The 57,671-nt window shown below is 40.0% G+C and carries 50 protein-coding genes, 1 other RNA gene and 2 other annotated features (2 of these 53 running past the window's edge); of the genes, 9 read left to right on the top strand and 42 right to left on the bottom strand.

Features of this window, described 5'->3' with window-relative positions:
• A protein-coding gene (locus AC3B6Y_RS06070) for a PTS sugar transporter subunit IIABC (protein WP_489790698.1) crosses the window boundary here: on the bottom strand, positions 1-534 show its start. It extends 1,413 nt beyond the left edge of the window; only the first 534 of its 1,947 coding nucleotides appear in the window; it begins with the start codon at positions 532-534; its stop codon lies beyond the left edge, outside the window.
• A 229-nt stretch (positions 535-763) separates the two neighbouring features.
• Between AC3B6Y_RS06070 and treR the strand changes: the two genes are divergently transcribed.
• Both treR and treC read left to right on the top strand, forming a co-directional pair.
• A complete protein-coding gene (gene treR, locus AC3B6Y_RS06065; protein ID WP_489790696.1) occupies positions 764-1,489 on the top strand; it encodes a trehalose operon repressor in 726 nt (241 codons plus the stop codon).
• Between the two features lie 9 nt (positions 1,490-1,498).
• Positions 1,499-3,166, top strand: a complete 1,668-nt coding sequence (gene treC, locus AC3B6Y_RS06060) for an alpha,alpha-phosphotrehalase (protein WP_489790695.1) — start codon at positions 1,499-1,501, stop codon at positions 3,164-3,166.
• 179 nt (positions 3,167-3,345) lie between these two features.
• Here the strand turns inward: treC and AC3B6Y_RS06055 are convergent, their stop codons facing one another.
• Together AC3B6Y_RS06055 and mmuM are read right to left on the bottom strand one after the other, a co-directional pair.
• Positions 3,346-4,431 carry a PTS sugar transporter subunit IIC gene (locus AC3B6Y_RS06055; protein WP_489774784.1) on the bottom strand — a complete coding sequence of 362 codons (1,086 nt, stop codon included), beginning with the start codon at positions 4,429-4,431 and terminating at the stop codon, positions 3,346-3,348.
• A gap of 138 nt (positions 4,432-4,569) precedes the next feature.
• Positions 4,570-4,803 (bottom strand) — a binding site (T-box leader).
• A 79-nt stretch (positions 4,804-4,882) separates the two neighbouring features.
• The gene (mmuM, locus tag AC3B6Y_RS06050; RefSeq protein WP_489790693.1) at positions 4,883-5,809 is read right to left on the bottom strand and encodes a homocysteine S-methyltransferase; all 927 of its coding nucleotides are present in this window, start codon (positions 5,807-5,809) and stop codon (positions 4,883-4,885) included.
• Between the two features lie 113 nt (positions 5,810-5,922).
• Between mmuM and AC3B6Y_RS06045 the strand changes: the two genes are divergently transcribed.
• Positions 5,923-7,275 (top strand): amino acid permease, encoded by a 1,353-nt coding sequence (locus AC3B6Y_RS06045; RefSeq protein ID WP_489757707.1) that lies wholly within the window; start codon positions 5,923-5,925, stop codon positions 7,273-7,275.
• A 129-nt stretch (positions 7,276-7,404) separates the two neighbouring features.
• Here AC3B6Y_RS06045 and AC3B6Y_RS06040 read toward each other — a convergent pair whose 3' ends face one another.
• The 3 genes from AC3B6Y_RS06040 to AC3B6Y_RS06030 form a co-directional block, all read right to left on the bottom strand.
• Positions 7,405-8,112 carry a glucosamine-6-phosphate deaminase gene (locus AC3B6Y_RS06040; protein WP_489769175.1) on the bottom strand — a complete coding sequence of 236 codons (708 nt, stop codon included), beginning with the start codon at positions 8,110-8,112 and terminating at the stop codon, positions 7,405-7,407.
• Between the two features lie 86 nt (positions 8,113-8,198).
• A complete protein-coding gene (locus tag AC3B6Y_RS06035) occupies positions 8,199-9,362 on the bottom strand; it encodes a hypothetical protein (RefSeq protein WP_489791511.1) in 1,164 nt (387 codons plus the stop codon).
• A 345-nt stretch (positions 9,363-9,707) separates the two neighbouring features.
• Positions 9,708-10,934, bottom strand: coding sequence for a NupC/NupG family nucleoside CNT transporter (locus tag AC3B6Y_RS06030; RefSeq protein ID WP_489757214.1), 1,227 nt, complete (start codon positions 10,932-10,934; stop codon positions 9,708-9,710).
• A 349-nt stretch (positions 10,935-11,283) separates the two neighbouring features.
• Here AC3B6Y_RS06030 and AC3B6Y_RS06025 point away from each other — a divergent pair, with 349 nt between their 5' ends.
• Positions 11,284-11,934: an HD domain-containing protein gene (locus AC3B6Y_RS06025; RefSeq protein ID WP_489790692.1), complete on the top strand. Its 651-nt coding sequence runs from the start codon at positions 11,284-11,286 to the stop codon at positions 11,932-11,934.
• A 122-nt stretch (positions 11,935-12,056) separates the two neighbouring features.
• On the opposite strand, the gene AC3B6Y_RS06020 is transcribed toward AC3B6Y_RS06025, so the two are convergent.
• From AC3B6Y_RS06020 to AC3B6Y_RS05965, 12 genes are all read right to left on the bottom strand, one after another.
• Positions 12,057-12,779, bottom strand: coding sequence for an alpha/beta hydrolase (locus tag AC3B6Y_RS06020; protein WP_489790690.1), 723 nt, complete (start codon positions 12,777-12,779; stop codon positions 12,057-12,059).
• Positions 12,776-13,528, bottom strand: a complete 753-nt coding sequence (locus AC3B6Y_RS06015; protein WP_489757211.1) for an acyl-[acyl-carrier-protein] thioesterase — start codon at positions 13,526-13,528, stop codon at positions 12,776-12,778. The genes AC3B6Y_RS06020 and AC3B6Y_RS06015 overlap by 4 nt, the downstream gene beginning before the upstream one ends.
• Positions 13,525-14,406, bottom strand: coding sequence for a 16S rRNA (cytidine(1402)-2'-O)-methyltransferase (gene rsmI / locus AC3B6Y_RS06010; protein ID WP_489790689.1), 882 nt, complete (start codon positions 14,404-14,406; stop codon positions 13,525-13,527). Before rsmI ends, AC3B6Y_RS06015 begins: the two co-directional genes overlap by 4 nt.
• Position 14,407: 1 nt before the next feature.
• Entirely contained in the window at positions 14,408-14,737 is a 330-nt protein-coding gene (locus AC3B6Y_RS06005) for a DNA replication initiation control protein YabA (RefSeq protein ID WP_489757209.1), read from the bottom strand.
• 2 nt (positions 14,738-14,739) lie between these two features.
• Positions 14,740-15,678, bottom strand: coding sequence for a hypothetical protein (locus AC3B6Y_RS06000; RefSeq protein WP_489790687.1), 939 nt, complete (start codon positions 15,676-15,678; stop codon positions 14,740-14,742).
• The gene (locus AC3B6Y_RS05995) at positions 15,678-16,004 is read right to left on the bottom strand and encodes a cyclic-di-AMP receptor (RefSeq protein ID WP_489757207.1); all 327 of its coding nucleotides are present in this window, start codon (positions 16,002-16,004) and stop codon (positions 15,678-15,680) included. Before AC3B6Y_RS05995 ends, AC3B6Y_RS06000 begins: the two co-directional genes overlap by 1 nt.
• A gap of 2 nt (positions 16,005-16,006) precedes the next feature.
• Positions 16,007-16,645 (bottom strand): dTMP kinase, encoded by a 639-nt coding sequence (gene tmk / locus AC3B6Y_RS05990; protein WP_489790686.1) that lies wholly within the window; start codon positions 16,643-16,645, stop codon positions 16,007-16,009.
• 69 nt (positions 16,646-16,714) lie between these two features.
• The gene (gene recR / locus AC3B6Y_RS05985; RefSeq protein ID WP_489757205.1) at positions 16,715-17,314 is read right to left on the bottom strand and encodes a recombination mediator RecR; all 600 of its coding nucleotides are present in this window, start codon (positions 17,312-17,314) and stop codon (positions 16,715-16,717) included.
• Between the two features lie 17 nt (positions 17,315-17,331).
• Positions 17,332-19,041 (bottom strand): DNA polymerase III subunit gamma/tau, encoded by a 1,710-nt coding sequence (gene dnaX / locus AC3B6Y_RS05980; RefSeq protein WP_489790684.1) that lies wholly within the window; start codon positions 19,039-19,041, stop codon positions 17,332-17,334.
• A 152-nt stretch (positions 19,042-19,193) separates the two neighbouring features.
• Positions 19,194-19,281: signal recognition particle sRNA small type (gene ffs / locus AC3B6Y_RS05975), an RNA gene on the bottom strand.
• Between the two features lie 107 nt (positions 19,282-19,388).
• Positions 19,389-19,883, bottom strand: a complete 495-nt coding sequence (locus AC3B6Y_RS05970; protein ID WP_489757203.1) for a nucleoside deaminase — start codon at positions 19,881-19,883, stop codon at positions 19,389-19,391.
• On the bottom strand, positions 19,858-20,466 hold the full coding sequence (locus tag AC3B6Y_RS05965; RefSeq protein ID WP_489790682.1) for a class I SAM-dependent methyltransferase: 609 nt from the start codon (positions 20,464-20,466) through the stop codon (positions 19,858-19,860). The genes AC3B6Y_RS05970 and AC3B6Y_RS05965 overlap by 26 nt, the downstream gene beginning before the upstream one ends.
• 911 nt (positions 20,467-21,377) lie before the next feature.
• Here AC3B6Y_RS05965 and AC3B6Y_RS05960 point away from each other — a divergent pair.
• On the top strand, positions 21,378-24,668 hold the full coding sequence (locus tag AC3B6Y_RS05960; RefSeq protein WP_489790681.1) for an Ig-like domain-containing protein: 3,291 nt from the start codon (positions 21,378-21,380) through the stop codon (positions 24,666-24,668).
• A gap of 68 nt (positions 24,669-24,736) precedes the next feature.
• On the opposite strand, the gene AC3B6Y_RS05955 is transcribed toward AC3B6Y_RS05960, so the two are convergent.
• From AC3B6Y_RS05955 to AC3B6Y_RS05870, 18 genes are all read right to left on the bottom strand, one after another.
• A complete protein-coding gene (locus AC3B6Y_RS05955; RefSeq protein ID WP_489790679.1) occupies positions 24,737-26,275 on the bottom strand; it encodes an ABC-F family ATP-binding cassette domain-containing protein in 1,539 nt (512 codons plus the stop codon).
• A 79-nt stretch (positions 26,276-26,354) separates the two neighbouring features.
• Entirely contained in the window at positions 26,355-26,723 is a 369-nt protein-coding gene (gene rplL, locus AC3B6Y_RS05950) for a 50S ribosomal protein L7/L12 (RefSeq protein ID WP_489757199.1), read from the bottom strand.
• A gap of 30 nt (positions 26,724-26,753) precedes the next feature.
• On the bottom strand, positions 26,754-27,263 hold the full coding sequence (gene rplJ / locus AC3B6Y_RS05945; protein ID WP_489757198.1) for a 50S ribosomal protein L10: 510 nt from the start codon (positions 27,261-27,263) through the stop codon (positions 26,754-26,756).
• A 24-nt stretch (positions 27,264-27,287) separates the two neighbouring features.
• Positions 27,288-27,404, bottom strand: a sequence feature (ribosomal protein L10 leader region).
• An 18-nt stretch (positions 27,405-27,422) separates the two neighbouring features.
• Positions 27,423-28,106 (bottom strand): 50S ribosomal protein L1, encoded by a 684-nt coding sequence (rplA, locus tag AC3B6Y_RS05940; RefSeq protein WP_489757197.1) that lies wholly within the window; start codon positions 28,104-28,106, stop codon positions 27,423-27,425.
• 86 nt (positions 28,107-28,192) lie between these two features.
• Entirely contained in the window at positions 28,193-28,618 is a 426-nt protein-coding gene (rplK, locus tag AC3B6Y_RS05935) for a 50S ribosomal protein L11 (RefSeq protein ID WP_489757196.1), read from the bottom strand.
• A 368-nt stretch (positions 28,619-28,986) separates the two neighbouring features.
• Positions 28,987-29,535, bottom strand: a complete 549-nt coding sequence (gene nusG / locus AC3B6Y_RS05930; protein WP_489757195.1) for a transcription termination/antitermination protein NusG — start codon at positions 29,533-29,535, stop codon at positions 28,987-28,989.
• Positions 29,536-29,684: 149 nt separating this feature from the next.
• Entirely contained in the window at positions 29,685-29,858 is a 174-nt protein-coding gene (secE, locus tag AC3B6Y_RS05925; RefSeq protein ID WP_489757194.1) for a preprotein translocase subunit SecE, read from the bottom strand.
• A gap of 11 nt (positions 29,859-29,869) precedes the next feature.
• Positions 29,870-30,019: a 50S ribosomal protein L33 gene (gene rpmG / locus AC3B6Y_RS05920; protein WP_489757193.1), complete on the bottom strand. Its 150-nt coding sequence runs from the start codon at positions 30,017-30,019 to the stop codon at positions 29,870-29,872.
• Positions 30,020-30,053: 34 nt separating this feature from the next.
• Positions 30,054-30,665, bottom strand: coding sequence for a hypothetical protein (locus tag AC3B6Y_RS05915; RefSeq protein WP_489790046.1), 612 nt, complete (start codon positions 30,663-30,665; stop codon positions 30,054-30,056).
• A 73-nt stretch (positions 30,666-30,738) separates the two neighbouring features.
• Positions 30,739-32,031, bottom strand: a complete 1,293-nt coding sequence (locus tag AC3B6Y_RS05910) for a D-alanyl-D-alanine carboxypeptidase family protein (protein WP_489790677.1) — start codon at positions 32,029-32,031, stop codon at positions 30,739-30,741.
• A gap of 50 nt (positions 32,032-32,081) precedes the next feature.
• Positions 32,082-32,609, bottom strand: coding sequence for an NYN domain-containing protein (locus AC3B6Y_RS05905; RefSeq protein WP_489757190.1), 528 nt, complete (start codon positions 32,607-32,609; stop codon positions 32,082-32,084).
• 3 nt (positions 32,610-32,612) lie between these two features.
• On the bottom strand, positions 32,613-33,386 hold the full coding sequence (rlmB, locus tag AC3B6Y_RS05900) for a 23S rRNA (guanosine(2251)-2'-O)-methyltransferase RlmB (RefSeq protein ID WP_489757189.1): 774 nt from the start codon (positions 33,384-33,386) through the stop codon (positions 32,613-32,615).
• Positions 33,367-33,780, bottom strand: coding sequence for a Mini-ribonuclease 3 (locus tag AC3B6Y_RS05895; protein WP_489757188.1), 414 nt, complete (start codon positions 33,778-33,780; stop codon positions 33,367-33,369). Before AC3B6Y_RS05895 ends, rlmB begins: the two co-directional genes overlap by 20 nt.
• Positions 33,777-35,189 (bottom strand): cysteine--tRNA ligase, encoded by a 1,413-nt coding sequence (cysS, locus tag AC3B6Y_RS05890; protein WP_489790675.1) that lies wholly within the window; start codon positions 35,187-35,189, stop codon positions 33,777-33,779. Before cysS ends, AC3B6Y_RS05895 begins: the two co-directional genes overlap by 4 nt.
• A gap of 67 nt (positions 35,190-35,256) precedes the next feature.
• On the bottom strand, positions 35,257-36,747 hold the full coding sequence (gene gltX / locus AC3B6Y_RS05885) for a glutamate--tRNA ligase (RefSeq protein WP_489769185.1): 1,491 nt from the start codon (positions 36,745-36,747) through the stop codon (positions 35,257-35,259).
• 221 nt (positions 36,748-36,968) lie between these two features.
• On the bottom strand, positions 36,969-45,275 hold the full coding sequence (locus AC3B6Y_RS05880) for an immunoglobulin-like domain-containing protein (protein WP_489790673.1): 8,307 nt from the start codon (positions 45,273-45,275) through the stop codon (positions 36,969-36,971).
• Positions 45,276-45,410: 135 nt separating this feature from the next.
• A complete protein-coding gene (radA, locus tag AC3B6Y_RS05875) occupies positions 45,411-46,778 on the bottom strand; it encodes a DNA repair protein RadA (RefSeq protein WP_489790671.1) in 1,368 nt (455 codons plus the stop codon).
• A 26-nt stretch (positions 46,779-46,804) separates the two neighbouring features.
• Positions 46,805-47,341: a dCTP deaminase/dUTPase family protein gene (locus tag AC3B6Y_RS05870; RefSeq protein ID WP_489757183.1), complete on the bottom strand. Its 537-nt coding sequence runs from the start codon at positions 47,339-47,341 to the stop codon at positions 46,805-46,807.
• 93 nt (positions 47,342-47,434) lie between these two features.
• On the opposite strand from AC3B6Y_RS05870, the gene AC3B6Y_RS05865 reads away from it, so the two are divergent.
• From AC3B6Y_RS05865 to AC3B6Y_RS05855, 3 genes are all read left to right on the top strand, one after another.
• Complete coding sequence (locus AC3B6Y_RS05865) at positions 47,435-47,749, top strand: GNAT family N-acetyltransferase (RefSeq protein WP_489790669.1); 315 nt, start codon at positions 47,435-47,437, stop codon at positions 47,747-47,749.
• Entirely contained in the window at positions 47,736-48,422 is a 687-nt protein-coding gene (rpiA, locus tag AC3B6Y_RS05860; protein ID WP_489790667.1) for a ribose-5-phosphate isomerase RpiA, read from the top strand. The genes AC3B6Y_RS05865 and rpiA overlap by 14 nt, the downstream gene beginning before the upstream one ends.
• 70 nt (positions 48,423-48,492) lie before the next feature.
• On the top strand, positions 48,493-49,836 hold the full coding sequence (locus AC3B6Y_RS05855; RefSeq protein ID WP_489790665.1) for a C1 family peptidase: 1,344 nt from the start codon (positions 48,493-48,495) through the stop codon (positions 49,834-49,836).
• Between the two features lie 238 nt (positions 49,837-50,074).
• Here AC3B6Y_RS05855 and AC3B6Y_RS05850 read toward each other — a convergent pair whose 3' ends face one another.
• The 4 genes from AC3B6Y_RS05850 to AC3B6Y_RS05835 form a co-directional block, all read right to left on the bottom strand.
• Positions 50,075-50,572, bottom strand: a complete 498-nt coding sequence (locus tag AC3B6Y_RS05850; protein WP_489790664.1) for a shikimate kinase — start codon at positions 50,570-50,572, stop codon at positions 50,075-50,077.
• 3 nt (positions 50,573-50,575) lie between these two features.
• Positions 50,576-51,865 (bottom strand): 3-phosphoshikimate 1-carboxyvinyltransferase, encoded by a 1,290-nt coding sequence (gene aroA, locus AC3B6Y_RS05845; protein WP_489790662.1) that lies wholly within the window; start codon positions 51,863-51,865, stop codon positions 50,576-50,578.
• A 97-nt stretch (positions 51,866-51,962) separates the two neighbouring features.
• On the bottom strand, positions 51,963-53,129 hold the full coding sequence (gene aroC, locus AC3B6Y_RS05840; protein WP_489790661.1) for a chorismate synthase: 1,167 nt from the start codon (positions 53,127-53,129) through the stop codon (positions 51,963-51,965).
• Between the two features lie 3 nt (positions 53,130-53,132).
• Positions 53,133-54,197 (bottom strand): serine hydrolase domain-containing protein, encoded by a 1,065-nt coding sequence (locus tag AC3B6Y_RS05835; protein ID WP_489790659.1) that lies wholly within the window; start codon positions 54,195-54,197, stop codon positions 53,133-53,135.
• Positions 54,198-54,555: 358 nt separating this feature from the next.
• Between AC3B6Y_RS05835 and AC3B6Y_RS05830 the strand changes: the two genes are divergently transcribed.
• Positions 54,556-56,643 carry a KUP/HAK/KT family potassium transporter gene (locus AC3B6Y_RS05830; RefSeq protein WP_489769194.1) on the top strand — a complete coding sequence of 696 codons (2,088 nt, stop codon included), beginning with the start codon at positions 54,556-54,558 and terminating at the stop codon, positions 56,641-56,643.
• A gap of 110 nt (positions 56,644-56,753) precedes the next feature.
• On the opposite strand, the gene AC3B6Y_RS05825 is transcribed toward AC3B6Y_RS05830, so the two are convergent.
• Both AC3B6Y_RS05825 and AC3B6Y_RS05820 read right to left on the bottom strand, forming a co-directional pair.
• Positions 56,754-57,434, bottom strand: coding sequence for a 2,3-bisphosphoglycerate-dependent phosphoglycerate mutase (locus AC3B6Y_RS05825; RefSeq protein WP_489769195.1), 681 nt, complete (start codon positions 57,432-57,434; stop codon positions 56,754-56,756).
• 13 nt (positions 57,435-57,447) lie between these two features.
• Positions 57,448-57,671, bottom strand: the final stretch of a protein-coding gene (locus AC3B6Y_RS05820; RefSeq protein ID WP_489757173.1) for an AEC family transporter. The gene runs 718 nt beyond the window's last position; 224 of the gene's 942 nt are visible here — the last part of the coding sequence; the start codon falls outside the window, past its right edge; its stop codon occupies positions 57,448-57,450.

The raw sequence follows: 57,671 nt of genomic DNA, 5'->3' as shown, positions 1-57,671 counted from the left end.
AATAATAAAAGTTGCTAATTCATCATAAGATAATTTTTTATCAGCAGTAGCCGTGGTAGCTTTTGCTTTGAAGTAAGCCTTAGCTACCGGTTGACCTGATTGAACTGTAGCTTCAGTTAAATCTAAACCGTCTAAATAGTCATTGGAATTAGTAATGACCACAATAATTGTAGATTGTAAATCATGTTGCTTAATTGCGGCTAAATCCATTTTGGCCAGTGGCGCACCAGCTTTAATTTTTTGACCGGTTTGAACTGCCACTTCAAAGGCTGAACCTTTGAGATTGACCGTATCAATTCCCATATGAATTAAAACTTCTAAGCCACTAGCTGTCGTAATACCAATTGCATGCTTAGTTTTCGCAACCATCGTAATTTGACCACCAACTGGTGCTACCAGTTGACCATCAGTTGGCTCTAAGCCAAAACCTTGGCCCATGGTTCCCTGACTAAAAACAGGATCGTTTACTTTACTTAAAGCAATGGTTTGACCATTGGCCGGAGCTAAAAGCTGCTCCTCTTGATTAATAGCCATAATTTTCCCTCCCATGAAACGCTTACAGGGCATATTTTAAACTTGTATAGACAAGTTGTCAATTACTTAATTACAGCCAACTACTTTAACAGCAGTCAAAAGCTTTTTTAGCAATAAATTCAAGCAAGTAATTCCAGATCAAGTTAATTTTTTTCTTTTTATTCTTGGTTTCTTTACTTGTCTAGACAAAAATAGCTATAATATAATTAATTATTGAAAGGACTTCAAAATGACAGAATCAAAAGCCGTGCTCATTGCCAAAGATTTGGCTTCTAAAATTCAACATCAGCAATTTCCCGCCGGAACTTTTTTACCGACTGAAAACCAATTAGCTACTCTATACGGAACTGCCCGCGAAACAATTCGCAAAGCTTTAGCGCAACTCAACGACTTGGGATTGATTCAAAAGATTCGAGGGAAAGGTTCCGTCGTTTTAAATCTCGAAAAATATTCTTTCCCGATCTCTGGAATTACCAGTTTTGCTGAATTAAATAACTCTTTAAAAATGCACGCTCAGACTCAGGTCTTAACTCTAAAAAAGATGGCCACAGCACCTAAAATGTTTCAAGCAAAATTTGCGAATGAGTCTGACCAAAAGGGTATCTACTTAGAACGTTTACGCTTGATCAACGATGAACCGGCAGTACTAGATTGTGACTTTTTATTTACTCCTCCAATTAATGACTTACCGATGTCCGCCGCTCAAACTTCCATTTACCACTATTTAGAACAAGAATTGGGTCTGGAAGTCTCTTACGCCACCAAAACCATTACAGTCGAACAGGTCACGCCACAACTTCAAGCAAAATTGCACCTTAATAACAACTTAGTCGTGTTAGTGGCCAGTCACAGCTTTTTAAGCGACACTACTTCTTTTCAGTTAACATTATCCTTTCATAATCCTAGTAAATTTAAATTTGTGGATTTTGCTCGAAGAAAAAAAATTAAACTTTAGGAGACAATTATGACTAATTTAGGTAAAAAAGTGATTTACCAAATTTATCCCAAATCGTTTTACGATTCCAATAATGACGGTATCGGCGACCTGCGGGGAATTATTCAAAAAATTGATTATCTTAAAAAATTAAACGTCGATATGATTTGGTTTAATCCATTCTTTGTCTCACCCCAAAAAGATAACGGCTATGATATTGCCAATTATTACCAAATTGACCCGCTGTTTGGTACTATGGCCGATTTTGAAGAGTTAGTTGCTAAACTCAAGCAAATTAATGTTGATGTCATGCTAGACATGGTCTTTAATCATTGTTCCATTGAAAACGAGTGGTTTCAAAAAGCCCTTGCTGGCGATCAAGAATACCAAAAATTCTTTTACTTACGTAAAGCTAAGCCCAATGGTCAACTACCCACTAATTGGCAAAGTAAATTTGGCGGTCCCGCTTGGTCCCGCTTTGGACAAACGGATTATTACTACTTACATCTCTATGATCCCACTCAAGCGGACTTAGATTGGCATAATCCACAAGTTCGCCAAGCCGTTTATCAAGTGATTAATTTCTGGCGCAATAAGGGGGTCAAGGGGTTTCGCTTTGATGTCATTAATGTCACCGGCAAAGCTGCTGTCTTAGTAGATTCCAGTAATCCACTGCAAGAAAAAAGCTTATATACGGATACACCGATCGTGCACCAATACCTCAAAGAAATGAACCAAAATAGTTTTGGACAAGATCCCGAAGCCATTACGGTTGGTGAAATGTCGTCCACAACTATTCCAAATTCGATTGCTTATTCGAACCCTGATAGTCATGAATTATCAATGGTTTTTAATTTTCATCACCTAAAAGTTGATTATTTAAATGGTGAAAAATGGTCCAAAATGCCGTTTGATTTTATGCAATTAAAATCTTTGTTGACTCAATGGCAAGAACAAATGGATCAAGGCCATGGTTGGAATGCTTTATTTTGGAACAATCATGATCAACCAATGGCACTCAATCGCTTTGGCGATCCGGGCAAATATCGGATTAAGTCAGCGCAAATGTTAGCTACTGCGATGCATTTACTGCGGGGAACACCTTATATCTACATGGGCGAAGAAATTGGCATGATTAACCCTTCGTATTCGTCGATGGACGATTATGTCGATATTGAAAGTAAAAATGCTTACGCAAAACTAATTAATCAGGGTTTGACTCCCAAAAAAGCCTTAACTATTATACAAACTAAATCGCGTGACAATTCCCGCACGCCTATGCATTGGGATGACAGCCAGTATGCTGGCTTTAGTCAAGTCCAACCGTGGTTGTTGCCCACTGATCAACAAACTATCAATGTCCAAGCCGAATTAGCACACGGAGCAATCTTTGATTATTATCAACAACTAATTCATTTACGCAAAACAGAACCACTAATCTCAGATGGACACATTCAAATGTTCTTAAAAAATGATCCGCAAGTTTTTGCCTACCGCCGTTACCTTGATAACCAATCACAGCAATTATTAGTTTGGGCTAATTTTTATGGTCAAGACACCACTGTTGTTTTACCTAAAAATTTGCAAAATAAAACGTGTCAGGTAACAATCAGTAACTATCAAGTCCAATTAGAACAACTGCCCCCGACACTGAAATTACAACCCTATGAAGCACTAGCCGTTAAAATTAATTTATAAACATTAAAAATACCAGCCGGTTTTTGTAATTAACAAAACTGACTGGTATTTTAATAATTGCCGAACTTGGGGGTCAAAAGATAACTTGTATTGGAGACAAAGATTTTGCTTCGCAAGTTAGAAGTTTATTTTTACCACAAATCAATCGGCAAAAGTTTTTTAACTAAATTGCTACATTATCAAACTACTTCAACGTGTAACTGACCATCTTTCACTAATTTAACTTTCAACATGAGTTTGTAAATCACTAATGAAAGCACTGCCGGCACTACCACACCCATAATCAAGTAAACTACCAAAGCTTTCGGATTACTTGAGGCGAGATTAATTGGCACAATCAATGAATTCAGACCTAAACCTGCCAAAGTATAACTAACTTTAAAATGAAACACGATCGTCGCAATCGGTGCGGCAACCACCGCCGAAATAAATGACGGTACAGCTAACATCGGATTGATTAACAAATTAGGAAATTGAATTTTTGGTGTAATAAAACCTTGCGCAATATTGGCACCTAAATTATTTTGCCGCCAAGAAATCGCTAAAAAGCCGACAAATTGTGCAGTTGTACCAATTAAGGCCGCCCCTGACGAGAGTGGATCTAACATGACTGCCACTGCTAAGGCTGCTGAAGAAGCTGGCGTCATTAAAAATAGTGACCAAGCAAATGAGACACAAATAGAACCTAAGAGTGGATTAACCTGCATTGATTGAGCAATGAATTGACTCAACCAATTTAAGGCCGGTGTCGTAACACTTGCCAAACCTAAACCGGAAATCGTCCCCACTAACGTTGCACTTAATGGAACCAAGATCATATCTAATGGTGTTTTACCGGTTAAGTATTTACCAACCAAAGCGGCAATCAATCCGGCAGCAACCGCGCTAATCGGTTGTCCTGAAGTAAAAATTCCCGAATGGGCCGCTTCCACCAACATATTGCCAGTGGGCGTCACCCCTTTCATAGCACTACTTGTGAAGTAAACTGCATTCGCCCCAATTGTCGATGAAATCATCGAACTAAACATTACTAACGAGTTCGTTCTTAATTGAGTTGCAATAACCGCCCCAAAAGCAGGAGCTAACATCCACTGCGCAATGGCTCCAACTTGGTAGAGGGCGTGCCAGTGTACAAAATTAGCAATGGATTGAATCAACAAGCCCACACCTAACATTACTAAGACCGCATTCGATACCCCTGCAGATACTGTATAGACATAATCTTTAACAGTCATCTTATGTTCTTGTTGCACTGTTTCTTCCATAACTAAACACTCCCCATCTCTTCAATATCAACTTGCATCCATCGACTAAATTAAAAATTATTAATGATAACATTCAAATCTTCCTGCGCAGTTTTTACCAAGAGTCAAAAAAAGCCCTTTTAAAGAGTAAATGCTCTTTAAAAGGGCGTCAGTTCACGCGGTACCACCTTTTACTAAACTTATCCGAACTAACCAACTTGATCAGAGTCAACTAATTCGCGGCAGTGATAACGGCTGCTTTCCGGTAAAACTTAATTAATTTTCAGTTAACAACTAAGAAGTGAGATTCACATAAGACCTTTCACCTGCTTGCACCTAACCAGGCTCGCTAATAAAGATGTTTATGCTGTTTGTCTTCCTTAACGTTTTTTAATTTTTAATTTAATTGTTTTTAATGATAACCAGAGATGTGGTGCTTGTCAACCCTAAAATTAATTTTTTGTAACTTTATTTAATAATTATCTAAGCAAGTCCTGATTTGCTTCATATCTGCTGGCGTGGTACGACAACAACCGCCTAATACTCCCGCCCCTAATTCTAGCCACTGCGGCACTAAATCTTTAAATTGCAAAGCATCAGCCGTTTTTTGCCAAGTTTTAGTCAGCGGATCATACGTATCTCCATTATTCGGATAAACAATAACTGGTTTAGTGGTGTTTTGTGTAACTGCTGGTAATAATTGCGCCACATTGTCTAAGGCGGTGCAATTAAAGCCTAAAGCTACTATTTGAGGATGAACAGCAAAATACTGCACCGCCGTAGCCAATTTGGTTCCGTCACACAAACTATCTTGACCATCCACACTAAATGATAACCAAGCACCAAATTGGGGAAATTCCGTTTCTAATAACTCTACCAAGGCTTGGGTTTCTGCAAAATTCGGCATCGTCTCAAAGGCAAACAAATCAACGCCCGCTTCAGCCAAAATTTGCAGCCGTGGTCGATGAAAGGCTTGGTACTGTGCTTTGGTTAGCTGATAATCACCACGATATTCACTGCCATCCGCTAAATAAGCACCGTAAGGCCCAATGTCACCCGCAATTAAAACGGGACGTTGTGCAGATTGTTGGCGAACTTCTTTAGCCAATTGGCCAGAGCGTGCAATCAAATCCTGCGCCGTTTGTTCACTGTAACCAGCCTGCACAAAAGCTGGAATATTTGCTTGGTAACTATTCGTCGTCAAGACTTCACAACCAGCTTCTAAATAACTTTGATGAACCTGCTTAATCGCCGTGGGATTAGTAATTAACGCTTCCGCAGACCATAAATTATTATCAGTATCAACGCCATTTTTCTCTAGTTCACCCGCCATTGAACCATCAATTAAACGGACTTTTTCTTGGAAAAATTGGTGGACTTCCTTTAATTTCATTGCCATTTCACTCCTCATTGCTATCAATTATACTTTAATGATATTATAATCTGTGCAAATTTAATACACAGAATAAGGTGTAAAATGTGAAAAAAACTCAAACTGATCTCAAAAGAACTATGAACCAGTATCAACTATTCATGATTTCGTTAGGCGGGGTCATTGGTACCGGACTTTTTTTAAGTTCTGGTTATACCATTCATCAAGCTGGCCCCATTGGCACTATTTTGGCTTATGCTTTAGGAGCGGTAATTGTTTATTTAGTTATGTTGTGTCTAGGTGAATTATCTGTGGCTATGCCAGAAACTGGATCATTTCATGTTTATGCAACTAAGTTCATTGGACCAGCAACTGGATTTACCGTCGCCATTTTATATTGGTTAACCTGGACAGTCGCCTTAGGTTCCGAGTTTACCGCTGCAGGCATCATTATGAAGCAATGGTTCCCCCATTCCCCCACTTGGATCTGGAGTCTGTTGTTTATGACTTTAATTTTTGTTTCCAATGCTTATTCCACTAAGTTCTTCGCGAATACCGAATTTTTATTTTCGAGCATTAAAGTCATTGCAATTGTGGTGTTCATTCTTTTAGGAGCTGCGGCTATCTTCGGGATTATTCCGATGAAAGGTTATACTCACGCACCACTCTTTCATAATTTATTTAAAGATGGACTCTTTCCCAACGGTTTTAAAGCAGTCTTTACAACCATGTTAACTGTTAATTTTGCCTTTTCCGGTACCGAATTAATTGGCGTCACTGCCGGTGAAACTAAAGACCCGGCTGTGGCTTTACCCAAGGCTATTCACACTACCTTATTTCGGCTAGTCCTCTTTTTTATTGGAAGTATCATTGTCATGTCCGCCTTAATTCCGTGGCAAAAAGCCGGCGTTAATCAAAGTCCGTTTGTCCTTGTTTTCAACAAAATGGGCTTACCGTTTGCTGGCGATATCATGAACTTTGTCGTCTTAACTGCCATTTTATCAGCCGCTAATTCGGGATTATATGCTTCAACGCGCATGTTGTGGTCACTGGCTCACGAAAAAATGATTCCTTTAAAGTGCGCACAAACCAATTCCCGTGGTGTTCCTATGATCGCTTTGTGCTTGAGCATGGTGGGCGGCGTTTTGGCTTTGATCTCTAGTGTTTATGCAGCTTCAACCGTGTATTTAGTACTCGTGTCTATTTCCGGCTTAGCCGTGGTCATTGTCTGGATGGCCATTGCTTTATCCGAAATTAATTTTCGCAAGCAATGGCTGCAAGCTGGCCACACTGTCGATGAATTACAATACAAAACTCCTTGGTATCCTGTGGTACCGTGGGCTGCATTTATTGCAAGTTTATTATCATGTGTCTTGATTGTTTTTGACCCAACCCAACGGCCCGCATTATTTTATATGATTCCCTTTCTCATTTTGTGTTATGCTGTTTATTATCTTAAAGAATGGCTGGTCAAACGCCAAACTAAACATTAACTAGTAATACTTTTCAAATATCAAAATAACCAATTAAATTGCTTAACAAAAAAAGTAATGCCCACTTGCATTACTTTTTTTATATTTATAATATTAAAACTTTATCTTTATTTTCTGATTAAACTAAATTTACTTACTTAATAATGAAGCCGCCGCTTGATCTAGTAAGATTACGACATCTGAATGCCGTTGCAACACACTGGCAGGAACGTCCTCAGTCACTGGTCCTTCAATCATTTGTTGCACCGCTTGCGCTTTGTCCGCGCCAAAAGCTTCTAAAATGATCTGCTTGGATTGCATAATCGATGCAATCCCCATCGAGTAGGCTTTCTTTGGCACCTCTTCAATGTTCTTAAAGAAACGCGCATTGGCATCAATCGTAGATTGCGTCAAGTCAGCTACATGTGTCGTTAAAGCAAACGAGGTCCCCGGTTCATTAAAACCAATATGCCCGTTACGCCCAATTCCTAAAAGTTGTAAATCAATTGGATTTTGCGCAATTATTTGGTCATACCGTTGAACTTCTTGGTTTGGATCTGTTGCTAAACCGTCAGGTAAATAAGATTGAGCAAACGGTTTTTGCTTAAACAAATGTTCTTGCATAAAATAATGATAACTTTGATCATTAGCAGGACTAATCCCCAGATATTCATCTAAATTAATGGACACACATTGTGAAAAATCCAAATTACTTTGGACAAGATTTTGATAGGTCATAATAGGAGTTGACCCAGTGGCCAAACCAAAAGTCTGAGCTCCCTGCGTTAAACTAGCCGCAAACATTTGTGCTGCCTGTTGACTAGCAACCACTTGATCCTTAGAAATAATAACTTGCATAGTTGATCCTCGTTCCTCTAAATAATGGTCTAGTCCAATTATAATTAATCTAAACCATTAGTCAAGTTGCAAGCTTGCACTACTGTTTATAATAACTTCAAAAAGATCGTCGCAATCACCACTGAGGCCAACGAAACTGTCGCAAAGCCCCCCACCAACATCTTGGGTAACATTTGATCTAACAAGTATTCATGCTGTTGCGGATCCTGCGTTAAACTATCCACTACTTCGTTGGTCAAGATGTAATCCATTGGAAAGCCGAATAAAGCAGTTAGTGAACAAGCAAAGGCCATTTGCCACGACATTTTTAAAGGTTTGGACAAAATAAACGAGATAATAAACATCCCCAATAAACCTAAGACAATTAACGTAAAAATCTGCACAATTAAGCCCAACACTTCCTGAGGTTTAATTAAACTCAATTGTGAAAATCCGTAAGCCAAAATTCCGTACATTAACCAATTATAAACGCCCGCTTGATTTAAAATTTCATCTTCTAAAAAGCCAATTTGATGAAAGATAACACCTAAAACCAAGCACCAGATACTAGAATTAATACTTCCGTGCATCAATTGTGACAACCCATTACCTAACAAAGCCACCAGTGCCACTTTAGCTAATAAAAAAGCCGATGTTTGATAAGATTTTGGTAGTCGCAAACGTTGTACCTTCTCGGCACGCTGATCATCAGTTGCATTATCAGTTTTAGGTTTTGGCGAAAAAGTTTTTAACAGTCGGTGACCTTCTTGTTTTAAAACCAATGAAGTCAAAGGATAACCGACCAAAGAATGCATTACCATCATCGCAATCGGTAACGCTGATAAGGCAATAATTCCTTTTTGCTTGAGACCTTCGGTCATCAATAACGCGGCCACAATTCCACCAGTTAATGGAGGGATCGCCGCTATCACAGTATGCCAGTTAAATAATAACGTTCCAATCGTTAACGTTAATAATAAAGTTCCTAACACCCCACTAATTGCAATCAAAACCGCTTTCCATTGTTGTAACAACTTCTTTAAACTCATCATCGTTCCCAAATGGACTAAGATGAAGGACATAAACATATTAACCGCCGTATTCGTATATGACGCATTAGCTGCTAAATTTTTTGGAAAAAACGTCCAATAGCCAATTAAAAATAAAATAGCCGTAACAAAAATTGAGGGCAAGTAAGCATGAGTCTTAGTTGAAACCCACTCCCCCACAAACATACAACACATTACTGCCAAAAATGATCCAATAATCATTAGCACTTGACTCACCCTCTTCTTTCAATAAAAAATTAGTTTAATTTAATATTATTTAATAATATTTGTCAACGCTTTTTTATTTTCTGACAACTAAGTAGGATAAATCGCAAACTTTTCCAAATCATTTTTTAATAATTATTCAAACTAAAATCTTCAAAAAATCATCTTTCCTCCAAAAAATTTTAATGGTTATTCTTTTTCTTAAGCCATTTAATTCTCTGAAGACTAAAAAATTTCCATCAAAATATTCTCCTCATTTCTTAAATTCGAGCCAAAATAAAAAAATACCCGTCTAATTGCCGAGTATTTTTTTAAAGTATTCTTAGAACTAAACTTATTATTTTACCAAACGAATAATCCAACTGTTGCTGCCGACAAAAGTGAAACTAAAATTCCAGACAGTAACAAATAACTAATATTTTTAGCGATATAATTGTTTTTCTCACGATCAATCAAATCTTTAAATGCCCCAATAATCATGCCAATCGTTGAAAAGTTAGCAAAGGAAGTTAAAAAGACGGTTAAGATGGCTTGATAATGTGGCGCCAAATCATGAATTGTTTTCGTAACTTTACCCATGACCACAAATTCGTTCGTCACTAACTTAGTTCCCATGTATTGAGCAAATTGAAAGGCATCGTGGACATTGAGCCCCATCAACCAAGCAAACGGGAACATGACAATTCCCAACAAGTGTTCCAAACTTAACCACGGATTGATAATTCCTAACAATTTATCAATCAAAGCTGCTAAGGCCACAAAGGCCACAACATTAGCCGTAATAATTAACACTAATTTACCAGCGGCTAAAATCGAATCACCTAAGAATGAGAAAAACGGTTCTTTTTCATTGCTACCAGCTTCTTGGTCAGCGTCATTAGCTTGACCACCAACAGTGGCAATTGTATCCTCACTCGGAGTAACTGTTACCGGGTTTAAAACACTAGTAACAATAATGGCATTAATGATATTCACAGGAATCGCGGTCAACACGTATTGTCCGGGCACCATTTTGGTATAAGCACCAATAATCGAAGCCGTCACACAACTCATCGACATCATCGCAATGGTTAAATTACGTTCCTTACTCATTTGCCGTAACTGAAGACCTGAGACTGCTAAGGCTTCAGTATTACCTAAAAACATCATTTCTACAGAAAAGAATGATTCAAAGCGGGGTTGACCAGTAACTTTAGCTAAACCTTTGCCAATCCATTTAATGACCCACGGTAGAAAACCAATATAAGTCAAAATATCAAACAGTGGAACAATCAACAAAATTGGCATCAAAACACTAATCACAAAGTCCATATTTTTGACATGCACCATGCTTGGCAACGCGAACGCAATTCCGGTATAAGCTACTTGAACAAGTTGATTAAAACCTTCCGCAGCTCCGGAAACAATGTCCCGCCCAATGGCAAAACTAGTTAAGAACCAGGCAATCACTAAATTGATGATTACCATGATAATTACTGACCGCCAATTAATTGCCTTTTTGTTTTTCGAAAACAAAAAAGCTACTCCAATAAAGACCAGTAAACCAATTGCATTAACAATTAAGTACATCGCTCCTTCACTCTCCTATATTATCAGTCTAAATATATCATTACATTTTTTTTCGACGGTGGCAACGGAACTTTACTACAATTTATACATTAGATTTTACTAATTTAACCAAAATATCAAATTTAAACTATTTATTTTTTAATCATGCCGCTACTGTTTTCTCATTCTGATCTGACTTAACTTAAATGAGAAAAATCTTGGATTAGCTCAAAAATTCGCCATAAAAAAATTTTTCAACAATAACTTTTGATATAAAAAATTAAAGCCATTTCCTATAACTAATAAATTGTCATGCTATAATGGCTGTGAATTTTTGCCGTATCAATTGAAATAATATATGGAGGTCTGCATGCAATTAACCCAGATTAAGCGATTTGCTAAAAATAATTTAAAAAACGATGTTAGTGGTCACGACTACTGGCATTTACAACGTGTTGCTAATTTAGCCACTACACTCTATCAGACTGATCACCAGTTAGACTCTACGACTAAAGATTTGCTCACGACGGCCAGTTTCTTACACGAAACAACTGACGAAAAACTGGTCAAAAATTTGCAGCAGCAACAACAAACAGTGCAAACATTACTAATTACAGCCGGTTTTGACCATTTACAACAACAAGAAATTCTGCAAACAATTAATAATTTATCTTTCGCTCACAACCTCGCACACCACCAAAAATTGCCCGCCTGGGGATATTATGTACAAGACGCAGATCGCTTGGATGCTTTAGGGGCAATTGGAATTGCCCGGGCTTTTGCCTATGGTGGTAGTCACGAACAAGCCATTTACGAGCCAAATATTCAACCTATTCAGCTCACCAGCCAACAAACTTATCGCCAACATCCGACGACGACCATTAATCATTTTTATGAAAAATTATTGCACTTAAAAGATTTAATGCATACCGCTGCCGGACAAGCCGTTGCCCAACAACGAACACAAATCTTACAAAATTTTTTAACTGAATTTTTTGCTGAATGGTCTGGGCAAAAATAGCCAAAAAAGCTGAGATAAAAAGAAAATACCTTTCTTCTTGTCTCAGCTTCTTTATTGAGTTTGCAACAAACTCTTATAGATATTGTCTGGAAACAAACTGCTCTAAAATTTTTGAAAACTATTTACCACAAGAACTGACCAATCTCTGATCCGATCACTGCTGGCTTTGAAGCCGTTAATTCTTGATACTGTTGTACTCGTGGTTTCAAAATTGTTTCGAGCGAATGTGCCGTTAAATCAGTAGTTTGCTGTTGAATATTTAAGACCCGCACGTTACTTTTCAGGTGATGCCGCTGGTGCCAAAAATAATCTAAATCTTGAGCTGGAATTTTGGCAGTAGTGATATTAACTTGCCGTTGTAATTGTGGCAAAGTTGTTTGTTTAGCTGCTTGTACCTGGTAAGCTAACGTTACTGTGTTGCCTGCGTCTTGAGCAACTACATTATATTTTTTAATGCGGTATTGTTGTTGTAATTGGGACAATACTGTCTTCAGATTATGTCCCATTTGTTGATAGCTCAAAGTAGTAGCTTTTTGCATCGTAACTTTAATCAAAGGATGGTGCACCTTCGTTTGCCAATTACCATGCCAGGTAACTTTACCTTGCGGTGAAACCACCGCCCTTAATACAGTCTGCGCCTGATTATGCTTGTTAGCGTATTTCATTAACGAGCTTTTAGACTTCTTAGCTTCTTGCACATAAAGTGTAGGAACACTTTGGACTTGATTAACACTGTGCGGTTGAGTCGAACGCCATGATAAGACTGCCAGCAAAATAAAAATAACTACTAGCGCCAAACCTAATCCTAAATTGTGCCCCCGCAACTGCGCATGCTCTTGCTTCATTGATCAACCTCATCTCTTGAGCGTTTTTGCCAGACAGCTTGCGCCTGTGCATTGACACCAATTGCTGTTTTAATCAAATGGTGGGTTGTTAATTGCTCTTGTTGGACAAAGCTCTGTACCATTTCCCCATAAGGAACTTCACGTTCATATTTAATATCAAATTGTCGCAAACGATATTTTAATAAAAACTCACGCCCTAATGCATCCATCATCCAGTCTAAATAAATCGAATTATTCACATGACCATTAACATCAATATCCGCAAAACGTGTCCGGTAAGTAACGGGTTCATTAACATATTCAATTAAATCTATCCGCGGAAACCGCCAAATTTCATTGGAGTAAGGACAAGCCAAGCGCTCCATAATTTGGGGGTCAATCGCTAACATCTTACGTGTTTGAATATCTAACATCACCCAATTACTGGTTAATTTAACTAACTGTTCACCAGCCATATTTTGCACAGTAAAAGTCCGATAACAAAAGAACTTATTATAACTGTTGGCTTGCGTGGTAATTTTGATTTGTTCATTCAGTTGCGGTAAATGGGCAATTTCTAGGTGATACTTAGTGACCACCCAGCCTAAACCTTGCTGCACCATTTGTTGGGAATCAATCTGAACTTGATGTAATTGATGCTCAGATACTAATAAAATTTCATTAAATAAACTGGATAAATTCATTTCACCAGTGGAATTAATATCGTAGAACGGAACCTTGATTTGTTCCGCAAAGATTTGTGAATTCATACTTTCGGCTCCAATCTGTGATAACTGTTATAAACTTGTTGACGTGATAACTGCTGTTGGTGAGCTACTTGCTTAATAGCGGCATTGGGCTTTAAACCTGTATCAATTTGTTGTTGCACTAAGGTGCGCACTTGCTCACTAGATAATGCTTCATGACTAACTGGCTCTACAGTTCTCCCAGCAACAATGATAACATACTCACCACGCGGCTGATGGGTTGTGAAATAGTCCTGTACTTGTGCTAAACTGCCACGTAAAAAGGCTTCGTGAATCTTCGTTAATTCCCGCGCTAACACGACTTGGCGTTGTTTGCCTAACGTCGCAATCAAGGCCGCCACGGTCTTGACTACCCGATACGGTGATTCATACAAAATAAAAGTCGCGGACAGTTGCGCTAATTTGGTTAACTCCGCTTGCATCTGGGACGCTTTCCGCGGTAAAAAGCCATAAAAATAAAATGGTTGCGGTAATAATCCCGAAGCAATCAGTGCTGTTAAAGCGGCGTTGGGACCAGGCAAGGGAACCACTGGAATTTGAGCTTTAATACAAGCTGCGACCAGTTCTTTACCAGGATCACTAATTGACGGCATTCCGGCATCACTAACCTGCGCAATCTTGAAGCCTGCTTGTAATTTAGCTATGAGCTCGGGCAAACGTTGCTGGGTATTATGTTCGTGAAAACTAATTTGAGGTGTCGTAATTTGAAAATGATTGAGCAATTTTTGTGTATTTCTGGTATCTTCTGCGGCAATCAAATCTACGTCCTTGAGTGTTTGAATCGCTCGTTCACTCATATCTTGTAAATTACCAATCGGTGTGGGTACCAAATATAAGCAACCCGTAGCTGCCGCTTGAAAACTAGCTACTTCTTGAATCATTTTATTTTGGCCCCCGATCACCATAAATTACGTCTAAACAAAAAGCGCATTCTTCATTGTTCTCACGGTGGGCACCATACATAACGGTACAAACATGAAAACCTTCTTCATAAAGTTTTTCTAAAGTCCGCCGCGCATGTGGTAATTCAGGTTCTTTTTTGGGATCCATCTCTGCCAGACGATTACGTAAATGTTCATTTTCAATTTTCAGCTCTGCATTTTCCTCTAAAACGCGTGAAACATCATCTTTCATGGTTGCCAAGGCAGTAGTTAAATCCTGAGCCACTTGTTGTAGTTCTGCAAACTTTGCATAATAATCTGTTTGTTTCATAATCAACTTCCTTTAATGGGCGTTGTTGCTTGTAAAGCTAAAAGTTCCAAACAATTTTCAAAACTAACATTAGCATGCCATAATTTTTGCGAATGTAACAGCTGCACAGTCAAATGCGTAATCCTTTGCAAGCGGGGCGCATCGGTCACACTAGCTTGTAACTGTTTGGTTAACATAGCTTCAATCAAGCCCCAAAATAGCGCTTGTTGGGAATGATTTTCAATTAACGGCACCACTTTTGCCGCCACATTCACAAAAGCTTGCCACGGCTTGGTTTCTAACAATTGGACCCAAGTTTGACTGGTTTGCTTTAATTTCGCAAATTGTTCGCCAGTAAAATCATCCGTGATTAAGTTTTCTAAATGGAAAGCCGTAATCATTTTTTGATCTGGTTGACTAAAAGAACGTGCTTGTAAAGTCTGTGCCAAAGTCAAATCTTCATGTTCCTGCAGATTAAAAACTTGAACCCGTGACAAAATTGTCGGCAGCATGGTCGTTGCACTATCAGTTACCAAGATCGTTGTCACCCGACCACTGGGATCTTCTAAAAATTTCAATAAGCTGTTAGCCGCTGCTGCCGTTAGTTTTTGCGCCTGTTCAATCAGTAACAAGCGGCGCGTACTTTCCACCGCACTTTGCTCTAATTGCTGCTTAGCTCCGCGGATTTCATCGACGCCTAAACTTGCTTTAGTGGTCGATAAACGCAAAACATCTGGAAAATCCCAGTGTGCAATCCGGCGACAATGATCACACTGTAAGCAGGGAAAACCGGCTGCAGTATCTAAGCAATAAATGGCTTGCACAAACCAAACACTTAAAGCTTGCGCCTGCAAAAAATTATTGCCCGCTATTAAATAAGCATGGGAAATATGTTGCTGATCAACCTGTTGGGCTAATTGTTTCGTTAAAGCTGGTTGTTCTTGAATAATCGGTGCAGTCATTAAAAATGAACCAGCTTTTCTATCGGTAAAATAAAGACCGTAGCGCCCCCAACAGTCACTTCTACTGGTTGTTCCGGAATTTCACCGAGCATATTCGTCGCAATGGCTGTAGAAACGTATTCTTGGCGTGTTTTAGAATTATCATGAATTAAAGTTAACAATTCGTCCACCCGTTCATCCGCAATTCCAATTAAAAATGTTGAATTACCATTGCGCAAAAAATTTCCGGTCGTTGATAAACGCGTTGACTGAATTTGAGCCTGATTCAGTGCCTTACTTAATTTAGCATGGTCTTTATCTTGAACGATTACAATTACTAGTTTCATAATTAGCCCTCTTTTGTGAAAACCGTGGTGATTTCTTGGAGACAAGCTGCTACTACTGCGGCTGGTGTTTGAGTCGCATCAATTTTTTTAATCCGTTGCGGATTTTGTTGCCATAATTTTAAATACGCTTGGTGAACTCGTTGATGAAAAGCCAACGTCTCTTGCTCCAAGCGATCAGTCGCCGTCGCTCGCTGACGTTTAATCCGCGCTAAACCGACTTCGGGCTCCACATCAAAGTATAAAGTCAGCTGAGGCATCACGTTTTGCGTGGCAAACTGATTAATTTGCCAAATTTCATCCGTACCTAACTGTCGTCCAGCACCCTGATAAGCAATCGAACTATCTACATAACGATCACTCAAAACTATCTGACCTTGAGCTAAAGCAGGTTCAATAACATCCACTAAGTGCTGGCGCCTTTGCGCAGCATATAATAAAGCTTCCGTACGCGCATCCATTTGTGTGTTATCAACATCTAAAATCAACTGGCGAATCTTTTCAGAAATACTACTACCGCCGGGCTCGCGTGTCAAAAGAACTGGCTGGTGCAACAACTGGGGCAATTGCTTTGCGAGTTGCTGAGCCGCAGTTGATTTACCAGAACCATCTGGTCCTTCTAAGGAAATAAAAATTTTCGGCACAGCAATTACCTACTTTCTTAGTTTATAGTTTTATTGTACAAAAGAAGTCCGTGAACGAGAAGTTTTTTCTTAAAGTTGTTGACGACCTTCGACTGCCCGCCGCAACGTCATTTGATCAGCATATTCAATATCGGCGCCGACGGCTAAGCCGTGCGCCAAGCGGGTTACCTTAATGCCCGCTGGTTTAATCAATTTAGCTAAATACATCGCAGTAGCTTCGCCTTCTGGTGTGGCATTAGTTGCGACAATCACTTCTTGAAATTGCTGATTTTGCTTTAAACGCTCTAATAAATGTTTGATTTGTAAATCTTCGGGACCTACACCATTGACTGGCGACAAGACGCCGCCCAAGACTTGATATAGTCCATTATAACTTTGCATATTCTCCATCGCCATAATATCTTTGGGTTGTTCAACGACCAATAACTGGCTGTGATCCCGACTAGTACTACTACAAATTTCACAAGGTTCTACATCAGTAATGTTGCCACAGATTTGACAATAGTGTAGCTCGGTTTTGACAGCCGTCAAACTTTGCGCAAATTCACTGACATCTTCTTGATCCATTCCAATTGTAAAAAAGGCCAACCGCGTCGCCGTTTTCTCACCAATTCCTGGTAATTTCATATATGAATCAATTAATTTCGTCACTGGACGAGGATATTGCACGTTCACAACTTCCTTTCTTAATCATGATCAACTTCCACTAAATCATCGCCAAATAAGTCTTGGGCCTTTTTGACTAAATCGACAGTTTCTGATTTTTTTTCCGCATGAGTGGCACGGACATCATGTCCCTTTAAAAAATCTTGCCGAATTTGGGGCCAATCTTCTGCCGCTACTAAGACCACATCAGCATCATTTTTCAACAACTTATCCAAATTATCTTTCAACAACGCTAACATTTCTTGATTACTCATCACGCGCTCAAACCAAAGCGCATAATCAAACGAAACAACCACTCCTTCGGCACTGGCGGCCACGGGTTTGGAAACTTTCATCACGGCTTTTTGGGTCACATTTAACATACTCATTAAATCTGGCCAAATATCTCGGACTTGAGTTAAAGCTTGGCGTGTGGCTGACTGCAAAATTTGATTAATTTTAGCTTGATCAACATGAACTACTGCTTTGGGCTTGGCTATTTGGGGCCTAGTTTGAACTTTACTGTTTTGCGCGGTAGTCGCTGACGGCTCAGTTGTTAGCTTTACTTGTTGTAATTGTTGCACTTGTGTTTGTAAACTTTGCACTTGTGCTTGTAACTGCTGTAATTGGGGAAGTTCAGCGCCTGGGGCCGGAGTTTTCGGTTGTTGTAATTGTTCAATTAATTTAATAGTCAAGACTTCTAAATAAATCGACGGTCGATCAGCTGCGCGTAACTCTTGTTGTGTTTGAGAAACTAGCTCAATCAACTGATACAATTGATCAGTGGTAAATTGATCCTTTAAGGTTAACAACTGTTCCGACACCAGTGAGCGATCTAAGTCCGATAATAAATCAACATCCGTTTTAGCCAATAATAAATCCCGGGCTGTCGACATTAAAGCGTCCGTCAAGCGCTTGGCGGAACGTCCACTAGCCATAATTTCGTGCAAGCTAGTCAAAGCTTGGGCGACGTCGGTGGCAGCCAAAGCTTTAAAATAGGTTTCTAATTGTTGATTATCTAAAGCCCCCGTGACTTCTAGCGCATTCTCTAACTGCAATTGTCCTTGCCCCAGTGATAAAGCTTGATCCAAAATACTTAAAGCATCCCGCATCCCACCTTCAGCTGCTTGGGCAATTAAGTCTAATCCTTGCTCGTCATATGGCACTTGCTTCTCTTGCAAAATTAATTTCATGCGCGCCAACAAATCACTGGCACCAATCCGGCGAAAATCAAACCGCTGCGTCCGCGAAATAATGGTCGCAGGCACTTTTTGTGGTTCGGTAGTTGCCAGAATAAAAATCACTTTGGCCGGCGGTTCTTCTAAAGTTTTTAACAAAGCATTAAAAGCGCCTGTCGATAACATGTGTACTTCATCAATAATATAAACCTTATATTCCGCCTGCGTTGGGGCATACTTAACTTTATCGCGAATATCACGGATTTGCTCCACACCGTTGTTGGAAGCCGCATCAATCTCTAAAACATCATTCAAGCTGCCATTAGTAATGGCCTGACAAATTTCACACTGATTGCAGGGCTCACCATTATCTTGATGCGGACAATTGACCGCTTTCGCCAAGATTTTGGCACACGAAGTTTTGCCAGTACCCCGAGGTCCTGTAAACAAATACGCATGACTAACTTGTTGTTCACTAACGGCATTCTTTAGTGTTGTAGTAATCACTTCTTGACCAACAACATCGCTAAACTTTTGTGGACGCCACTGCCGATATAACGCCTGATAAACCATTGAATACCTCCCCAATTAATTATGTTGCTTACTTTTAGAATTGCTAATTTAATATTACGTCAAACTTCTATTAATTCTCACATTGATTCAGTACTGGTCATATTTCATTATAATAAAAAAACCCTTAGCTAAACAGCTAAGAGCGTTAATAATCATATCAAAAGGCACATGACCGCACTTACTTAGTGCTGCTTTCTCTCGAACCTGACACGATTCATAAGCCAATCATTGCCTCTGGCCTTACGGCAAAAATAATTATAGCTTACTTTGCAATAATTGACAAGGAAAATTAGTATCTAAATTTTTACAGACATTTTTATACCGGCTTTAACTTGGTTTCCTATGGATCACTTACGGATTTCGCGAAAAAAATTCGTTAATAACTGCGCACATTCCGGCTGCAAAACCCCACCTTGATAATGAGGACGGTGATTATACGGTTGCTCAAATAAGTTCACTAACGAGCCAACCGAACCCGCCTTAGGATCCCAAGCACCAAAAATCACATTATTAATGCGACTATTAATAATTGCGCCAGCGCACATCGCACACGGCTCTAATGTCACAAATAACGAGCACTGTTCTAAGCGCCAGCTTTGTCTTTTCTGACAAGCGGCATCAATTGCCAGTAATTCGGCATGAGCCAAAGCATCTTGCTTAACTTCGCGTTGATTAAAGCCCGTCGCCAGCACTTGGTGTTGAACTTCATCGACAATCACAGCACCAATGGGCACTTCCGCTAATTGGCGCGCTTGATTGGCTGCGGCAATGGCCTGTTGCATATAAGCTGTTAATTGCGTTGGTGTATATAATTCCTCAATCGTGGGTCTTAAGACTTTCAATAATATAATATCCTTTATCTCTTTGAATAATCGTGGCATTACCGAATGTTTGTTGCATTAATTTTTGGTAAGTCTTAGCTCCTTGCTTTTTTTGCCCGACAAACCAGAATTGGCCCTGATTTTGCAAATGTTCACTGGCCTGAGTAATCATTGTACTAACCACCTGTTTGCCAGCGCGAAACGGCGGATTCGTATAAATGGCTGCATAATCAGTTTTGCTCACTTGGCGATAACTATCCGAAGCGAAAATTCGCACATTATTAACGGCATTGAGCTGTGCATTCTTGCGCGCTAAATCCAGTGCTCGTTCATTTAAGTCGACTAAGTCCACCAACCGACCTGTTTCCTGAGCTAACGTGAGCCCAATCGGGCCATAGCCACATCCCAAATCTAATAAATCCCCCGTTGGCAAACCTTGCAAATTAATGGCCGCGAGTAACGCGCGCGTGCCATAATCAATCGTTTGCTTGGAAAAAACTCCGCTATCCGTTTGAAATTGCAGTGTTTGCTGGCGTAATTGAAACTTAAATTCTTGATAATCATGCGCTGATGTGGGCTGATTGGTAAAATATTGTTCCGCCAAATCATTGACCTCCTGTTAATCATTACATATTTAGTATAACTAAAATTCGCTACTAGGGAAATTTGAAATTAATTTTGCCCAAAATTGAGGCAACTTTTTCAACTCCAACTATGACTTTTTAATTTTGTTACTGCTGGAAAATAACCGCAAAATTGTTCTTAATTATTCCAATCTACTAAATTTTAAAAAAATTTATCAGCCAGAACTAAAATTAAGAACTAAAAAACAAGCAACTACCTCTTAATCATCGTCGTTGAATGACCTTGCTCACTCTTGAACAGCTTAACGCAACTAACTATCAGAATCAGCATTCTGAGCCTAAATTAATTACGATCAATCAATTCTACATGTGCTTTTAATAGCATTAACAAAATTTTACCTATTATTTATCCCAAAAAGTTTTTGGGTTAAGTTTTGCTTCTACAAAATACTATTTGTCAAATTCATAATATTTTTTACTATAAAATGCGCCGTTGACGGGTCATTAACTAATAGTTATGGTTATTATAATTAATTTATAAATAATATTTAGATTAATGATCCTCAGGAGCCAAGCTATCTATATGTCAATCAAAATCAACCACACTCGTGGGAATTTCATAATCAGCCTTCTTTATTTTAATTTCTGTTACTCTGGCGCCTTACACATAGCCTCCTGTGCTAGGCCACCGTTAAACCAAATCATTCCTATAAAAGGTTTTCCTATTAGTTCAGCAACCCACCTAATCTCCTATAATCTTATCTGCAATGCTCACTTGCCGGTATTCGAACATGCAACTAAGCGCTAATTTAATAATTACGCTTAGCTTTTTCTTTGCTCAATTCCAAAACAATTAAGCAAAATGGACGATAACTTTTTAAAAATTATGAAAAACATCAACAAAATAAAATTTATTTGAGGAGTGTCTAAAATGAAAAATCACCAAAAATTTCAATTGTTTATTTATGTATACACCATTATTATTAGTTTGTTCTGTACCACCACGCTCCACGCTGAAGACAATGATCATTCCAGTGAAGAATCTGCCATGGCCGAAATTATTCACAATCAAGGGTTGCCTAATAGCTTTGTGAATGATTTGATTAACAGTCCCCCGACCGCGAGTACCTTTGCTGGCGATATTAACGATCCTGACTTTCAAGAGATGCTAGATCTGCAAGCTAACTCGGACACTGACCTCCAAAACAAACTCATGTATAAAACCACTCACCACCCCGCAACTACAGCGGCTGGTACTGTCAGTGTCAGTACTTGGAATGATTTTTGTACCCAAGTGAAAAATCCCAAAGTCCAAACAATTATTCTTACAAATAACCTCTTGGCTAGCACCCAATCTGCGCATGTTACTTCAGATAAGACCATTGATTTTAATAATTACCAAATTAATACCACTGATTGTACAATTTCATTAGACCAAGGTACCACAACAGTGAAAGACGCTTATGTCACAGCCACAACTACCGCTGCCAAAATGTACTATAGTTTTACGGCTACTGGCGGTAATTTAATCGTTCAAGACACGCCAATCAATAATGCTACAACGCCTGCGGACATCAATAATGCTACTACCAATAGCACAATTAGCAATGGTGGCTTTTATAGTTCCGAAGCCGCAACTGCTCCTGTATCCATCACTTTTGATCATGCCAATGTTTCTCAACAAATGCCCGCCAATTTAACTACCTCTAGCGCCACTAATACTTCTGTGTACGCAATCGTCTTAAACAGTAGTGTCGGTAGTCAGTTAAATATTAATAGTAGTAAGATGCAAGTTAAAGCTAATAATTATCTGATGTTCCCCGGAATGAGCAAGAATTTAACTGTTGATAAAAGTATTAGCATTAACAACTCCACGATTAATGCAGTACAAGCATCCGCCAGTTACACCAATTACGACAACTTTTTTATTAATGGTGACAATAAAAATACGTATACTGGATTTAATTTGAACATTATAGATCACTCCCAAATTAAAGTTAATTATAGCAATAATAATGATCTGAATTCGTCCGGAGTCATTCGTTTGTATGGTACGGGTTCCCTGCTTAAAATGGCTAGTGGTTCTAGCCTCGATATTAAAAATATTAATGGTCCGGCCGTCAGCATTTCTGGCACCGATAGTAAATTCGAGGTAACGGGAACGCCAGACGACAAAACAACCAGTCTTAATATCACACGAGGTACAGGTACTGGGGGCGTCAGCCTCAATCCCGCCATTCGCTTCATCTTGACTGGGGGAATGCTCTTTGATATGCAGGGCAACGTTAAAGTTAACGTTTATCAAAATACTCAAAGTTCGAATGCGCCAGGTATTCGCATGTATGGTACCGGCAACCAAGTTTCCGTTTCGCAAGGTGCTGAATTTAATTTACACAATAATTCCACTGCTGGTTCTCCCGGAACTGGTGATGTTGGTGGTGAAGGTATTTTATACACTGGTAGCACTGGGGGCGCCACGTCTAATTCCTTTACTTTGCGCGATCCAGATTCTCAAGTGCTTGTCGACGCTAATAATGGCCCTGCCATTGCCTCGCCTTCACTACCATTAAAGATTGATGCCGGCGTTTCCAGTAATGATTCAATTTCGTTTGTAGCGCGCGGCAATTATCCTAAAAATGCTATTTTCTCTGCGAATAGTAATGACCTCAACTTCAATATGCCGTATCCACGTTATTTTGATTTTCAAAACCGCGCTCCGAGTGGTAGTAATAGCTATTTATTTAACGGTGCGAAGACGAGTCTGTTCAACCATAAAGCTCTGCCGCTACAAGTTTGGGATAGTAATAGTGACGTTAACGGTAATCCTTCCGGTAATTGGGCCCACGTGGGCGCTACTTACCAATCATCTTCGGCTTCTTCGACCTTTGACACCGTAGTTCCCAGTAGTGACAGTGACCCAAGTGACGCTAGTAATTTTAAACAATATTTAGACACGCCCCTAGGATCTGCAAAGGGCTTAACTAAGATTATCCGCATGACTGCTAATGTCACCCCCGGCAAAGTTAGCTGGTTGCAAGATCAAAATAATCAGTTTATCCATCCAGCTAATACGGATAAGTATATTTGGTTACAGGCTCAAGTTCCTGCGGAAAACAGTGCCTTCCGCCCTGCATTGGATAATGAAATTCATGCGGACTTACAAGTCACTTTACCTGATGGCACTGTCCAAGAATTACATGGCCTGTCCAGCACTCAAGAAACTTATTATGACAATACCAATCTCAAAGGTGCTATTAAAGTGGCTGCTCCTGGCTTAAATTTATTGCCTACGGGTACCAAAATTAAAATTTTGCGCGTCTGGCGGAATGGAACCTACGAAAATGGCAAATATAGCTCCAGTGCGATTGTCTCTGAACCCCAAAAAGATTTTGATGACAGTGAAAAAATCGTCATTAATAAAACTCCCCCTGCCCCCGCTAAAGTCTTTCATGCGCAGTCGACTTTAACCGATCATCATTCAACTACTGCTCTGAACACCATTGTTCCGTCAACTACCAGCTTATCCGGAACTGGTGCTGCTAACATGCAAGTTTCCTGGCGCGTTTTAAATGCGGATGGTAGCATTCATTATGAGTCAACTCCTGCTGAAAATACTACAGTTGATAGTGCCGGGCAATGGTCTTTAACCAAAATTCACGGGCTCAGTTCCGGACAAAAATTACAAGTTGTTCTCACTGACGCTGACCAGAACTCCAATCCGCAAGTTACCACGGTTTATCATGATACGACTTTTCCAGCAGCGACCACTTTAACTATCAAAGGTGATCTGACTATGCAAGTTCCGAGTAGCTTAGATTTTGGCACCCATATGTCGGCTGATCGCAAAAATTTGCCTATGAAAACTATTACTGGTAATTTAGCGGTCACTGACACAGATCATCAAGAAGCTAACTGGACGGTCGCTGTCCAACTAGCTAACCAATTAGATGATGATTTAGGAACGGGGAATTTACCACTATATTATGGTAATAATGGTCTGAGTACTCAAATAACAGCGACGCCAACAATGGTCTTTCAAAAAATCGCTCCTGATCCCAATGATAACATCTTAGATATCTCACAAACTTGGACGACCAGCGCTAACTCAAGTGCTGCAACTCCTCAAGGACCATTCTTAAAAAATACCAGTGCAACACCTACGCTGCCAAATACCAATCATCATGGTCATTTAACTTGGACCTTGACCAATAGCTTAACTTAAATACAAAAAGCTTGAACACCGTGTTTAACAACTTTAAACGCAGCGCTTCAAGCTTTTTTGCATGCTAATTATTGTAATAATTGTTCAATATCTAAAACTTTACTAATCCACGAACTATCATAAAAATCCGTTTCGTGCGTTATCAAAATGACTGTCCCCGGATAATTAACTAAAGCTTGGCGCAAGGCTAACTTACTATCATCATCCAAATGATTAGTCGGTTCATCTAAAAACAATACGTTGGCAGGCTGGAGCATCAATGCGGCCAACTTAACTTTGACCTGTTCACCACCCGATAGTGTTTTGACTGCCGAACTAGCTTGTTGACTCGTCAAGCCCGTCTGAGCCAAAGTTCGTCGAATAATCCGCGGTGGCTGTTCACTAAAACGCTGTTCTAAAATTGCTAACGGACTCGCTAACGGCGTGGACCAATATAAACTCTGCTCATAATAAGCACTGGTAATCGTTGCTGCTAACTCTACTTCTCCACCCAACGCCGGAATTAAGCCTTGAATAGTTTTTAATAATGTGGTTTTACCAATACCGTTAAAGCCTTTAATAACAACTTTTTCACCCATAGCTACCGAAAAATTCAATGGTTGTGCTAATAATGGTTGTTGATAACCAATCACTAGATTATTAGCTTCCAGAATGACGTTGGCTTTACTAGCGACATATGGAAAATTAAATTGGGCAATTTGCCGATTAGCTGGTGGTGTTAACTTATCCATTCGGGCTAATTGCTTTTCACGACTGCGGGCACTTTTCGAGCGCGAACCGGCTTTATTTTTTTGAATATAAGCTTGTGTCTTCGCAATTTTCTTTTGTTGGCTGGCGTAAGCTTTTAAATAAGTCCGTTGATCAGCGGCTTTTTGACGTAAAGCTTGCTTTAACGTCCCCGTATAAGTTTTAATTTGCCCTAATTCAACGTCGCAGACTTTATTGACAATCTGATCCAAGAATTGATAATCATGTGAAACGACCACAAAAGCGCCGGCAAAATTTTGCAAATACTCAGCCAGCCAAGAAATATGTTGTTGATCCAAATAATTAGTTGGTTCATCTAATAATAAAATGTCGGGTTGTTCTAGCAACAATTTTGCTAAAATTAACTTCGAACGTTGCCCCCCACTTAACTCAGCAACGTCATGGTCATAGCCTAAGGCATCTAAACCCAGCCCCTGCGCTACCTGCTCAACTTTCAAATCAATATCGTAATAGCCATTGGCTTCTAAAGCGGTTTGTAATTGACCAGCTAATTCCAAATCATCGGCACTCGGCGTTGATTGTTGATAGATTAATTCTAATTTCTGAGCTTGATCTAACAATGATTGAAAAGCCGTCGTTAAAAATTCCCGCAAGGTTTGGCCCGGTTTTAGATTAGCATACTGGTCCAAATAACCAACCTGAATTTTTTTCTTCCAAATAATTGTGCCATTATCTGGCGTTAAAGCCCCCGTTAAAATATTAATTAGGGTACTTTTACCAACGCCATTTTGTCCAATGATTCCCAAATGATCTTGTTCATTAACTTGAAAACTCGCATCGGTATATAAAGTTTTATCTAAAAATTGTTGACTCAAATGTTCAACGCGTACAATACTCAAATTCTACTCCTTTAAAAAGTTATTTTAAGCAAAAAAGCTACCGAATAAAAATTCGGTAGCTTTTTTGATATAACAATGACTATTTCAAAGTTACAGTAGCGCCAACTTCTTCAAGTTTAGCTTTCATATCATCAGCATCAGCTTGAGCTACGCCTTCTTTAATAACTGAAGGAGCTTTGTCAACTAAGTCCTTGGAATCCTTCAAGCCTAAGCCTGTGATTTCACGAACAGCCTTGATAACCTTAACTTTTTCTTGGCCAGCTTCGGTTAATTCAACATCGAATTCATCTTTAGCGGCAGCAGCATCGCCACCAGCAGCACCAGCAACTGCAACTGGAGCAGCAGCTGAAACATCAAATTCCTCTTCGATTGCCTTTACTAAGTCGTTTAAATCGGAAATACTTGCTTCTTTTAAGGAAGCGATAATTGAGTCTTTATCGAAAGCCATTTTTATTCCTCCAATGGATTATAAATTTAATTAAGCAGCGTCGCCGTCTTCATTTTCTTTATCAGCGATTGCTTTAACAGCATAAGCAACTTTGCGAATTGGATCTTGCAACATTGAAGCAAGAGTAGCCAACAATTCGTCGTGACTTGGCATATGAGCATATTCATCAATTTTGGCTAAGCTTTGAACTTCACCTTCGATGATACCACCCTTGATTTCCAAGACATCAGCAGTTTCCGCAAATTTAGAAATAGTCTTAGCAGCAATAATTGGATCTTCATAAGAAAATGCTACCGCTGTAGGACCTGTGAAGGCTTCATCTAAACCTTCAAAACCAGCTTTATCAGCAGCCCGCCGTAACACAGAGTTCTTAATAACTCGCATCTCTACGTCTTCAGCACTTAATTGGCGCCGTAATTCTGTTACTTGCGCAACATCTAAGCCTAAATAGTCAACAACAATAACTGATTCAGAACGCTTGATCTTATCAGCGACTTCATCAACTAATTCTTGTTTAGCCTTTAAAACAGCATCTTTCACGTGATTTCACCTCCATAATTATTTCTACCTAAAATTAAAGGACACCTCAGCAAAGCAAGATGTCCTAACGAATGCATCTAGCCTCGGCAGGATATTAAGGCATACTGCCACCTGAGTCTTAGGTAGTTTCTGTTTAGTAATTTAACATTAATTAATTAATTAGTCAACGTTAACTTTGATACCAGGGCCAAAGGTCGAAGTTAAGTAAACAGAGTTTACATATTGACCTTTAACTGTTGCTGGACGAGCTTTAACAATCACATCGTTTAAAGCATTAAAGTTAGCAACTAATTTATCAGTATCAAATGAAATCTTACCTAACGGAGCATGAATCAAACCTTGAGAATCAGCCCGGTAAGTTACTTGACCAGCTTTGATATCATTAACAGCTTTAGTAACGTCCATGGTAACTGTACCAGTCTTTGGGTTTGGCATTAAACCTTTCGGTCCTAAAATCCGACCCAAACGACCAACTTTAGCCATCATCTTTGGTGTTGCAACAACAACATCGAAGTCTAACCAGCCATCAGTAATTTTGTCAACTAAATCATCATCACCAACATAGTCAGCACCAGCTGCTTGCGCATCTTTAGCTTGTTGACCATCAGCAAATACAACGACCCGTTGAGTCTTACCAGTACCATTTGGCAAAACCATTGCGCCCCGAATTTGTTGGTCAGCTTGTTTAGTATCTAAGTTCAAATTATAAGAAACTTCAATTGTTGCATCAAAGTTTGCATAGTTAACTTTCTTTAATAAGTCCATTGCTGCTTGTGCATCGTAAGCTTTGTTTTTATCAACTTGCTTAGCAGCTTCTAAATATTTCTTTCCATGTTTAGCCACGTTCGAGTTCCTCCTTGTGATTGTGGTCAAGTGGGTTTTACCCCTCCCACTGTGACAAGCTCTTGATTGATTAAAGTTAGTGAAGATTAACCTTCAACTGTAAAGCCCATACTCCGTGCTGTTCCTTCGATCATCCGCATAGCGGCTTCGACATCATTAGCATTCAAGTCTTTCAGCTTTGTTTCAGCAATTTCACGTACTTGATCTTTAGTAACTTTCGCTACCTTTTCGTCACGAGGATTACCGGAACCCTTCTTGACACCAGCTGCTTGCATCAATAATACAGCTGCTGGTGGCGTCTTGGTAACAAAATCAAACGAACGATCTTCATAAACCGTGATCACTACAGGAATAATCATTCCTTTTTGATCAGCGGTCCGTGCATTAAAATCTTTCGTAAATTCAACGATATTAATTCCGGCTTGTCCTAAAGCTGGACCAACTGGAGGAGCTGGTGTTGCTGCTCCACCTGGAATTTGCAATTTAACAACATTTGCAACTTTTTTAGCCACGGTACATACCTCCTTAAGTCCGTGATGTGGTCAAAAATGGGAATTGAAATTTTCCCTCCCACAGAAATGTCTAAGACATTCTTAGACAGAATAACATAAATTTCAATGATATACAAATTACTGCGACAAAGAACGTTTTTTAACTGAGCACTAACCTAAACTAAGTACTTAAGTGGTATTTTAACTTGAGAACTTAGTTGTAGTTAGGCGCAAGTTCTTGTTCTTTGAAGTGGCTTATGTCAATTACTGCGACAAAGAGCGCTTAAAAGTCGGAAATTAACCTAGGACAATGGCTTATGCTTGAGTTATTCTCTATAGTTAAATATAAGCTTTTGCTCCTCGGAACATTAAGCAATATCACCTTGTTCTTAAGCCTTGGTGATACTTTGATAATCAATTTCCGCTTCGGTCATTCGTTCAAACATATTAATCTCAACTTTGACCTTCCCATGTTCATTATCAATTTCGGTAATCGTCCCTTCCATTCCTGAGAATGCACCACCGTCTTGAATCTTAACCACTTCTCCTACTTCAAAATCAATATCATATGGCGTTTGATCTTGCTGCATCGTATTTAAGATTGCATCAACTTCTTCAGGCAAGAGTGGCGCTGGCTTGCTTCCAGCACCGTGGCTTCCAACAAATCCTGTAACACCGGGAGTATTTCGTACCACAAACCAAGACTGATCAGACATTACCATCTCGACTAATACGTAGCCAGGGAAAGTTTTTTTCATTTCTGTTTTTGTCTTACCATTTTTGGTTTCTGTTTCTTGTTCTTCAGGAACAACTGCTTGAAAAATATAGTCTTCCATGCCCATTGATTGCGCCCGTGATTGCAAATTTTCTTTAACACGATTTTCATATCCGGAATAGGTATGTAAAACATACCACATTTTTTGATCTTGTTCTGCCATTAATCTAACCTTCCTTAGTATTCAATCAAACAAAAAAAACCTCGTTTCAACGAAGTTTTTATTAAGCACTGTTTATAGCATAGCAAATTATGGAATAAACTACAAATTATTCAAAAAGTTTCAACTGCAATCTAGCCAGTCTTGGTAATTTAGTGAGAAACAAATAAAGTAACAAGCGTTTGGAACAACCAATCACAAGCGCCCAAGAAGAGTGCAAAGAAAATAGAAGTTAAGATCACCGTCATCGTATCATGACGATTTTCTTTAGCTGTGGGCCATTGAACTAATTTCATTTCTTGCATAACACTTTTTAAAAATTTCATTAACAATCCCTCTATCTAGTTTCCTGATGAATCGTGTGCTGATTACAATGGTTACAAAATTTTTTAATGGTAAAGCGCTGCTTACGGTCAGTCGCTACTAAAGTGTGATAATTGTGTGCACCACACACGCTACATTCCAAAACAACTTTAACTCGTTTCATTATATCACCTACGTCAATTTTAACTATACTGACTCTAAGATGGAGTGTCAAGACCTAAGCGCTGGTAAAACGCCAAAAACTTTAAGCGACTTCGCTGACTAGCTTGGAGAATCTGCGTTTTCGAATAAGCGGAGTGTCGTGTGACTTGCTCTAAGTCAGTCCCTAATAAAAAGCGCAAGCCTTGTAATTCCACTAACGACAATTGTTGCAGCATGTGGGGAAACTCTGTTGACAAAAACTCTACTTCATTTTTGAACGTCGTCAATTGCCAACACAAATCATTTTCCAATTCTGGATTAGCCTGTGCTAAAGCTTCCATTGACACAGCATTAACGTTTGTTTGCCGCTTTAATGCCAATTGCTGACGCACTAAATTAGTCCAATGGTTTTGTAAACGCAACTTATAAAAACTCCCAAAACGTGATCCTTGACGCTCATCAAAGATTTGACAGGTTTCTAAACATACAATACGCGCCTCTTGCCGCCAATCATCTCGATCAAATAGACGTAAACGATATTTTTGACTGGTACTTTCAATCAAAGGTAAATATTTTTGCACTAAACATTCTAATGCCTGCGAATTATTGTGTTCACGTACCAATTTAATCCATGCCAATTCTTGTTGAAGCGCCTGCTTAGCTATCATAATATTATTTAATTTTTAAAGAATTCATGGATAATATAGCAAATTTAATTTCATTTGATAAGCGAACGAACGTTTAAAAATTTGATAAATAAATAACTTTTTGTGAGTTAATAACTTTTTTTACAGTAATTTTAGGATTTTTTTGCATAATATTTGCATGATAAGCATCTTTTAGCACTGGTTTAGGCTGACTAGTTGTCCATAAAAATTGCTTCTGAGAGCCAGACCAATGCCTCATTGCGACTTTTTGTAGTTGCAAATGCGCTTGAACAAAATTCAAGATCGCCGTGGCTTGACTAAAGCGCGCGGCATCACTATTTGCATGTAAAATCACCAAAATTACTCGTCGCCGGTGTAACTTAGCGGTGGCCACTAAACCAGCACCAGCTAAATTACCAGTACCGGTTTTTAAGCCATCAACTACATAACCTTTAGTAGCAAATTTACCGCCAGGTACTAACTGGTTAGTATTGGCTAATTCGTGTTGACCTAATTGCATTTGCTTTGGCTTCGTTAAGTTTAAAATTTGTGGATCAACTTGTAACAATTTTTGTGTGATTTTAGCTACTGCCACTGCTGATAATTCATTTTCAGTGGCAGTTGTTTGTGGATTATTATTGACCGCTGGATCCATGGATCTAGGCAGACCGTTAGCATTAACAATTTGATATTTGGTTAAATGTAACTTCTGCGCTTGTTGTAACATTTTTTGCACAAATTGTGCTTGACTACCGTACAGATTTTGACCAATCACCATAATTGCATCGTTAGCGCTAGCTAGCATCGCTGCCTGTAATAATTGCTGCACAGTATAACGTGCTCCCACCTGCAGATGAGCACTACTTAAATTAGATTTTTTTTCCAAACCAGCAATCACCGAGGAAGCTACCATAGGAGTTTGCAAAGATAAATGGCGCTTCTTTAGCGTGTACTCAACAGTTAAAACGGCTAATAATTTAGATATTGAAGCAACAGGCTGGCTCACTTGCGCATTTTTTTGCCACAAAATTTGTCCCGTCGTTTGATCCACCAAAATTCCTGCCGTCACATTCTGAAAAGCAGGACTGACAACATGATAGTTATCTTTTGGCAGTGGTACCGCCGTAGCCGTAATTTGCTGACTTAGCTGTTGCAAACGCTGGGCTGTCTTTTTGATCTTCGGTAAAGTTTTAGTTGTGGTTAATTGGTTAGTGGTCGCCGTCAATTGATCCCACTTTTGCTGATTAAATTGTTTTTGGGCGGTAGTTAATAACCGAATTTGGTGCAAATAATCTTTGGCAAGTGTGGAATCACTTTGCCGTAAGACAGTTTGTGCAACTTGATAGTGGCCATTTTGTACTAATTGCTTAGCAGCTAACAAATTCATTTGCTGCCGTTGTGTGGAACAGCCCACTAATAATAAAATCAGACAAAAAGTTAAGAATTGGAAGATAATTGGTCGCGTAAATGTTCGAGTTCTTTTAATTGATCTTCCCTCCATGGACTATTGCGCTGAATGTCCCGGTCAAAACGTTCGCGACTTTCTTGGTGTAATTGTTGGCGCATTTCTTTAATTCGTTTATATAATTCATACGATGGAATCCGAATCGCACCCCGCGAAAAAATCGTCCATTGGACTGCTTGATCAGAAGTAACGACCGTAACTTGATTGGTTAATATATTGAGTTCGTTACTCAAGTTTTGAATATAGGTATCGGCGGTCACATCTTCCGGTGTAAAAATTACATCAAGATCCCATTTGGTAAATTGTTCTTTTAAACCAGGAACATACATCGCATCAAACACCACAATAATTTGCCCTTCAAAAAACTTGCGATAATCCGCCAATGTTGCCAATAATTGATCACGCGCATCCGCCAGTAAATCCTGTTGCTTTAATTTTTTTAATTGTGGCCAACTGCCAATAACGTTATAGCCATCTACAATTAAGATATTTTTTTTCATATACTACTGACTTTCCCGATTGCTAAAAGCTTGATACAACAAGACGCCGGTTGCTACACTAGCATTCAAACTTTGTACGTGACCAATCATTGGAATCGTCAGCATCTGGTCAACTTGTTTTTTAACTAATGGCGATAAACCTTTACCTTCATTACCAATGACTAACGCAATCGCCCCTTTAGCATTCCAAGTCCGATAATCACTGCCATGCATATCTGTTCCAAAGATCCAAATCCCTTGTTCTTTTAAATCTTGAATCGTGCGGACTAAATTGGTTACCCGAACAATGGGTAAATGTTCAATCGCCCCCGTGGATGTTTTAGCTACCACCGAAGTTACCCCAACGGAGCGGCGTTTAGGAATAATAATACCATTGACGCCCACCGCATCCGCTGTTCGTAAAATTGAACCAAAGTTGTGCGGATCGTTTAAATTATCCAAGATTAAAAAGAACGGTTCTTCTTGACGTTGCTTCAACTGCGCTAACAAATCCGCTAATGGCGTATACAAAAAAGGTGTCACGGTTAAAACAATGCCCTGATGATTTCCATTTTGGGACAATTCATCTAATTTTTGTTTGGGCGCATCTTGCGTTACCAGATGTTTTTCCCGGGCAATTTTAACAGCGGCTTTAATACCGTCATTGTGTAAGCCACGTTGTAAAAAAATCTTGTTAACTTTTTGTGGAGCATCCTCAGCTTGTAATACCGCCAAGGCAGCATGATGTCCGAAAATTATTTCTGCTTGATTAGCTTGACTATTGGAAGTTGAATTCATCACTATGACCTGCCTCTACTTGTTCAATGCACCATTGTGCTAATTGTTGGACCCGCTCCAATTGTCCACTAATTTGTAAATATCCAAAAATTGCTTCAAAACCAGTCGAAATATTATAGGTTTGGACAGAAGTATTTTTGGCGTGCGTATAACTCTTAGCGTTACGGCCGCGTTTAAAAACTGCCACTTCTGTAGGGGTTAAAATCTCTTGTTGTTGCATTAAAGCAATTAACGCCGCCTGTGATTTAGCTGACACAAAATGCGTCGCCCGCTTTTGGAGCCGGTTAACTTTGGTTAGACCTTGCTCTAATAAGTGTTGGCGGACAATAGTTTCCCAGACTGCATCACCTAGGTAAGCCAAAGTTACACCATTTAATTGTTGATAATCAATCATTGTTTATGCCACCGTGTTCCTTGAGGAGTGTCTTCTAAAATAATTCCTTGTGCTTGTAGTTGATCCCGAATTGCATCACTGGTTGCAAAATCTTTGGCTGCTCGCGCTTGGTCTCTTTGCGTAATTAATTGTTGAATTTGCGCATCAACACTAGAAGTCTGCTCAAACACTAAACCAAAGATTCCAGCCAACTGAGAATAAGTCGCTTTTAATTGGGCCAAGTTTTGCGCATTGACTGCTGTTTGATCAACATATGAATTAATTAAGCGCATCACTTCAAACAGGTCACTTAACCCATTTTGCACATTAAAATCATCGTCCATATGTGCCTGAAATTGTTGTTCTAATTGACTGAGCTGATGAGCTAGTTCGGCATCAAAAGCCGTGGTTTGATCTAAGTTCTCCTGACGGAAAATTAAATTTTGCCAAGTTGTTTGTAAATGTTGCAAATTGTTCGCTGCAGTTCGTAAATTAGTAGCTGAATATTGGATTGGGCGGCGATATTGTGTACTAGCAATAAACAACCGTAATACCTGGGGATCAACCGTTTTGAGTAATTCATGAACCGTCACAAAGTTGCCCAAGGATTTACTCATCTTTTCATTATCTTCACCCACCGTCACAAAACCATTATGCAACCAATAATTGGCGAATTTTTGTCCAGTATGCACCTGACTCTGGGCAATTTCATTTTCGTGATGTGGAAAAATTAAATCTTCCCCACCTGCATGAATGTCAATGGTTGCTCCTAAATATTTGGTGGCCATAACTGAACATTCAATATGCCAACCTGGGCGCCCTTTACTCCACGGCGAGGACCAAGATAATTCTCCAGCAGGTGCTTTTTTCCATAAAGCAAAATCTAGAGGATCAGCTTTTTTGGCTGTTTCTTGTGCTGTAATTCGTTGACTGGCGCCCTGTTCTAAATCGTCAACTGCTTGATGTGATAATTGCCCATACGCTGAAAACTTACGAGTTCGATAATACACATCACCAGCGCTCTCATAAGCATAGCCCTTTGTGATTAAATCTTGAATAAAGGCAATAATCTCGGGAATATTCTGCGTCGCTTGGGGATTACGTGTGGCCGGCAAAACATTCAAAGCATCCCGATCTTCATTAAAAGCGGCGATATACTTACTAGTTAATTGCTGTGGTGTAATTTGCTGTTGCTGGGCTGCCTTAATAATCTTATCGTCAACGTCCGTAAAATTAGAGACGTAATTAACTTGAAAACCACGATACTCTAAATACCGGCGAATCGTATCAAACGCGACTAATGAGCGCGCGTTACCGATGTGGATATAGTTGTACACCGTCGGGCCACAAACATACATCCGAATTTTATTAGCTTCTAACGGTACTAATTCTTCTTTGGTTCTCGTTAACGTACTATAAATTTTAATCATCAGTTCACCTCTTACGAAAAAAACAGCCGATGATTATTCACACTTATCATACGCTGTTTTTTAATAACTAGTCTGCTAGTTGCTTTAACGTCTCAGCTAAATGCTTTTGTGAGCGTTCTAAGCCTAACAATTCAATTGATTCACCAATTCCCGGGCCATGCATGGAGCGAGTAGTTGCAATACGAATTGGCATATACAATTTACGTCCCTTAACGCCTACTTCATCACGAACAGCAAAAATAGCTTGCATAATCTGAGTTGCTGTAAACCGCGGTAATTGAGCAATTTTCGCTTGAAAGACTTCTAAAGTTTTCAAGGCATCATCTTTTTGCAATTCTGCCATCGCTTGCTCGTCTAATTGATCAGGATCTTTAAAGAAAATTTGAGATAATTCCACAATTTGACTCGTGTAACTCATCTGATCCTTAAATAAGGCGACTAACGCCCGCGCCCACTCAATGGTCTTGGTATCCAATTGTTGCGGCAACAAGCCGGCTTCTTGTAAATTAACAATTGACAAATCAGTAATTTTACTTAAATCGGCTGCCTTAACGTATTGGTTATTAACCCATTCCAGCTTTTTTTGATCAAAAGCGGCGGGTGACTTACTTAAACGCTTGGGATCAAATTGTTTAATAAACTGTTTGCGCGTAAAAATTTCATCTTCACCAACTGGCGACCAGCCTAATAAGGTAATGAAGTTAAACATTGCTTCTGGTAAATAACCACGTTCTTTATATTGTTCAATAAATTGCAAGACACTTTCATCACGCTTGCTGAGTTTTTTACCCGTAGCACTATTGATAATTAAAGTCATATGACCAAACTTCGGTGGTTGCCAACCCAAATAATCATAAATCATTAATTGCTTGGGCGTATTAGCTACGTGATCATCACCGCGTAAGACATGCGAAATTTCCATTAAGTGATCATCAATCACGACGGCAAAGTTGTAAGTTGGCATGCCATCACGCTTTTGGATCACCCAATCGCCACCAATGGTATTAGCGTCAAACTTAACTTTGCCCTTAACCATATCGTCCCATTCATAGACTTTATCTTTAGGAACTTTAATCCGAATAACAGGCTTAATGCCTTGTGCTTTTGCTTCCGCAATCTTGGCTTGCTTTTGTTCCTCAGTCATACCAGCAAATTCATATTCATAATGAGGCATGATTTTGGCAGCCTTTTGAATTTCCCGATCGTGTTCCAATTCTGCTTCCGTTTTATATGACTCGTAAGCTACACCGGCATCAATCAGTTGTTGAATGTACTTGTGGTAAATCGCTTGACGTTCTGATTGCCGATATGGACCGTAATCACCGCCTACGTCAGGACCTTCATCCCAATCCATTCCGAGCCATTTCAGATTTTCTAATTGACTTTGTTCGCCACCTTCAACATTACGCTTAGTATCTGTGTCTTCAATCCGAATCACAAATGTTCCTTTATTGTGACGAGCAAATAAATAATTAAATAACGCTGTCCGCGCATTACCAATGTGTAAATGTCCTGTAGGACTGGGTGCATAACGAACCCGAATTTTATTATCAGTCAAAACTAACTCCTCTTTCTTGACAAGACTTTCTATTATATAGCTTACTTACTTTTACTTAAAAGTCAAAACTTCCAAGCAGGATTCTTCGATTTAATTCGAATTTCATCCACAAATATGAGGTGCAAAAAAGAAAATGCTCGTCCTAATTGAAGCGAACATTTTCTTTTTTATCGTACTCAATTTTAAACATCTTGGTATCAATATCATTTAATTAATTAAATTTATTGCTTGCGCTTATAACCAAACTTCGCTAACAAAACATCAGCTGCGGCGAGTAATCCGCCCGCAACTTGCCAAGAAGTTGCAGAATCATTCCCCGTTTGCGGGTAACTTTCTTGATTACTCTGCGATTTTTGCTGTGGGTCAGCTGTCAAGCTGGTCATTGGTGGCCGTTGTGTAGTCAATGGCGTCGTCGCCCCGGCATTCTGGAAAATCGGCTTAGGTTGCGTCGCCAATGGCTTAGCCGTGGTTATTGTTTGATTTGGCGGTGTTGTAGAACTTGGTTGATTAAGAGCATCCGTCACTTTAACGATCGCCGTATTTTGATACAACTTTCCGTCAGTTGCTCGATAATAATACGTCACAGAATAATTACCCGTTTTTTGAGTATTAACCTGGCCGGAATAGTATAAACCAACCGAAGCAGGCACATGATCTTGATCACTAACATGCTCAATATTATTCGTATTCACACTAATTTGGTAACCATTTTTATCTGTTAAACCTGAAAAACTAGCTTGTGGTGTCCAGTTACTACCAACTGGTAAATTAATATCCGTCACATGAACAACATAATTGGGCGTACTAGGCGTCGGAGCAGGCGTTGTTGGAACAGTATTCTCAGAACCACTTGGTGGTGCAGGATTATTATTCGTTCCCGAATTGTTAGGATTACTATCTTTAGCTGTTACTTTGACATTAGAAGTATTTTGATATAACTGACCATTAGAAGCCCGATAGTAGTAAATCACCGTATAATCGCCGGCCTTGGTCAAATCCACTGTTCCCGAATAATATAATCCTACAGTTAGCGGCACATGATCTTGATCACTAACTTGCGAAATCTTGGTCGAATCCACTGTGACGGGTTGACCAACTTCATCAGTAATGCCGGCGAAGGTCGTTTGCGGTGTCCAAATCTGCCCCGTTCCCAACTGCAAACTAAAATTAGTGACATGAACGGTATAGTTATTTTTACCCGCTATTTTGACATGCGAAACACTTTGATATAATTGCCCTTCCACCGAACGGTAATAATAGGTGACAAAGTAATCTCCCGCTTCGTTAACATTGACATTACCAGAATAATAGAGTCCAGCAGTGGTTGGAACATGATCAACATCAGCGACTTGCTGGATATTATCGGTATCCACCGCAATGGAATGTCCCTCCCTGTCAGTAATGCCCGCAAAAGTCGTCTTGGGCGTCCAAACTCGCCCGTCACCCACTAGTGAACTAAAGTTCGTCACATGCACTGCATAATTGGGTTTAACATCCTGACCTGCTACTTGAATGTGGGCAATGCTTTGATACAGCTGACCATTGGCAGCACGATAATAATAAGTGACGTAGTAATCGCCTACTTTATCAATGTTCACATTACCGGAATAGTATAATCCTGTCTCAGCAGGCACTTGTTTTTCATCAGCCACTTGTGGAATTTTTTGTGTATCAACAGAAACTGGTTGCCCAGCTGCATCAGTAATACCCGCAAAAGTCGTTTGTGGTGTCCAAACTCGCCCATCACCTAGTTGTACATGAAAATCAGTGACATGAACCGTATAACTTGAAGCTTCTCCTGGTTTATTTGGATTTGTTGGATTGGTGCCTGGATTAGTATCTGGCTGATGATTATCTCCAGGATTCGTGCCCGGCAATTCTCCTGGTTTATTCGGATCTGTTGGATTGGTGCCTGGATTAGTATCTGGTTGATGATTATCTCCAGGATTCGTGCCTGGCAATTCTCCTGGTTTATTCGGATCTGTTGGATTGGTGCCTGGATTAGTATCTGGTTGATGATTATCTCCAGGATTCGTGCCTGGCAATTCTCCTGGTTTATTCGGATCTGTTGGATTGGTGCCTGGATTAATATCCGGATTTTGACCATCGCTAGGATCCGTTGGAACTTCGCCTGTGTCTGTCTCTTTAGCCTTCACTGTTACCACGGCATCTTGTTGGGTCCAAGTATTTCCTTCACTATCCACATAAGCATAATGAATTGTATAAGTTCCCGGAGTTGTCACATCCACACTACCGGTAACCTTAATTTGATCCTTATTTAACGGATTACCCTTCTCATCAGTACAATGCTGAAGATCCAAGTTGAGCATTGGATCCCAATAAGCATCCGCACCGGCTGTAATTGTACTTGGGTGCGTAATAATTTGCGCTTTACTTGCTTGAACGGTAATCAAAATACTATCCGTCACAGTTTTCGCTGCACCATCAGTATAACTATAATTAATCTGATATTCTCCTGGAGTACTAGGATCGACTTTGCCGTGAGGATAACTTATAACCACTTGACTAGGATCAAGCACTTTACCGTCTGAATCTAATAAACTATTACCATGCTCATCGACTAAACTAGTGATCAAAGCCAAGGACTGTTCATCACTCCATTGCGCATTAGGTTTAGAAATCAAAGTAGTGGCTCGTGCTTTAATCTCTGATACATCGGCGACTACAGTAATCGTCGAATCTGCCGGGACTTGATTGCCAGCCAAATCAGTGTAAACATAATGCACTACATACTTTCCAGGTGTTGTTAGATCTACTTGATCACCAGAAATAGTTAAGCGACTTGGGTCAATAGCGCTCGGTTGCACCAGATTGCCTTGCTCATCCACCAAGTGATCTAATCCAGTTACTGGATCCCAATGGACACTAGTGCCAGCAACTACCGTTTGATCTTTACCAACTAATGCCACTTGACTTAAGACGACATGGACTGTAACTGCTGTTGCTTGATGATTACCATCTTGATCGGTATATTCATAGGTGACAACATAATCGCCTGGTACTTGTGGATTAACTTGATCTGCTCCCGTAACTTGCAGTTGCTCAATATTTAAAGAACTACCATTCTCATCAGTCGCACTAGTCAGATTATCTTGAGCCTTCCAAGAAGCTTGTGGGCCGGCAATAATAGTTGAATCATGCGCCTTGATCTCTATCGGGCTCAAAACTTGGATATCAGCATCAGCTTGGGCTTGATTGCCCGCTAAATCGGTATAAATATAATGAACTTGATAATTGCCTGGTTTTGTAGGATCCACTTCATCCCCACTAATGGTTAACCGACTCTGGTCAATATCACTAGGCTGAATGATATTACCATATTCATCAACCAGATGATCTAACCCAGATATTGGTTGCCATTTAGCGTCAGCAGCAGCAATGATAGTCTGATTTTTACCGGTTAAGGCAACTTGAGTGTTAGCGACCTGAACTGTTGCCGAAGCTGTAATATCATTCCCCAAATCATCAGTATAGTGATAAATAACGCTTTGATCACCTGCTTGCGTCACATCAATTGACCCATCAACATGATAATTAGGATTAGTGACTACTTGACCTTGACTATCTGTTACTTGATCAAAGTTATCGGCTGGCTGCCAAGCTGGTGTATTCGGACCAATAATTACTAACGTATTGTGAACCATAATCTTTGAAGCGGGAACAACTGTCACTGTTCCGATAGCTGTTACTGTTTTACCAGCGTGATCAGTGTAGCTATAAACAATTTCATAATTACCCGGTTTCGTCACGTCGACCGGACCATTAGGATAGCTAATTGTTACTTGAGAGGGATCAATTACCTTGCCGTTACTATCCAGTAAACTACTGCCATTTTCATCAACTAATTGGGTGATTAAGGCTAAGGATTGATTATCAGTCCAAGCAGCGTGTTCGTCAGTGCTTTGGGTGATGGTCTGATCTTGCGTTTGCATTTGAGCTTGATCGGCCTTCACAGTGACGGTAGCTGTTGTGGTCACTGTCTTGCCTGCATGATCGGTATAACTGTAGTCAATTTGATATTGTCCGGGCGTGGTTACATCCACATTCCCCTGGGGATAACTAATCGTCACTAAATTAGGATCAATTTTGCCGTCGCGCCCAATTAACGTATTACCACTCTCACTGACAAAACGACTAATTAAAGCCAAAGATTTATTATCATTCCAGCTATTAGCTGGTTGGGAACTTTGCGTTACCGTCGTATTTTGAGCCGTAATGCTAGCAATATCGGGGGCCACCATCACGGTTGCTTGGGCGGTCACGGTTTTACCAGCATGATCGGTATAACTATAATTAATTTCATAATAGCCTGGTGTCGTCACATCAACATTATCGACATCAATGTACTGATCACCGTCTTTTTTCTGATAACTAATTGTCACCAAATTAGGATTAATTTTGCCATCACGGCCAATTAATGTATTACCACTCTCACTGACAAAACGACTGATTAAAGCCAAAGATTTATTATCATTCCACGCATTAGTTGCTTTGTTACTTTGCGTCACCGTTGTATCTTGCACTGTAATGCTAGCAATATCGGGGGCGACCATCACAGTGGCTTTAGCGGTCACGGTTTTACCAGCATGATCGGTATAACTATAATTAATTTCATAATAACCCGGTGTCGTCACATCAACATTATCGACATCAATGTACTGATCACCGTCTTTTTTCTGATAACTAATTGTCACTAAATTAGGATTAATCGTCCCATCACGACCAATCAACGTATTACCACTTTCGTTCACCAAGCGATTGATCAAAGCTAATGACTTGGACTTATTCCACGCATTAGTTGCTTGATTACTCTGCGTCACCGTTGTATCTTGCGCTGTAATATCGGCAATATCGGGCGCGACCATCACAGTGGCTTGACTGGTTACCGTCTTACCTGCACCATCGGTATAACTATAATTAATTTCATAATAGCCCGGCGTCGTCACATCAACATTATCGACATTGATATACTGATCACCGTCTTTTTTCTGATAGCTAATTGTCACTAAACCAGGCGCAATCGTCCCATCGCGACTAATTAACGTATTGCCACTTTCGTTCACCAAGCGATTGATCAAGGCTAACGACTTCGACTTATTCCACGCATTGGCAGCTTGATTACTTTGGGTCACCGTTGTATTTTGAGCTGTGATGTTGGCGATATCAGGGGCTACCATGACCATTGCCTTACTGGTTACCGTCTTGCCCACACCATCAGTATAACTATAATTAATTTCATAATAACCCGGCGTCGTCACATCAACATTATCAACATTGATATACTGATCACCGTCTTTTTTCTGATAACTAATTGTCACTAAACCAGGAGCAATTGTCCCATCACGACCGATTAACGTATTACCACTTTCATTCACCAAACGATTGATCAAGGCTAACGATTTTGAATCATTCCACGCATTAGCAGCTTGATTACTTTGGGTGATCGTCGTATCTTGCGCTGTAATGTCAGCAATATCGGAAGCAACCACCACAGTGGCTTGACTAGTTACCGTCTTACCAGCATTGTCCGTATAACTATAATTAATTTCATAATGACCGGGAGTCGTAACGTCAACTTTTCCATTAGGATAGGTAATTTTCACTTTAGTAGGATCAATTACTTGACCCTTGCTATCTAGTAAGCTATTACCCTTTTCATCAACTAATTGGGTGATGAGGGCCAAGGATTGATCCTCAGTCCAGCTAGCATTAGCCTTAGAGCTTTGTGAGACAGTAGTGCCTTGCGTTGCAAGGTTTGCAACATCTGGATTAACAGTAACTTTGGCTGTAGCTGTCACGGTCTTACCCGCATTGTCAGTGTAGCTATAATTAATCGGGTATTGTCCCGGCGTGGTTACATCAACATCGCCTTGCGGATAACTAATCGTCACTAAGTTCGGATTAATCGTGCCATCGCGACCAATTAACGTATTCCCATTCTCGCTCACAAAATGATTAATCAAAGCTAACGATTTCGAATCATTCCACGCATTGGACGCTTTGTTACTTTGGGTCACCGTTGTGTCTTGTGCCGTAATGTTAGCAATGTCGGGCGCAACCATCACGATCGCCTTGCTGGTCACCGTCTTACCCACACCGTCGGTATAGCTATAATTAATTTCATAATAACCGGGTGTGGTCACATCAACATTATCGACATCGGTGTACTGGTCACCGTCTTTTTTCTGATAACTAATTGTCACTAAATTGGGCTTAATCGTGCCGTCACGACCAATTAACGTGTTGCCGCGTTCGTTAACCAAGCGATTAATCAAGGCCAACGACTTCGAATCATTCCATGCATTAGTAGCTTTGTTACTTTGGGTCACCGTAATATCTTGCACTGTCATGTCGGCAATATCCGGGGCCACCATCACTATCACCTTGCTGGTCGAAGTCTTGCCTGCATGATCGGTATAACTATAATCAATTTCATAATAGCCCGGAGTGGTCACGTCAACATTATTAACAGGCGTGTAATTTTGACCCTCTTTTTTTTGATAACTAATCGTGACTAAATCCGGATCAATCGTGCCGTTGCGACCAATCAACGTACTTCCGTGTTCATCCAAAAAACGGTTAATTAAAGCTAGTGATTGATTCTTAGTCCAAGCCTTGGCTGGTTGGTTACTTTGGGTGACGGTTGTACCTTGGGCTTCAATAGCCGAAATATCCGAGACAACTGTCACCTGGCAATCAGTCTCCGCTTGATTACCAACGGAATCAATATAAACATAATGAACGTTATAAACACCTGGATTGTGTGGATCAACATTGTCCCCACTAACTGTTAAATTAGCTGCGTTGAGATCACTTGGTTGAACTTTATTGCCAGTTTCATCAGTTAAATAAGCTAACCCCTCAATCGGATTCCAAGTGGTGTTAGGTCCAGCAACTAAAGTCAAATTTTGACCAACTAAGGCGACTTGACTTCTAACTAAATGAATTGTTTCTGGCGACGTAATATCATTACCATATTCATCTGTATAGTGATAATTAACCTTTTGCTCACCAGCTTGCGTAACATCTACTGGCTGATCGGTACTAAATTGTGGGTTGTCAACTTTCTGACCATTACTATCAAAAATTGCATCTAAATTATCGGCTGGCTGCCAAACTGGCGTATTCGGTCCCATAACAATCGTAGAACCATGCGTTACAACTTTAGCAGTGGGTGCACTAACCGTGACCTGCGTTGTTGCCTGATGCTGATGATTATTACCATCCGTATAGGTATAAGTTGTTTCATACAAGCCAGCCATCGTGACATCAACATTGCCGCTCGTCTCAACCTTATCTGCTGGCGTAATTGTAATGCCATTTTCATCTGAGCCCAAATCGTAGCCGTCTGCAGCCTGCCATTGATCGGTTGCTAATTGACTTTGAGGAATAGTTTGATCAGCTTGAGCCTGTACGTGAGCATAGTTCGGCATCACTTGAACCGTTACTGGTACACTAATCACCTGACCCGAAAGAGCGGTAAATTGATAAGTTAAAGTCACTGTTTTGGTTGGCACACTAAAATCAGTAAAATGGGTCTTATCAGTGCAGGTATCATAATTCATCTCCGGATCATTAACCGCCGCCATTAATTCGTCCCAACCTAAAACTGCTACTTGGTTGTCAGCATCGGCTACTGCTTGACCATCACTATCGATCACATCCGCAAAATCCCATTTACTAGGATATTCGTGATTGGTTTCATTGCCAGCATAAACAGAGCGCTTCTTACCATCGGTTTTTACTGCTGCCTGATCTCGATTAACCACAATATTTCTTGAAAAATTAGTCGTCTTACTGCCGTCGCTAACACTGTACGACACTTTATAACTTTTATTAACGGTTAAATGCTGGGGATCAAACCCCGCATTATCAACCACTTGAATTTGATGGGTCAAATCCCCATTAACACCGGCCGCCAATCCAGCATCAATGTCAATGTTCGTTTGATCCGGATAAACTACTAAATCATGAGCAACATATGGAATTTCTGCTCCGACACTTGCTTGGCTTTTGGACTGAGCAGGTTGCACGTTGACCACCCTCTTCTGATCTCCAGTAGCCTCAATATTATTAGCTGAGTTCCTTGATGAGGACACAGGTTGAGTAGTTGTTGGTAAGTTAGTTGTTACATGATTATTAACTTGTGGAACATCATTTGTAGACTCAGGACTAACCGGAGTACTATCATTAACCACAGCTGCGTCAGCATTAGCCTGACTTCTAGCTGCACTATTTTGTGTCGATGGCGTTTCCATTGGTCCTGCTGACTGTGAAGTTGATACCTGCTCTGAACTAGTGGCAGTTGTTTGATCAGTAGCTGCCGCCAGATTCGGATTACTATCCGCTGAATTGAGATCAGTGTCTAGTTTGCTATCTTGAACATCCGCATGAACTGTTTGGCTGGATTTATTAACCCCCATCAAAGCCAAACTAGTTACCGTCATCGTCGCCATAACCCCAATTTTTTTAGGCTTTTTGTTAAGTCCCCTAATATCGTGCTTCATGTAGTTCTCCCCCAAAGAACGCAACCTTAATTATTCCCCAATAATAAAATTGCAAAATTAAAACTGTCTAATCTTTTGTAATCGTAACACACCGATTTTCTGATAGCAATCACTTTTTAGTGAAAAATTATACAATTATAAAAATACTTTTTTGATAGTCTCATTTAAGGTGTGCACCGCAACAATTTGAATGTCTGGATAATCCCCTCGTACTAACTCATTGTTAGCAGGGACATAAATCGTTTGAAAGCCTAACTTTTCGGCTTCCTTGACCCGTTGGTCAATCAGATTAACACGGCGGATTTCGCCCGTGAGGCCAATTTCCCCGACGAAACAAACGTCACTCGCTAAACTCCGATTTTTGCAACAAGAAACAATCGCCATCGCCATCGCCAAATCAATGGCTGGTTCATCTAAACGCACGCCCCCTGTGGCTTTGAGATAGGCGTCCTTATTTTGGAGCAAAATATTGGCTCGCTTTTCTAAAACTGCCAAAATCACCGCCACGCGATTATGATCCAAGCCTGTAGTCGTACGTTTGGCATTACCATACAAAGTTGGCGATGTTAACGCCTGAATTTCTACCAAAATAGGCCGTGTCCCTTCCATAGAAACTACCACCGCAGAACCCGTTGCATTATTCAAGCGTTCGGCCAAAAAAATTTCCGATGGATTTTGGACTTCACGTAATCCCGTATTGACCATTTCAAACATGCCAATTTCATTGGTCGAGCCAAAGCGGTTTTTGACCGAACGCAAAATCCGATAATTATGGTGTAAATCGCCTTCAAAGTATAAGACCGTATCTACCATATGTTCTAAAATTTTGGGTCCCGCAATGGCACCGCCTTTAGTCACATGCCCGACAACAAACACAGTAACGCCTTGTTGTTTAGCAATATTCATTAATTCGGCTGTTACTTCTCTGATCTGGGCGACACTGCCAATAGCTGAAGCTAATTCGGGTTCATTCATTGTTTGTACGGAATCAATCACTAAATAATCTGGCTTTTGTTCATTAATTGCATTGCGAATAGCTCCCATGTCCGTTTCTGGATAGAGATATAAGTTGTCACCTTGAATTTGCAAGCGATTAGCGCGTAATTTAATTTGGGCTGCACTTTCTTCGCCGGAAACGTATAAAACTCGGCCCCCCGTTTGCTCCAGTTGTCCGGAAACCTGCAATAATAAGGTCGATTTCCCAATTCCTGGATCACCACCAATTAACACCAATGACCCCGGCACTACTCCGCCACCTAAAACTCGATCTAATTCCGTCAAGCCTGTTTGCACCCGTTTTTGTTCATCAAAACTGACCTGATTTAATTTAACTGGTTGACTCGTTGTCGAACTAACGCGACTAGGAGTAGCTTTTGTATTAACCGGCCGCTGAACTTCTTCCACTAATTGATTCCAGGCCCCACAATTTGGACACCTTCCTAACATTTGGGGCGCAATATAACCACAGTTTTGACATACATAACGCGTTTTGGCTTTGGCCAATGTACTTCATCTCCTATTATTAATTTCTACTTACCTGAAGAACCAAAGCCGCCTTGCCGCGGTGTTGTACTAATTTGGTCATCAGCTGTCCGTAAATACTTTATAAAAATGCCTTGGCAAATGCGTTCACCCTTTTTAATTAGATAATCAGTTGGATAATAATTTAACATTTGCACAAAAATTTCGCCTTCATTTTTGGCATTATTATAGTAATCTGCATCAATCACCCCGATGGAATTAGGCAACATCAAGCCCCGCTTCAACGGACCACTAGAGCGATTAACTAACAACAACACTTCATCTGCAGGTAAACTGACTTTTAAACCAGTTGGTACTAAAACTGGTTGTAAAACTTTCTGGGCCCACTGAGCCCAGCGAGTAGTTTCTTGATAGCGACTTTGCCGCCAAATCAATTGAGCCAAGGGATGCTTCCAAATAGACGGTACCACAAAATCTTCGGCGGCCGCTAAGTCATATCCCGCGGCGGCTGGCGTTTGTCTTTTGGGCAAAATCAAGCCTTGATTTTGGTACCGAGTGACAAATTCAAATTTACGCTCTACCATAACTTTAATTTTCTTCTTTCAATTTTTTCTTATTATGAATAATTTAGATTATACTTAATTTAACCAGACGATACATTAAGGAGTTGAACAACTTTGGCTTTTGAGCACAAGGACCAAGAATTTTTCCAAACCAATCCCCAAGGTGAGACCATGGTACAATTACACTATACGTTATTACCGCACAAACAGGCGATTAGCATTGATCAAATTTTTGTCCAACCAGAATATCGCAACCACGGTTTAGCCGGAAAAATTTTATTAGCGACGCTTGATTGGGTACAACAACAAAACTTAACAGTTGTACCAGTCTGTCCATTTGCGCGCCAATTTTTTCAGCGTGAACCCAAGTTTCAATCGTTATTAGCAATCAATTCAGACAAGGGAGATAATACTGATGAATCAAGATGAATTAAAAAAGATGGCGGCTATTAAAGCCGTAGATTTTGTTCAATCAGATATGATTTTAGGTTTAGGTACTGGCTCCACTGCTTTTTATATGGTTGAAGAACTAGCTCGCCGCGTCAAAGAAGAGCATTTACAAGTTGATTGTGTCTCCACTTCTCAAAGGACCTATCAACAGGCCCAAAATCTGGGAATTAAGATGCACCCACTAGCAGACATCGAGCAGGCCGATTTAACTATTGATGGCGCCGACGAAGTCGATGCCCAATTTCAAGGTATCAAAGGTGGCGGTGCCGCTTTAACTTATGAAAAAACCGTAGCAATTAATTCCAAACGCAATTTATGGATCGTTGATCAATCTAAAATGGTGCAACAATTAGGTCAATTTCCACTGCCTTTAGAAGTTAATCCCTTTGGTTCCCAACAATTAATTGCACGTTTAACTCAGGAACAACTCCACCCCCAATTACGGTATGAAAAACCACAACAGTTAGTCAAAACCGATATGAATAACTATATTGTGGACTTACATTTAAACCAGATTGAACATCCGCACTTATTAGCTGACTGGTTAGACCACCAAACCGGAATTATTGAGCATGGTCTTTTCTTAGACTTAGTCAATACCGTGGTCATCGGTCGCCCTGAAGGTCCCCAAGTTATCGACAATATTCGTTAAAGTACTAGTCAAACGTCCAACTTTCCGCTATATTTAGCTTAAGCTTTTTTAATTTAATGGAGGATTTTTTATGACAAAAGCAATCAGTCAAGCTGATTTACAACAATTTCAAGCAGATTTTGACCAAATGCCCGCGGCACAAGTCATCAAAAACAGTGTTGCCAATAATGGTATTTATCAATCTAGCAAAACTTTACAATCACAAATCGCGATGGATCCGACTTTTTCCATTGATTTAACTACTGGAAAAGTTGCCGATCAAAAACAATCCGGTCTTTGCTGGGTTTTTGCAGCGTTAAATACCTTGCGCCATCCCATGCAAAGCAAATTTAAAATTAAAGACTTTGAGTTATCTCAAGGCTATGTCTTTTTCTGGGACAAACTCGAAAAAGCCAATTATTTCTACGAAAATGTCATTAAAACTGCTGATTTGCCCATTGGTGATCGCAAAGTCGACTTTTTAATGACCACTCCGCAACAAGATGGTGGACAATGGGACATGGTTTGTGCCCTCTTTGAAAAATATGGTGTTGTGCCGAAAAGCGTGATGCCCGATACTGCTAGTCGAACTAATTCTTCAGAGTTAAACAGCGTTTTAAACACTAAATTACGCAAAGATGCTGTTGCTTTACGCCAATGGCTCAAAGACGGTGTTCCCGACGCCACGGTTGAAGAACGTAAAGAAAAGATGTTATCCGAAGTTTACCGGTTATTAGCTTATGCTCTAGGTGAACCACCCGTACAATTTGATTGGTCTTATCGCGATGATGACAATCAATTTCATTGTGAAAAAGCCATTACGCCACAAGAATTTTATAAAAAATATATTGATTTAGATTTACCAGATTATATTTCCACCATTAATGCTCCAACTGACGACAAGCCTTATAATCATGTTTACACTGTCGAATTATTAGGAAATGTCGTCGCTGGCCGCAATGTTCGGCATTTAAACTTAGAATTAGCAGATTTTAAAGCCAGTGCCGTCAAACAACTTCAAGCCGGCGAAGCCGTGTGGTTTGGTAGTGATGTCTCCGCCATGTCCGACCGCAAAAAGGGAATTTTAGATACTAAAATCTATAACTTAGCTGACTTATTTAATATCGATTTTTCGATGACTAAAGCGCAACGGTTAGATTATGGCGAAAGCTTAATGAACCACGCCATGGTCTTAACTGGAGTTGACTTAGACGATCAAGGCCAACCAACCAAGTGGAAAGTTGAAAACTCTTGGGGTGAAAAAGTGGGAACTAAAGGATACTTTGTGATGAGTGATGCTTGGTTCGATCAATTTGTTTACCAATTAGTTATCAACAAAAAATACCTGCCACAAAAAGCGCAAGCAGCTTATGATGCTGAATGTGACGATCCAAAAGTTTTGGCACCTTGGGATCCAATGGGGGCTTTAGCTTAAAGTTAAGTACTAACTGTGTTCCATAGCAAAGTTCAAACTTTACTTTCAAATTGAATGTCATTCAACACCAATTTCTGCCTTGGCAGTAACCAAAAAGAAAATGTTCGCCTCAAGACGAGCATTTTCTTTTTTTATCCTTATTTTATTGACACTAACTTTGAAATTACCAACCACTGAGTCCGGCACAAAAAGTTATCCACAACTACTTACTGTTGCTTACATTGTGATTTGACCTTTTTTATAAACTTTGAACTTGCGTTAAAATTTGAGCCATAACTTGTGTTGGCAACAATGTGTCCGTTTGCACAACAATGTCTGCTAGCTGTTGATAACTTGCTTGTCGTCTTGCCTTTAATTGCCGTAGCTGTTGCATATTTTGGGCTAGAGGCCTGGAAGTATCATTTTTAATTCGGTGCCAAATAACAGGAAGGTGTGCATCTAACCAGATGATCGGTGCGGGGGAATGTTTTAAAATTTGCACATTGTCAGTATTTTCCAACGTACCTCCACCTAATGCTAACACTCCTGGTTGCGTTAATACTTGTGCTAACGCCTGCTGTTCCAATTTGCGAAAATACGCTTCACCCTCAACAGCAAAAATCGTGTTCACGCTTTGACCACTGGCTTGTTCAATCCACTGATCTAAATCCCAGAGCGGTAATGCCAATTGCTGTGCTAACAGTTGCCCCACTGTGGTTTTACCTGTTCCCATAAATCCCGTCAAAATAATATCCATGACTTAAACTCCAATGACTTTATCTAAATCCCGCCAAAACTCAGGATAAGAAATTGCCACACATTGTTCGTTATTTAATGTGAGTGCCGCCGGAACAGTTAATGCCGCAATCGCTAACATCATAGCCAAACGGTGATCACCGTGACTATCCAATTTAACGTTGTGCTGCTGCCACTGCGTTGGACCTTCAATCTGCCAACCATCAGTTCGCGCTTGAATCTTCACACCTAATTTTTGTAATTCTTGGGCCACTGTTTGAACGCGATCAGTTTCTTTATAATGCAATTCTTGCGCGCCTTCAATCACGCTAGTTCCATGTGCATTGGCCGCTAGTAAAGCTACCAACGGCAACTCATCAATGATGCTAGGAATTTGTGGAGCAGTTAAGTGAATCGCTCTTAAACGACTGGTCCTGATTTCTAAATCACCCCATAATTCCCCGGTCGTCGTTTGGGGACTAATTTGGATTTGGGCACCCATTTGCTGTAGGACTTGCAAAAAGCCACTCCGCGTAGGATTTAACCCCACATGCTTAATTTTTAAATGGGAATTAGGGACTAAGGTCGCCGCCGTTAACCAAAAGGCTGCCGCCGACAGGTCCCCGGGAATGGTTAATTCCTGACCATTGAATTGGGTAGTTGGTAAAACTGTAATCGTCCTTTGATCCGTTGCCGTGACAACTGGTACCCCAAACTGGCGTAACATTACTTCTGTATGATTGCGTGTTGGCAATTTTTCCACAATCGTTGTGGGTTGCGTGGCTTGTAAGGCAGCCAAAATAACCGCACTTTTAACTTGTGCACTCGCCACGGCTAATTTAATTTGCGTACCGCCTAACTTTTGTCCCGTGACGATAACCGGCAAATGTTCGTTAGTGGTCCTAATATTGGCTCCTAACTGTTGCAAGGGAACACTTACCCGAGCCATCGGCCGTTTAGTTAACGAAGCATCTCCCACTAAGGTTAAGCGCCACCAGCCCCCTGCTAACAGTCCCATTAATAAGCGCGCGGACGTTCCCGAATTATTAAAATTAAGCGTTGTTTGAGTGGGACGCCAAAATTTCAAGGGCCGACCACTAATTTTAATTGTCGTGTGCCAGCGTTGGATCGGAATTTGAAAGCTTTGTAACACTGCTAATGTCGTCAAACAATCTTGTCCCAAACTTGCTTGGTGTAAAAGCGTCGGGGTCGAAGCTAACGCTCCCAAAATTAACCCCCGATGCGTAATACTCTTATCGCCCGGTAAGGTTAATGTTCCGTGTAAACCTTGCGGTGCATATCGTAAATCTTTCATTCTTTTGATCCTTAATTCTTAAAAATTAATTCCACAGTCAAGTTCGCACTGGAAACTTCTACAACTGTGCAGTCTCTTTAGTTTCAAGCTCAGCTGGTTAATATTCATCCAGTTCTTGACGGTAAGCCGAAACTTGCTCTTGTAAACGCCCCAAATTTGAACCATCAAAAGTCGTAGTAATTTGTTTGACTAATTCAATGGCCACAACACTTTGAATCACTAACGAGGCGGGGACAATGGCCGTAGTATCTGAGCGCTCAACATTGGCCTTTTGCTCAACTTTCGTATCAATATTCACTGACGGCAAGGCATGATACAACGTCGGTAATGGCTTCATCGCTGCATTAATAATCAAAGGCATGCCATTAGTCATACCACCTTCAAATCCACCTAAATGATTACTAGAACGCTGCCAGTGCTGATCTTGATAAGTGATGGCATCCATTGCTTGACTGCCCAAATGCTCACTATTCAAAAAGCCAGCGCCAAAACTAACTCCTTTAATTGCGTTGACGCCCATTACGCTAGCAGCAATTTGGGCATCAAATTTGCTATCCCAACTAGTATAGCTGCCTAAACCAGCAGGCACGTTTTCCACAATAACTTGCACAACGCCGCCTAAAGTATCACCTGCCCGTTTAGTTTGATCAATGAGTTCCTTAATGATCGGTTCTTGTTGATTATTCAAAATTCGTAAATCATTAGTTTGAATTTGCTGTTGAATGGCCTTCACCCCCAAATTCTGAGGATTGCCAACGACCTGCGGTCCAACTTGATAAACATAACCGACTAATTGAATATCCAACTGGTTCAATAATTGTTCACATAAATTGCCAATGGCCACCCGCATTGCGGTTTCGCGCGCTGACGAGCGTTCCAACACATTCCGTAAATCTCGATGACGATACTTCATTCCTCCAACTAAATCCGCATGTCCCGGACGCGGTCGTTTAACTTGCCGCAAGTTAGCCCGCTCGGACGTGGTGGCTAACGGATTCATAACATCTTGCCAATGACTAAAATCACGATTGGTAATTGTGAGGGCAATGGGAGAACCTAAAGTGACTTGTTGGCGGAGACCACCAGTAACTTGCACTTGATCATGCTCAATTTTTTGCCGATTGCCACGACCATAACCACCTTGTCGTTTTGCTAAGGCATTATTAATTTGCTCCAAATCTACTGCCATTCCGGCGGGAAAACCTTCAACAATACCAGTTAATTGCGGGCCATGTGATTCGCCAGCTGTTAAATAAGTAAACATATTTTAACCTCGTTTGTTCATTAATTCATAAAATTGCTTAGCCAATAAAATAAAATTAGTAGCGTTCGCGTTATGCCGATTACTAAATAAAATTACGGCAGTTTTTGCATCATCACTCATCAAAACCACACTATCAAAGCCTTGTTGCACCCCGTGCGCATAAAAATAATGTTGCCGCATATCATGATAAACACCGCCATTATATAGACCATTAGCTGTTGGCGTTCGTAATTTACGTAAATCGCTTTTCGTAATAATTTTACCTTGAATAATCGCTTTTTGCAGCCGATAAAACTCAGCGGGATTCGAGTATAGTTGGCCGGCACCTCGTTCAAAGTGAATTTGTGACCATTGCCAAGTTAACGGTATTTGATAATTCACCGTTTGATCCTTAACTGCATAGGCAGTTACATGGTACGGGTTAGCTAAATAATCCGCTGTCACATTAGTATTGTGCAGCCGCAATGGTTTTTTAAAAAAACGATTAAATAAATGGCTAAAAGATTGATGGTAAACTCGCTGTAAAATTTGTGCCAACAAAATATAATTAACATCACTGTAATGCCACCGATTAATATATTTTTTATCCACTTTGACATGCATCTTTAAATAATGCTGCAGGTGTTGCGTTGTGACATTAGGATTTTCTGGATCCATCACTAATCCCGACTGCATTGTTAATAAATGCCACAAAGTCAAGTTGGCACTATACGGAATTTGGGGAAAATATTTACTTAACGGATCTGATAAATGCAATTTGCCCTGCTCTTGGGCCTTCATTAATAGTGTTGCTGTAATCGCCTTTTCCAATGAAGCTAATTGATACGTTGAGTGCTGTGTCAACGGCTGTTTTTGTTGATAATTACTATATCCTTGTGTTGTGCGGTAATAAGTTTTACCATGCTTAATTAACAAGACACTGCCGCTAAATTCATTTTGTTGCAGTAATTGTTGATAAGCTTGGTACCGCGCTTTAGTAGCCTGCGCTTGAATTGGTTGCACAGCAAATACCAAACTAAAAATAAATAACCAACTCAGTAACACTGGGAAAACAACGAACTTTTTCATAAGACACCTTCAAAATTTAATCTGTCTAATCATATCATTTACCTTTCTGTTAGAAAAGCTCTTCAGTTGTTCGCAATTTTTTCTGTTATAATCAACTATGATTAAAGAGCACTTCAAGTTTTAAAAGCAGCAATTTAGCAGTCAGCTTAAAAGTTACATGAAAAATTAAATCTAAGTTTTACGAGGTAACCAGAAAGAGCACAATAATGTAATATTGACACCTTACCAAAAACTAAACAGTGCTGCTAACAAGCGGCATTAAAAATGCTTTTGGCTGAATCTGTTTTGTGTTAATACTCTAGCTTTTTTTGAGTTTTCCTTGATTATCTTTAGATTAAATAAGGACAAGCGATTAACTATGAAATTTCAGAATACAATTCAGCAAAAGAAAAATTTGCAAAATAAACTATCCATGGGTGGTATTTTAGTTGCTTTAGGTGTGGTTTATGGTGATATTGGTACTTCACCAATGTATACCATGTCGTCTTTAATTCATGGCAATGGTGGTTTGAGTCATATTTCAACAGATTTTATTTTGGGAACCGTTTCGTTAATTTTTTGGACTTTAACTATTATCACGACCACTAAATATGTTTTAATTGCTTTACGAGCTGACAATAATGGCGAAGGTGGTATCTTTGCTTTATACACTTTGGTTCGCAAAAAAGCTAAGTGGTTGATTATTCCAGCGATGATTGGTGGCGCCACTTTTCTAGCTGATGGCATGATGACGCCCGCAGTTACGGTCACAACGGCCATTGAAGGCTTAAAAGGTGTCCAAATTTTGCATCATATTCCCATTACAACGCAAGGAACAGTCATTTTAACCACAATCATTATCTTATCGTGCTTATTTTTTATTCAGCGCTTCGGTACGGAAGCCATTGGTAAAGCTTTTGGTCCGATTATGATGCTTTGGTTTACGTGTTTAGGAGTAATCGGCCTGTATCGCTTAGCCGGTGATTGGAGTTTTCTGCGCGCTTTAAATCCCTATTACGCTTTTAAAGTGCTCGTGAGTCCACAAAATAAAAACGGGCTCTTTATTCTTGGGAGTATTTTTCTGGCAACTACTGGTGCTGAAGCTTTGTATTCGGATATGGGGCACGTCGGCCGCAATAACATTTATGGTAGCTGGCCTTACGTTAAATTGTGCCTCTTAATTAATTACTTGGGTCAAGCGGTTTGGATTAACCAAGTTAAGGGCCAAGCAGCTTATCAAAAACTGACCGATCTTAATCCCTTTTTCTTAATGGTTCCGCAACGCTACCGCTTAGCGATGACTTTGTTAGCTACTTTAGCAGCGATTATCGCTTCGCAAGCGTTAATTTCGGGTTCCTTTACGCTGGTTTCGGAAGCCACGAAGTTAAAAATTTTACCGCGTTTACGCATGAATTATCCGACCAATTTCAAAGGTCAATTGTATATTCCGGCTGTGAATAACATTATCTGGGTTATTTGTTCTTTTATTGTTATTTTCTTCCAAACTTCAGCTAAAATGTCCGCCGCTTACGGCTTAGAAATTACCATTACTATGTTGATGACTACTTTATTATTAAACGCCTGGTTATCAACTACCAAAGTTAATCGCTGGTTAACGCGTCTTGTCATTGCCTTTTTCTTAATGATTGAAACGGTCTTTTTAATTACCAATAGCGTCAAGTTCTTACATGGTGGCTATATTACTTTAGGAATTGCGCTTTTATTAATCATCATCATGGTGATCTGGCGTTATGGTGAATTATTGAAAAATGATAATACCTTCCACCGTGAATATGTGTCTTTACTAGCTTATAAAAATCAATTACGCGAATTAAGTCAGGACCAAAGCTTACCCATGTATACCACTAATTTGGTTTATTTAGCCAAAGTTAAAGATGGTTATAAAATCAAAAAAGACATTCTGTATTCTATTTTAGATAAACGGCCTAAACGGGCTCAAGTTTATTGGTTTGTGACCGTGAATGTTACTGATAAACCGTACACGACTGCTTATAGTGTGGACACTTACGGCACTGATTATATGGTCAATGTACAGTTATATTTAGGTTTTCGCATGGAACAAAAAGTTAATTTCTTCTTGCGCCAAATCGTGAACGAAATGATGATTAAAAAAGAACTTCCGCGTCAACCACAACGTTATACTACGATTCCGGATCGTAGTGTGGGGGATTTCTCCTTCGTTTTGATTCGCGAGGTTTTATCACCAGATACACAACTAAACAATTGGAAAAAGAACTTAATCCAAAGTCGTCTCTGGCTTCAAAAATATACCGTGACACCGGCAATTTGGTACGGTTTATCCTACTCCGATGTGGTCACAGAATACGTTCCTTTAACCTTGGGTCAGGTGCGATCTGACCGGTTACAACTCATTCAACGTGATCCCAAGATTAAATACAATTCGGAAGAGCTGGATGATGAAGACGACGATGAAGATGAATACTAATTAATTGGAATAATAAAAATAGAGGTTAAGATCATTAACACAACGAACCTGCTGGGTGGGGTGAATGATCATTAACCTCTATTTTTTATGCAATAACCTAATTAAGAGTGTTACTTTGTTAAAACTACTTTACTTATAATCTGCAATTGGGCATCTAATTGGTAAACAATAGGTTCACAATTTCCCACTTCGACGCCATCAATTGCCTGGTCAGAAATCTGTTCCAAATATTTGATTAATGCTCGTAATGTACTGCCATGCGCAACAATCAATTGATTATGCCCCGCTTTTAATTTAGGACCAATCACCTCTTGAAAATATGGTACCGTCCGTTCTAGGGCCATTTTTAAGCTTTCCGCGCGCGGCAAAATGTCTTGCGGCCACCCTTGATACACACGCTGACTAGTATCTACCGCTGGTAACAACGGCGGCACACTATCAAAGCTCCGCCGCCATAAGGCTACCTGTTGCGCACCAAACTTTTGCCGGGTAAAATCTTTATTCAACCCGCGTAGCGCGCCATAATGACGTTCATTTAAGCGCCAAGATTTATTAATCGGGGTCGCTAATGCTGCACACTGCTCCTGAATTAGATAAGCTGTCAAAATCGCTCGTTTTAAGACTGAAGTGTGTACTTGGGCAAAAGTCAATTGATGTTGCTTTAATAATTGACCAGCATGTTGTGCTTGCTGCCTTCCCTTTGCGGTCAAATTCACATCTGACCAACCTGTATACTCATTATGTTCATTAGCCACGCTTTGTCCGTGCCGCACTAAAATCAACTTAACCATTAATCTTCCTCTATCAAAAACTAATTGTCACTACATTCATTAAAATGGGCACCATCACCAAACTAAAAATCGTAGTCGCAGTAACCATCACAGCTGCATAATCGGAATCCGCACCGTACAACTTCGCTACTACCGGGGCATTCGTCATCACTGGCATCGCTGCTTGTAAAACAAAAACTTGTTTCATTAAAACTGGGACGGCTGCCGACTTAACTAAGATAAACATTAAGGCTGGTG

This window comes from Bombilactobacillus sp. ESL1092, assembly GCF_058107465.1.
This window is presented reverse-complemented; position numbering and strand designations above follow the sequence as displayed.

What these genes read in the sequence shown, in the direction of transcription:
- AC3B6Y_RS05995 (WP_489757207.1), bottom strand. Translation starts at nt 16,004, where the DNA reads ATGAAACTAGTAATTGTAATCGTTCAAGATAAAGACCATGCTAAATTA.
- cysS (WP_489790675.1), bottom strand. Translation starts at nt 35,189, where the DNA reads ATGATTAAAATTTATAGTACGTTAACGAGAACCAAAGAAGAATTAGTA.
- AC3B6Y_RS05895 (WP_489757188.1), bottom strand. Translation starts at nt 33,780, where the DNA reads ATGATTGATTATCAACAATTAAATGGTGTAACTTTGGCTTACCTAGGT.
- rlmB (WP_489757189.1), bottom strand. Translation starts at nt 33,386, where the DNA reads ATGAATTCAACTTCCAATAGTCAAGCTAATCAAGCAGAAATAATTTTC.
- aroC (WP_489790661.1), bottom strand. Translation starts at nt 53,129, where the DNA reads ATGTTTACTTATTTAACAGCTGGCGAATCACATGGCCCGCAATTAACT.
- AC3B6Y_RS06025 (WP_489790692.1), top strand. Translation starts at nt 11,284, where the DNA reads ATGCAATTAACCCAGATTAAGCGATTTGCTAAAAATAATTTAAAAAAC.
- AC3B6Y_RS05850 (WP_489790664.1), bottom strand. Translation starts at nt 50,572, where the DNA reads ATGGATATTATTTTGACGGGATTTATGGGAACAGGTAAAACCACAGTG.
- rsmI (WP_489790689.1), bottom strand. Translation starts at nt 14,406, where the DNA reads ATGATTCAAGAAGTAGCTAGTTTTCAAGCGGCAGCTACGGGTTGCTTA.
- nusG (WP_489757195.1), bottom strand. Translation starts at nt 29,535, where the DNA reads ATGGCAGAACAAGATCAAAAAATGTGGTATGTTTTACATACCTATTCC.
- AC3B6Y_RS05910 (WP_489790677.1), bottom strand. Translation starts at nt 32,031, where the DNA reads ATGAATTTGTTAGCTGCTAAGCAATTAGTACAAAATGGCCACTATCAA.
- dnaX (WP_489790684.1), bottom strand. Translation starts at nt 19,041, where the DNA reads ATGGTTTATCAGGCGTTATATCGGCAGTGGCGTCCACAAAAGTTTAGC.
- AC3B6Y_RS06045 (WP_489757707.1), top strand. Translation starts at nt 5,923, where the DNA reads ATGAACCAGTATCAACTATTCATGATTTCGTTAGGCGGGGTCATTGGT.
- AC3B6Y_RS06055 (WP_489774784.1), bottom strand. Translation starts at nt 4,431, where the DNA reads ATGGAAGAAACAGTGCAACAAGAACATAAGATGACTGTTAAAGATTAT.
- AC3B6Y_RS05855 (WP_489790665.1), top strand. Translation starts at nt 48,493, where the DNA reads ATGACAAAAGCAATCAGTCAAGCTGATTTACAACAATTTCAAGCAGAT.
- AC3B6Y_RS05880 (WP_489790673.1), bottom strand. Translation starts at nt 45,275, where the DNA reads ATGAAGCACGATATTAGGGGACTTAACAAAAAGCCTAAAAAAATTGGG.
- AC3B6Y_RS06015 (WP_489757211.1), bottom strand. Translation starts at nt 13,528, where the DNA reads ATGAATTCACAAATCTTTGCGGAACAAATCAAGGTTCCGTTCTACGAT.
- AC3B6Y_RS05825 (WP_489769195.1), bottom strand. Translation starts at nt 57,434, where the DNA reads ATGGTTAAGTTGATTTTAGTGCGGCACGGACAAAGCGTGGCTAATGAA.
- treC (WP_489790695.1), top strand. Translation starts at nt 1,499, where the DNA reads ATGACTAATTTAGGTAAAAAAGTGATTTACCAAATTTATCCCAAATCG.
- secE (WP_489757194.1), bottom strand. Translation starts at nt 29,858, where the DNA reads ATGAAATTTTTAAAAAGTGTTATGCAAGAAATGAAATTAGTTCAATGG.
- rpiA (WP_489790667.1), top strand. Translation starts at nt 47,736, where the DNA reads ATGAATCAAGATGAATTAAAAAAGATGGCGGCTATTAAAGCCGTAGAT.
- rplL (WP_489757199.1), bottom strand. Translation starts at nt 26,723, where the DNA reads ATGGCTTTCGATAAAGACTCAATTATCGCTTCCTTAAAAGAAGCAAGT.
- AC3B6Y_RS06035 (WP_489791511.1), bottom strand. Translation starts at nt 9,362, where the DNA reads ATGATTATTGGATCATTTTTGGCAGTAATGTGTTGTATGTTTGTGGGG.
- AC3B6Y_RS05870 (WP_489757183.1), bottom strand. Translation starts at nt 47,341, where the DNA reads ATGGTAGAGCGTAAATTTGAATTTGTCACTCGGTACCAAAATCAAGGC.
- AC3B6Y_RS06020 (WP_489790690.1), bottom strand. Translation starts at nt 12,779, where the DNA reads ATGAAGCAAGAGCATGCGCAGTTGCGGGGGCACAATTTAGGATTAGGT.
- AC3B6Y_RS05835 (WP_489790659.1), bottom strand. Translation starts at nt 54,197, where the DNA reads ATGAAAAAGTTCGTTGTTTTCCCAGTGTTACTGAGTTGGTTATTTATT.
- AC3B6Y_RS06030 (WP_489757214.1), bottom strand. Translation starts at nt 10,934, where the DNA reads ATGTACTTAATTGTTAATGCAATTGGTTTACTGGTCTTTATTGGAGTA.
- AC3B6Y_RS05915 (WP_489790046.1), bottom strand. Translation starts at nt 30,665, where the DNA reads ATGATAGCTAAGCAGGCGCTTCAACAAGAATTGGCATGGATTAAATTG.
- AC3B6Y_RS05905 (WP_489757190.1), bottom strand. Translation starts at nt 32,609, where the DNA reads ATGAAAAAAAATATCTTAATTGTAGATGGCTATAACGTTATTGGCAGT.
- AC3B6Y_RS05960 (WP_489790681.1), top strand. Translation starts at nt 21,378, where the DNA reads ATGAAAAATCACCAAAAATTTCAATTGTTTATTTATGTATACACCATT.
- treR (WP_489790696.1), top strand. Translation starts at nt 764, where the DNA reads ATGACAGAATCAAAAGCCGTGCTCATTGCCAAAGATTTGGCTTCTAAA.
- aroA (WP_489790662.1), bottom strand. Translation starts at nt 51,865, where the DNA reads ATGAAAGATTTACGATATGCACCGCAAGGTTTACACGGAACATTAACC.
- AC3B6Y_RS05830 (WP_489769194.1), top strand. Translation starts at nt 54,556, where the DNA reads ATGAAATTTCAGAATACAATTCAGCAAAAGAAAAATTTGCAAAATAAA.
- AC3B6Y_RS06040 (WP_489769175.1), bottom strand. Translation starts at nt 8,112, where the DNA reads ATGCAAGTTATTATTTCTAAGGATCAAGTGGTTGCTAGTCAACAGGCA.
- mmuM (WP_489790693.1), bottom strand. Translation starts at nt 5,809, where the DNA reads ATGGCAATGAAATTAAAGGAAGTCCACCAATTTTTCCAAGAAAAAGTC.
- AC3B6Y_RS06000 (WP_489790687.1), bottom strand. Translation starts at nt 15,678, where the DNA reads ATGACTGCACCGATTATTCAAGAACAACCAGCTTTAACGAAACAATTA.
- rpmG (WP_489757193.1), bottom strand. Translation starts at nt 30,019, where the DNA reads ATGAAACGAGTTAAAGTTGTTTTGGAATGTAGCGTGTGTGGTGCACAC.
- AC3B6Y_RS06005 (WP_489757209.1), bottom strand. Translation starts at nt 14,737, where the DNA reads ATGAAACAAACAGATTATTATGCAAAGTTTGCAGAACTACAACAAGTG.